The organism is Gordonia amarae NBRC 15530, assembly GCF_000241345.1.
Classification (GTDB): Bacteria; Actinomycetota; Actinomycetes; order Mycobacteriales; family Mycobacteriaceae; genus Gordonia; species Gordonia amarae.
The window spans coordinates 1-54,121 of the sequence record NZ_BAED01000022.1 but is presented as its reverse complement, the minus strand read 5'-3'; the positions used below and the strand labels follow the sequence as shown (position 1 = coordinate 54,121).

43 protein-coding genes and 1 pseudogene are annotated in these 54,121 nt (G+C 67.7%); 21 read left to right on the top strand and 23 right to left on the bottom strand.

Going from position 1 to position 54,121, the window contains the following annotated elements; all coding sequences use genetic code 11:
- Positions 1-40: 40 nt before the first annotated feature.
- The 5 genes from GOAMR_RS07010 to GOAMR_RS06990 are packed head-to-tail and all read right to left on the bottom strand — an operon-like array spanning position 41 to position 4,350.
- The gene (locus tag GOAMR_RS07010) at positions 41-811 is read right to left on the bottom strand and encodes a crotonase/enoyl-CoA hydratase family protein (protein WP_005184693.1); all 771 of its coding nucleotides are present in this window, start codon (positions 809-811) and stop codon (positions 41-43) included.
- Positions 808-1,575, bottom strand: a complete 768-nt coding sequence (locus GOAMR_RS07005) for an SDR family NAD(P)-dependent oxidoreductase (RefSeq protein ID WP_005184690.1) — start codon at positions 1,573-1,575, stop codon at positions 808-810. Before GOAMR_RS07005 ends, GOAMR_RS07010 begins: the two co-directional genes overlap by 4 nt.
- Before the next feature lie 17 nt (positions 1,576-1,592).
- A complete protein-coding gene (locus GOAMR_RS07000) occupies positions 1,593-2,894 on the bottom strand; it encodes an FAS1-like dehydratase domain-containing protein (protein WP_005184682.1) in 1,302 nt (433 codons plus the stop codon).
- Positions 2,891-3,142 carry a hypothetical protein gene (locus GOAMR_RS06995; RefSeq protein ID WP_005184680.1) on the bottom strand — a complete coding sequence of 84 codons (252 nt, stop codon included), beginning with the start codon at positions 3,140-3,142 and terminating at the stop codon, positions 2,891-2,893. The genes GOAMR_RS07000 and GOAMR_RS06995 overlap by 4 nt, the downstream gene beginning before the upstream one ends.
- Before the next feature lie 17 nt (positions 3,143-3,159).
- Complete coding sequence (locus GOAMR_RS06990) at positions 3,160-4,350, bottom strand: amidohydrolase family protein (RefSeq protein WP_005184679.1); 1,191 nt, start codon at positions 4,348-4,350, stop codon at positions 3,160-3,162.
- A gap of 341 nt (positions 4,351-4,691) precedes the next feature.
- Between GOAMR_RS06990 and GOAMR_RS06985 the strand changes: the two genes are divergently transcribed.
- Genes GOAMR_RS06985 through GOAMR_RS06970 form a run of 4 tightly spaced genes read left to right on the top strand, consistent with a single transcriptional unit; the run spans position 4,692 to position 9,216 of the window.
- Positions 4,692-5,549, top strand: coding sequence for a mycofactocin-coupled SDR family oxidoreductase (locus tag GOAMR_RS06985; RefSeq protein ID WP_040514601.1), 858 nt, complete (start codon positions 4,692-4,694; stop codon positions 5,547-5,549).
- Between the two features lie 10 nt (positions 5,550-5,559).
- On the top strand, positions 5,560-7,059 hold the full coding sequence (locus GOAMR_RS06980; RefSeq protein WP_005184675.1) for an aldehyde dehydrogenase family protein: 1,500 nt from the start codon (positions 5,560-5,562) through the stop codon (positions 7,057-7,059).
- A gap of 37 nt (positions 7,060-7,096) precedes the next feature.
- Positions 7,097-7,924, top strand: coding sequence for an NAD(P)-dependent oxidoreductase (locus tag GOAMR_RS06975; RefSeq protein ID WP_005184673.1), 828 nt, complete (start codon positions 7,097-7,099; stop codon positions 7,922-7,924).
- 56 nt (positions 7,925-7,980) lie between these two features.
- Positions 7,981-9,216: a cytochrome P450 gene (locus GOAMR_RS06970; protein WP_005184671.1), complete on the top strand. Its 1,236-nt coding sequence runs from the start codon at positions 7,981-7,983 to the stop codon at positions 9,214-9,216.
- Positions 9,217-9,542: 326 nt separating this feature from the next.
- Here GOAMR_RS06970 and GOAMR_RS06965 read toward each other — a convergent pair whose 3' ends face one another.
- From GOAMR_RS06965 to GOAMR_RS06955, 3 genes are all read right to left on the bottom strand, one after another.
- Positions 9,543-11,747 carry an acyl-CoA dehydrogenase family protein gene (locus tag GOAMR_RS06965; RefSeq protein ID WP_040514616.1) on the bottom strand — a complete coding sequence of 735 codons (2,205 nt, stop codon included), beginning with the start codon at positions 11,745-11,747 and terminating at the stop codon, positions 9,543-9,545.
- Between the two features lie 90 nt (positions 11,748-11,837).
- Entirely contained in the window at positions 11,838-12,620 is a 783-nt protein-coding gene (locus GOAMR_RS06960; RefSeq protein ID WP_005184667.1) for an enoyl-CoA hydratase-related protein, read from the bottom strand.
- Positions 12,617-13,636 (bottom strand): NAD(P)H-dependent flavin oxidoreductase, encoded by a 1,020-nt coding sequence (locus GOAMR_RS06955; RefSeq protein ID WP_005184665.1) that lies wholly within the window; start codon positions 13,634-13,636, stop codon positions 12,617-12,619. Before GOAMR_RS06955 ends, GOAMR_RS06960 begins: the two co-directional genes overlap by 4 nt.
- A 256-nt stretch (positions 13,637-13,892) precedes the next feature.
- Between GOAMR_RS06955 and GOAMR_RS06950 the strand changes: the two genes are divergently transcribed.
- The 4 genes from GOAMR_RS06950 to GOAMR_RS06935 all read left to right on the top strand — a co-directional run bounded on the left by GOAMR_RS06950 (position 13,893) and on the right by GOAMR_RS06935 (position 20,165).
- Positions 13,893-15,146, top strand: coding sequence for an ABC transporter substrate-binding protein (locus GOAMR_RS06950; protein ID WP_005184663.1), 1,254 nt, complete (start codon positions 13,893-13,895; stop codon positions 15,144-15,146).
- Positions 15,147-15,228: 82 nt separating this feature from the next.
- Complete coding sequence (locus GOAMR_RS06945) at positions 15,229-18,027, top strand: branched-chain amino acid ABC transporter permease/ATP-binding protein (RefSeq protein WP_040514614.1); 2,799 nt, start codon at positions 15,229-15,231, stop codon at positions 18,025-18,027.
- Positions 18,024-18,776: an ABC transporter ATP-binding protein gene (locus GOAMR_RS06940; protein WP_005184659.1), complete on the top strand. Its 753-nt coding sequence runs from the start codon at positions 18,024-18,026 to the stop codon at positions 18,774-18,776. Before GOAMR_RS06945 ends, GOAMR_RS06940 begins: the two co-directional genes overlap by 4 nt.
- Positions 18,777-18,917: 141 nt before the next feature.
- The gene (locus GOAMR_RS06935) at positions 18,918-20,165 is read left to right on the top strand and encodes an ABC transporter substrate-binding protein (protein ID WP_005184657.1); all 1,248 of its coding nucleotides are present in this window, start codon (positions 18,918-18,920) and stop codon (positions 20,163-20,165) included.
- A gap of 285 nt (positions 20,166-20,450) precedes the next feature.
- On the opposite strand, the gene GOAMR_RS06930 is transcribed toward GOAMR_RS06935, so the two are convergent.
- The 10 genes from GOAMR_RS06930 to GOAMR_RS06885 form a co-directional block, all read right to left on the bottom strand.
- Positions 20,451-21,611 (bottom strand): acyl-CoA dehydrogenase family protein, encoded by a 1,161-nt coding sequence (locus GOAMR_RS06930; protein WP_005184655.1) that lies wholly within the window; start codon positions 21,609-21,611, stop codon positions 20,451-20,453.
- Between the two features lie 17 nt (positions 21,612-21,628).
- Positions 21,629-22,780, bottom strand: a complete 1,152-nt coding sequence (locus GOAMR_RS06925) for a thiolase family protein (protein WP_005184654.1) — start codon at positions 22,778-22,780, stop codon at positions 21,629-21,631.
- A gap of 26 nt (positions 22,781-22,806) precedes the next feature.
- On the bottom strand, positions 22,807-23,022 hold the full coding sequence (locus GOAMR_RS06920) for a ferredoxin (RefSeq protein ID WP_005184652.1): 216 nt from the start codon (positions 23,020-23,022) through the stop codon (positions 22,807-22,809).
- 14 nt (positions 23,023-23,036) lie between these two features.
- The gene (locus GOAMR_RS06915) at positions 23,037-24,266 is read right to left on the bottom strand and encodes a CaiB/BaiF CoA transferase family protein (RefSeq protein WP_005184649.1); all 1,230 of its coding nucleotides are present in this window, start codon (positions 24,264-24,266) and stop codon (positions 23,037-23,039) included.
- Positions 24,267-24,481: 215 nt separating this feature from the next.
- The gene (locus GOAMR_RS06910; RefSeq protein ID WP_005184647.1) at positions 24,482-25,630 is read right to left on the bottom strand and encodes a thiolase family protein; all 1,149 of its coding nucleotides are present in this window, start codon (positions 25,628-25,630) and stop codon (positions 24,482-24,484) included.
- A 4-nt stretch (positions 25,631-25,634) separates the two neighbouring features.
- Positions 25,635-27,419, bottom strand: a complete 1,785-nt coding sequence (locus tag GOAMR_RS06905; RefSeq protein ID WP_005184644.1) for a class I adenylate-forming enzyme family protein — start codon at positions 27,417-27,419, stop codon at positions 25,635-25,637.
- 29 nt (positions 27,420-27,448) lie between these two features.
- Positions 27,449-28,636 carry an acyl-CoA dehydrogenase family protein gene (locus GOAMR_RS06900; protein WP_040514599.1) on the bottom strand — a complete coding sequence of 396 codons (1,188 nt, stop codon included), beginning with the start codon at positions 28,634-28,636 and terminating at the stop codon, positions 27,449-27,451.
- 77 nt (positions 28,637-28,713) lie between these two features.
- Positions 28,714-29,496, bottom strand: a complete 783-nt coding sequence (locus GOAMR_RS06895) for an enoyl-CoA hydratase/isomerase family protein (protein ID WP_005184640.1) — start codon at positions 29,494-29,496, stop codon at positions 28,714-28,716.
- 8 nt (positions 29,497-29,504) lie between these two features.
- Entirely contained in the window at positions 29,505-30,566 is a 1,062-nt protein-coding gene (locus GOAMR_RS06890) for an acyl-CoA dehydrogenase family protein (protein WP_005184638.1), read from the bottom strand.
- 2 nt (positions 30,567-30,568) lie between these two features.
- Positions 30,569-32,023, bottom strand: a complete 1,455-nt coding sequence (locus GOAMR_RS06885) for an aldehyde dehydrogenase family protein (protein ID WP_005184636.1) — start codon at positions 32,021-32,023, stop codon at positions 30,569-30,571.
- A gap of 164 nt (positions 32,024-32,187) precedes the next feature.
- On the opposite strand from GOAMR_RS06885, the gene GOAMR_RS25505 reads away from it, so the two are divergent.
- The 4 genes from GOAMR_RS25505 to GOAMR_RS06865 all read left to right on the top strand — a co-directional run bounded on the left by GOAMR_RS25505 (position 32,188) and on the right by GOAMR_RS06865 (position 36,325).
- The gene (locus tag GOAMR_RS25505) at positions 32,188-33,039 is read left to right on the top strand and encodes an LLM class flavin-dependent oxidoreductase (RefSeq protein ID WP_083836879.1); all 852 of its coding nucleotides are present in this window, start codon (positions 32,188-32,190) and stop codon (positions 33,037-33,039) included.
- Entirely contained in the window at positions 33,032-34,348 is a 1,317-nt protein-coding gene (locus GOAMR_RS06875) for an LLM class flavin-dependent oxidoreductase (RefSeq protein ID WP_005184632.1), read from the top strand. The genes GOAMR_RS25505 and GOAMR_RS06875 overlap by 8 nt, the downstream gene beginning before the upstream one ends.
- Before the next feature lie 49 nt (positions 34,349-34,397).
- On the top strand, positions 34,398-35,354 hold the full coding sequence (locus GOAMR_RS06870) for a TauD/TfdA dioxygenase family protein (RefSeq protein WP_005184629.1): 957 nt from the start codon (positions 34,398-34,400) through the stop codon (positions 35,352-35,354).
- 173 nt (positions 35,355-35,527) lie between these two features.
- The gene (locus GOAMR_RS06865; protein ID WP_005184627.1) at positions 35,528-36,325 is read left to right on the top strand and encodes an NADPH-dependent oxidoreductase; all 798 of its coding nucleotides are present in this window, start codon (positions 35,528-35,530) and stop codon (positions 36,323-36,325) included.
- Positions 36,326-36,374: 49 nt separating this feature from the next.
- Here the strand turns inward: GOAMR_RS06865 and GOAMR_RS06860 are convergent, their stop codons facing one another.
- Complete coding sequence (locus tag GOAMR_RS06860) at positions 36,375-37,451, bottom strand: NAD(P)H-dependent amine dehydrogenase family protein (protein WP_040514598.1); 1,077 nt, start codon at positions 37,449-37,451, stop codon at positions 36,375-36,377.
- 95 nt (positions 37,452-37,546) lie between these two features.
- On the opposite strand from GOAMR_RS06860, the gene GOAMR_RS06855 reads away from it, so the two are divergent.
- Positions 37,547-38,380 (top strand): glycerophosphodiester phosphodiesterase, encoded by an 834-nt coding sequence (locus GOAMR_RS06855; protein WP_005184622.1) that lies wholly within the window; start codon positions 37,547-37,549, stop codon positions 38,378-38,380.
- Between the two features lie 208 nt (positions 38,381-38,588).
- Here the strand turns inward: GOAMR_RS06855 and purL are convergent, their stop codons facing one another.
- A complete protein-coding gene (gene purL / locus GOAMR_RS06850; protein WP_005184621.1) occupies positions 38,589-40,874 on the bottom strand; it encodes a phosphoribosylformylglycinamidine synthase subunit PurL in 2,286 nt (761 codons plus the stop codon).
- Positions 40,875-41,030: 156 nt separating this feature from the next.
- Here purL and eccA point away from each other — a divergent pair, with 156 nt between their 5' ends.
- Genes eccA through GOAMR_RS06835 form a run of 3 tightly spaced genes read left to right on the top strand, consistent with a single transcriptional unit; the run spans position 41,031 to position 43,248 of the window.
- A complete protein-coding gene (gene eccA, locus GOAMR_RS06845) occupies positions 41,031-42,806 on the top strand; it encodes a type VII secretion AAA-ATPase EccA (protein ID WP_005184619.1) in 1,776 nt (591 codons plus the stop codon).
- A gap of 50 nt (positions 42,807-42,856) precedes the next feature.
- Positions 42,857-43,069, top strand: a complete 213-nt coding sequence (locus GOAMR_RS06840; RefSeq protein ID WP_040514596.1) for a hypothetical protein — start codon at positions 42,857-42,859, stop codon at positions 43,067-43,069.
- Entirely contained in the window at positions 43,066-43,248 is a 183-nt protein-coding gene (locus tag GOAMR_RS06835; RefSeq protein ID WP_005184617.1) for a hypothetical protein, read from the top strand. Before GOAMR_RS06840 ends, GOAMR_RS06835 begins: the two co-directional genes overlap by 4 nt.
- On the opposite strand, the gene GOAMR_RS06830 is transcribed toward GOAMR_RS06835, so the two are convergent.
- On the bottom strand, positions 43,239-44,009 hold the full coding sequence (locus tag GOAMR_RS06830; protein WP_005184615.1) for a 3'(2'),5'-bisphosphate nucleotidase CysQ: 771 nt from the start codon (positions 44,007-44,009) through the stop codon (positions 43,239-43,241). The genes GOAMR_RS06835 and GOAMR_RS06830 overlap by 10 nt on opposite strands.
- Positions 44,006-44,605 (bottom strand): annotated as a pseudogene (gene cysC, locus GOAMR_RS06825) (adenylyl-sulfate kinase); the annotation flags it as partial. The gene GOAMR_RS06830 and the pseudogene cysC, both read right to left, overlap by 4 nt.
- A gap of 198 nt (positions 44,606-44,803) precedes the next feature.
- On the opposite strand from cysC, the gene GOAMR_RS06820 reads away from it, so the two are divergent.
- Genes GOAMR_RS06820 through GOAMR_RS06800 form a run of 5 tightly spaced genes read left to right on the top strand, consistent with a single transcriptional unit; the run spans position 44,804 to position 51,813 of the window.
- A complete protein-coding gene (locus GOAMR_RS06820; RefSeq protein WP_005184612.1) occupies positions 44,804-47,554 on the top strand; it encodes a cation-translocating P-type ATPase in 2,751 nt (916 codons plus the stop codon).
- A 42-nt stretch (positions 47,555-47,596) separates the two neighbouring features.
- Positions 47,597-48,511: an enoyl-CoA hydratase gene (locus tag GOAMR_RS06815; RefSeq protein WP_005184610.1), complete on the top strand. Its 915-nt coding sequence runs from the start codon at positions 47,597-47,599 to the stop codon at positions 48,509-48,511.
- Position 48,512: 1 nt separating this feature from the next.
- Entirely contained in the window at positions 48,513-49,679 is a 1,167-nt protein-coding gene (locus GOAMR_RS06810) for an acyl-CoA dehydrogenase family protein (RefSeq protein ID WP_005184608.1), read from the top strand.
- Positions 49,680-49,690: 11 nt separating this feature from the next.
- Positions 49,691-50,674, top strand: a complete 984-nt coding sequence (locus GOAMR_RS06805) for an acyl-CoA dehydrogenase family protein (RefSeq protein ID WP_005184606.1) — start codon at positions 49,691-49,693, stop codon at positions 50,672-50,674.
- 26 nt (positions 50,675-50,700) lie between these two features.
- Positions 50,701-51,813 (top strand): acyl-CoA dehydrogenase family protein, encoded by a 1,113-nt coding sequence (locus tag GOAMR_RS06800; protein ID WP_005184604.1) that lies wholly within the window; start codon positions 50,701-50,703, stop codon positions 51,811-51,813.
- A gap of 7 nt (positions 51,814-51,820) precedes the next feature.
- Here the strand turns inward: GOAMR_RS06800 and GOAMR_RS06795 are convergent, their stop codons facing one another.
- Positions 51,821-54,040 (bottom strand): protein kinase domain-containing protein, encoded by a 2,220-nt coding sequence (locus GOAMR_RS06795; protein ID WP_138943629.1) that lies wholly within the window; start codon positions 54,038-54,040, stop codon positions 51,821-51,823.
- Between the last annotated feature and the right edge of the window lie 81 nt (positions 54,041-54,121).

Here is a 54,121-nt window from a genome sequence, read left to right as displayed (position 1 = left end):
AACCTTTCGACACCTCACGCCACCACCTCGAAACAAGACGTCAGCGGCCCTTCCAGACCGGCGCACGGCGTTCGGCGAACGCGACCGGCCCCTCAGCAGCGTCCTCGGACGCGAAAACCTCGTCGGTATACGACTTTTGGAGTTCGAAGGCCTCGACGTCGGACCAGAGACGGGACAGCCCGGCGACGGCCTTGCTGTTGCGTACCGACAGCGGCGCGTTGCACGCGATGGCCGAGGCCAGTTCCTTGGCCGCTTCCAGGGCGGTGCCGTCGGGCACGACTCGGTTGATCAGGCCGTACCGTTCGGCGCGGGCCGCGTCGATCGGATCACCGGTCATCAGCAGCTCGAGCGCGATGGGCCGCGGCAGCAACCGCGGCACCCGGAAAATGCCGCCGGCCCGGGCGATGAGACCCCGCTTCACCTCGGGCAGACCGAATTTGGCACCCTCGGCCGCCACCACGAGATCGGCGGCGAGGACGAGTTCAAAGCCACCGCCCAGCGCCCAGCCTTCGACGGCCGCGATCAGCGGTTTCGCCGGCGGCGACTGCACCAGACCACCGAAGCCGCGTCCCTGGACCACGGGCCGTTCCCCGGTGGCCGCGAACCGTTTCAGGTCCATTCCCGCACAGAATGTCGGGCCCACCCCGGTGAGGATGCCGACAGAGATGTCGGGGTCGGCGTCAAGCCGGTCGAGGGCGGCGGCCAGTTCGACCGCCGCCTCCTTGGTCATGGCGTTGCGCTGATCGGGGCGGTTGATCGACATGACCAGCACCCCGTCACCGGTGACCTCGGTGAGCACCTCGGAGGTCATCGCGGCGCCATCCGGATCGACCCGTCCAGCCGCACGGTCTCGCCGTTCACGTACGGGTTACGCAGCAACGACAGCGCCATGTCGGCGTAGTCGGCTGGGCGGCCGAGACGCTTCGGGAACGGCACCGACGCGGCCAGCCCGTCCCGGATGTCATCGCGCAGCCGCGCCAGCATCGGGGTGTCGAAGGTTCCGGGGGCGATGGTGTTGACGCGGATACCCACGCTCGCCAGGTCGCGTGCGGCCACCAGCGTGATGCCGTGAATGGCGGCCTTGGAGGCGGTGTAGGAGGTCTGGCCGATCTGGCCGTCGAACGCCGCCACCGATGCCGTGAGCACGATGGCACCGCGTTCGGTGTCCACCGGTTCGCCGGCGGCGATGCGGGCGGCAGCCAGCCGCAGCACGTTGTAGGTGCCGACGAGGTTGACCTCCAGCACATCCCGGAAGCTCTGCAGCGGTGCGGGTTGTCCCGCCTTGTCGAGGATCCGCAGCCGGTCACCGCCGCGCCCCGCACAATGCACCGCACCACGCAACGGCCCATGACCGGCAGTGGCGTCGAGCGCATCGGTCAGGGACTGCTCGTCGGTGATGTCGACGGGCGCGAACACCGCGGCCGCACCGAGCCGTTCGGCCACCGTCTCACCGTCCGACGACGGCAGGTCGGCGACGATCACCTTGCCACCGGCGCCGACGATAGCCGTCGCCGTGGCCTCACCGAGACCCGACGCCCCGCCGGTGACCAGGAATGTGTTGTTCTCAAGCTGCATCAGTGTTTCCGTCCCCTTCAGTCCTGTGCGCGCCTGCGGGCGGCCCGCAGTTCACCATGCCGTTTGAGCATCGTCGCCGCAATGGTCTCCAGTTCCCGGGGCGGTGTCCGCAGACCGGCGAGCCCGGTCTCGCGGCTCGGCAGCGACACGGTGGCCGTCGCCGGGCAGGTGACCTCGCCGCGCTGGCTGGTGCCGCGGAACTCGATGTCGACCAGGTGCCTGTCCCCGTCTTCTCTCTTGCTGACGACCTCGCCGGTGAAGGTGTGGGTATCTCCGAGATAGTTGAACTTGCGCATCTGGCTGGACATGGATTCGATCCAGCCGTCGTCGCCGATCCAGTTGGTGAGGAAGTGGGTGAGCCAGCAGTCCCGCATCATGCCGTAGTCGTAGGAGGCCGGGAGCCCGATCGACCGGGCGTACTCGGCATCCCAGTGAATCCGTTGCGCCACATCGGGAATCCCCTGCTCATTGGGGATGTAGAAGGCACCGATACGCTGCCGGTTCTCGTACCAGAGCTTGCCGGTGCACGGCGTGTAGGGAGCGAAACCATAACCGCCGGAATGGAACACCACCATGTCGGTGACGGTGAGCGGTCCTTTGACCATCGTCGGGATGATGTCGCCGACGCTGACGTCCTCCCAGTACCGCGTCTGCGCGCCCCGGCGGCGTTCGGCGGCGTAGATCTCGTCGATCGCCGCGATCTCCTCCGGCGTGTACGACGCGGCCTCGACGGTGTCGTACTTCTTGCGCTTCTTCGATTCGTGCCGCTCGGTGTGGATGGTGATCACCCGCTGGATCTGCACGATCTCGGCACGCTGGTTGAACTGCACGAAGATCCGGGTCACCACCAGCGATCGGCCGGCGAACTCGGATTCCTTGAGTTCGACATTGTCGAAACCCTCGAACGAGTAGATGATGTCGCCGTCATAGACGGGCCGGTACCACTCGGTGGTGGACCCGGACACGAAGACGTGGATACCCCGGAACGGCGGGCGCCGTTGCTCTTTGGGGATCGGGTCGGCCAGCAGGTCCTTGGTGAGGGCGATGTTGATCATCGGCGGCGCAATCTGCCCCGCCCACCGCGTGTCCAGACCGTAGTCCTCGTCGGTGAACAACGGATTATCGTCGCCGTAACTGCGCGCGAACGCCCGCATGATGTCGGGACTGGCCTTCGAGAACTGCTCACGCTTGCGGACCGCGTGGTAGATACCCACGAGATCCCTGGCCCGCTGAATATCCTCGTCGAGAAAGGCGTAGATCTTCTCTGTCTTCTCGCCCTGTGTCGTCTCGCTACGAGCCTGGGCGGTATCGGCACTCACCGGGTTTCACCTTTCTGTTGACGCGCGGCCTGATAGCCGTCGCGGATGGCCTCCATCGCGGCGACCCTGCGGACCATGTCGGCGCGGCTCATCACGATGTCCTCGCCACCGACGTCGCTGTCGTAGCGCTCGATCCGCCCCCGTTCCGCTGCGATTTCGTCGTCGAGCAGAGTTCCCGCCAGTTCGCGCGTCAGCAGGTCCTGATCAACCCAATCAGCCTGTGGGAGTTGTTCGATCGGTTCTTCCATCACTGCGCTCCCCGTGCTCACACGCCCGCGCGCGGGAAGTTCAGCAGGCGGCGGGCGTTGAGCTCGACCATCTTGTGCACGTCCTCGTCGGGTACGTCGAGCATCGTCTCGTGCACAATCTTGCGGCTGTTGGGCCAGTTGGAATCCGAATGGGGGTAGTCGCCTTCCCAGGTGATGTTGTCGATGCCCACCAGATGCCGGTTGTCGACGCCGAACTCGTCGTCGATGAAGCAGCCGAAGATGTGCTTGGCGAACAGTTCCGACGGCTTCACCGTGGGGTTGATGTTCTGGTAGTAGCGGTGCTTGGCCCACACGCCGTCCATGCGTTCGAGCATGTACGGCACCCAGCCGATACCGCCCTCGGACAGCATGAACTTGAGTTCGGGATGCTTGTGGAAGGTCGGCGAGAACAGCAGATCGGCGGTGGCGTACATCGAGTTGCAGCCGAACAGCGCGGTCATCACCGCCATCGGCGCCTCGGGTGCGGTGATCGGTGGTTTGCCGGAGGTGCCGAAATGCACGCACAGCGGCATCTGCGTCTCGGTGACCGCGCGGAACACCGGATCCCAGTGGTCGGTGTGGAACGACGGCAGCCCCAGCGGGTGCGGGTTCTCCACGAACGACACGGTCCGCGCGCCCTTGGCTGCGGTGCGGTGCACCTCGGCGACCGAGGCCTCGATATCCCAGAGCGGCAGGATGACCAGCGGGATCAGCCGTTCGGGGTCGGTGGGGCACCATTCGTCGAGCACGTAGTCGTTCCAGGCCCGCACGCACAGCAGCGCCAGTTCCTTGTCCTCGCCCTCAAGGAAGACGGTCCCCGCGAAGCGCGGGAACGACGGGAACGACAGGGTGGCGTGCACGCCGTCGACATCCATGTCGCGCAGCCGGGCAACCGGTTCGTAGCAGCCGGGGATCATCTCCTCGTAGCGGGTCGGCTCGGCACCGTATTCCTCCGGCTTCTTGCCGGCAACCGCGTTGAGGCCGATGTACGGGTAGATCCGCCCCTCGTACTGCCACACCTCGGCGATCTTGGTGCCGCCGTCGTGCCGGCCGCCGTCACCGGCATGGATTGCCCGCGGCATCTGTTTCTCGATGATCCGCGGACCGACATCCCGGTATTTGGCGGGCAACCGGTCCTGCCAGAGCATCGGGTGCTCGATCAGGTGGTCGTCGGTCGAGATCAACTGCATGTGGTCCTGCAGCGGCATGGTGACTCCTCGGGGTCTATGACATCACGGCGCCGGGGGACATCGCCGCGAGTGGGCGAGTCGCAGCGGGCGGCTGAGGAGAAACTAACCGAACCAGTCCGCTGACCGCACTATGCAGCGCATTCCCCCAATCATTCACTTCTCGCGGCACAAGTCCTGAATACGTTCCAGCAGTGGGTATTTCAGTTTCCCTACCGGCTATTTCCCGATCGTCACCACACCATTTCCGGGTCTCGTTGACCGGGACATCACCGGCCACGCACCGCCACGGACTGCGATTCTTCCCATATCGGTCAGAAACAAGAACCGGACTTATGAGCAACCTTCAGGAGTGGTGGACGATGGGAAAACTCGACGGCAAAGTCGCTGTGATCACCGGCGCGGCACGCGGACAGGGACGCAGTCACGCGGTGACGCTGGCCGCCGAGGGCGCCGACATCATCGCACTCGACCTGTGCGCCGACATCGCCACCAACGAGTACCCGCTCGCCACCGAGGCTGACCTGGACGAAACCCTGCTGCTCGTGGAGAAAGAGGGCCGCCGCTGCGTCGCCGAGGTCGCCGACGTCCGCAGCGCCGATGCCCTGCGCGCCGCGATCGACCGTGGTGTCGCCGAACTCGGCGGCCTGCACATCGTGGTGGCCAACGCGGGCATCTGCCCGCTCGGTGAGGTCGGCGGGCAGGGCTTCATCGACGCCGTCGACGTGGACCTGGCCGGCGTGCTCAACACCGTCAGCGCCTCCTACCGGCATCTGTCCGAAGGCGCATCGATCATCGCCACCGGTTCGGTGGCCGGGCTGATGAAGGGCAGCGGCACCGACATCCTGGGACCGGGCGGATTTGGCTACAGCCATTCCAAGCGCGCACTGGCCAACTACATTCACGATCTCGCCCAGGTGGCGGCACGAGAGTCTATCCGCGCCAACTGTGTTCACCCCACCAACTGCAACACTGACATGCTGCACAGCCTCCCGATGTACCGGGTGTTCCGGCCGGATCTGGAGACGCCGGGCCGCGAGGACACCTACGAGGCGTTCAAGACCGGTCAGGAGATGCCGGTGCCGTGGGTCGAGCCCGCCGACATCAGCGCGATGGTGTTGTTCCTGGCCTCCGATGACTCCCGCTATGTCACCGGCATGCAGATGAAGGTCGACGCGGGTGCCGCGCTCAAGAACACCAACGCCTACTCACTGCGATAGGGCTGTGCAGATGACCGCGACAGCAACTCCCGAATCGGCGCAGCTGATCGAGTACCGGCAAGTCTTCATCGACGGCCGATGGGTGGACACCGAGACCGGCGCCACCGCACCGGTGATCAACCCGGCCACCGAACAACCCATCGGTATCGCCCCCGTCGCCACCGCCGCCGACGCCCGCGCGGCGATAGCGGCCGCCCGCCGGGCGTTCGACGAAGGCCCCTGGCCCACAATGACTCCGGCGGAACGCTCCGCGGTGCTGGTGCGGATGGCCGACATCATGGAGCGGCGCAAGACCGAACTCGTCGCACTCAACATCGCCGAAACCGGCGGCACCCGGGCCGGCGCCGAATCGTTCCAGACCACCATTCCGATCGCGCATTTCCGCGACATGGCACAGCGGGTGCTCACGTCGTATCAGTGGGAGGAACCCCTGCCCCCGCACGTGGGAATGGGCATCGGGCAGGGCGTGATCCTGCGCGAACCGTTCGGGGTGGCGGCGGTGGTGTCGGCGTACAACTTCCCGCTCTACCTCAACCTGATGAAGCTGGCCCCGGCGCTGGCCGCCGGCTGCACCACGGTTCTCAAGCCGGCGCCCACCACGCCGCTGGAGGCACTGATCCTCGGTGAGATCGCCGAGGAGGCGGGCCTTCCCGACGGTGTGCTCAACATCGTCACCGGCGATATCGACGTGGGCACCGAACTGTCCACCAGCCCGCTGGTCGACCTCGTCACCTTCACCGGATCGGACGTGGTGGGCCGCAAGATCGTCGAGCAGGCCGCACCCACCCTCAAGAAGGTGGTGCTCGAACTCGGCGGCAAATCGGCCAATATCGTCTGCGACGACGCCGATCTCGCGCGGGTGCTACCCGGCATCGTCCGCGACACCGTGCTGCACGCCGGTCAGGGCTGCGCCTACCTCACCCGCACCCTCGTGCACCGCTCGCGCTACGACGAGCTGGTGGAGATGGTCAAGGCAGCCCTGTCCCAGGTCGTCGTCGGCGATCCGGCCGACCCCGCCACCACCATGGGACCGCTGCAGACCGCCGGGCAGCGTGACCATGTCGAAAAGCTCATCGCCACCGGGGTTTCCGAAGGTGCCACCCTGGCGCTCGGCGGCGGACGGCCCGCCCATCTGGACAAGGGCTTCTATATCGAGCCGACTCTGTTTGTGGACGTGGATAATTCGATGACCATCGCCCGCAAGGAGTTCTTCGGTCCGGTGATGATCATCATGCCGTTCGACACCGACGACGAGGCCGTGGCCATCGCCAACGACAGCGATTACGGCCTCGCCGGCGGTGTGTGGGCCAAGGATCCCGTGCGCGCCTACCGGATCGCGCAACGTATCCGCACCGGCTACATCACCGTCAACGGAGGTGGCGGGGGCCTGAGCCCACACGGCCCGTTCGGCGGCTACAAGCGCAGCGGCCTCGGCCGCGAGCGCGGCGCGGTCGGCATGGCGGAGTTCCTCGAAACCAAGACCATCATCTGGGGCGTGGCCGCGGGCTGATCTCAGCACCGCGAGCCGCAAGGAAGGCCACACAAACATGAGCAGCAGGCAGCAGGTCGGTTTCGTCGGTGCGGGCAAGATCGGCGAACCGATGATCGGGCGGTTGCTGGCCGCCGGGCATCCGGTGTCCGTGTACGCCCGCAGGCCCGAGGTCCGTGAACAGTTGGCCGCGCTCGGCGCCGACACCCCGGATCGGCTCACCGACGTGGCACGGGCACCGCTCGTGCTCGTCTGCCTCTTCGACGACTCCCAACTCCTCGAAGTGGCGCCGAAGATCATCGAGAACATGGCACCGGGAACGGTGTTCGCCTCCCACACCACCGGCAGCCCACACACGATCGCCCAGCTCGAACGTCTCGGCGCCACGCGGCGGGTGTCCATCGTCGAGGCCCCGTTCAGCGGCACGCCCGCCGCCATCCGGGCCGGCCGGCTCACGGTGCTGCTCGGCGGTGATGAAGGTCCCACCGACGAGGTGGCCCGCGCCGTCGCGGCCTATGCCTCGACCATCCATCGCACCGGCGGCCTCGGCACGGCACTGTCGGCGAAACTGCTCAACAACGCACTGTTCGCGGCGTGTACGCAGATCACGCTGTCGGCGCTCGATTCCGCACGGCAACTCGGTATCGACGATCGGGTTCTGCTCGACGTGCTCGCCGATTCGAGCGGGGGCAGCGCGGCCGCGAGTTACATCGCCGCATCCGGGGAGGACCCGGCCGTCTACAGCGCCCGGATCTCGCGCTACCTGACCAAGGATCTCGACGCGGCCCGCACCGCCGCACACGATCTCGGTGCCGACGTCAGTGCACTGCTCGCCGCGGCGCGTCTCGGACCGATGAATCTCGACGTCGCCGCGGCAGCCGGCTGACACACCACGTCCACCCAGCCCACACCAGACCGACCACAACCCCAGGAGGTAGCCAGATGAGCACCACCGAGCCGACCACAGACACCGGGCCGACCACCGACACCGGCGCCGCACCGGCGGGCACGTGCCCCGTCCACGAGTTCAACCACTACCTGGAGAAGCCGTACGGCGAGAAGATGGCGTTCTACGACGCCATCCGCGACGAGGCGCCGATCGTCAAGAACTCGTTCGCCGAGCACTTCATCGTCACCCGCTACGAAGAGATCCTCGCCGCCTATCAGAACGCCAAGGTGTTCTCCAATTCCGCTGTCACCGTGTTCAACCCGAATCCGACCACGCGGTGGATCCCGCAGATGCTCGACGGCGACGAACACAAGCAGTGGCGCAAGAACCTCAACCCGCTGTTCTCCCCGAAGAACGTCGAACGGCTCGAGGAGAAGGTGCGTCACCGCGCCGTCGAGCTGATCCAGTCGATCGCGGCCAAGGGCAAGTGCGACTTCCTGCAGGATTTCGCGCTGCAGTATCCGTCGTTCATCTTCCTGGAACTGATGGGGATGCCGTTCGAGGATCTCGACAAGTTCCTGCACTGGGAGGACGAGATCCTGCACATCTCGGCGAGCCCCGAGGAGGCGGCACGGCGCCGGGCCGCTGCCTCGGCCGAACTCACCGAGTACTTCCGGGTGCTTATCGACGAGCGTCGCGCCGATCCGCGCGATGACCTGATCAGTAAGGCCATCTCGTTCGAGATCAACGGGCAGCCGGCCACCCAGGAGGACCTCGAATCCTTCTGCATCCTGATGTTCATGGCCGGACTCGACACCGTCACCGCCACCCTGGCAAACACCTTCCTGTACCTGGCCACCCACCAGGAGGACCGGCAGGCCATCGTCGACGATCCGGAGCTGATCCCGTCGGCGATCGAGGAGATCCTGCGGGTGTTCGCCATCGTCATCCCGTCACGGAAAACCCTGGAGGACACCGAGATCGCCGGCTGCCCCATCCCGAAGGGGTCGATGGTGTGCCTGCCTCTGAACGCGGCCACCCGTGACGACCGCCAGTACGAGGACGCCAAGGAAGTCCATCTGGACCGCCATCCCAACAACCACATCGCGTTCGGTGCCGGCCCGCACCGCTGCCTCGGATCGCACCTGGCCCGCCGCGAACTGCGCATCGCGCTGGAGGAGTGGCACAAGTACATCCCGAACTACCGGCTCTCCCTCGAATCGCATCCCACCGAGAAGGGCGGGCAGCTCGGCCCGGTCGGTTCGATCTACCTCGAATGGGACGTCTGAGTCGAAGTGGTGGCGTCAGGCACGAAGGGTCGCCGGACCCTTCGTGACCCTCGCTCCTTCGTCGCATCGGCCTCAGGGATCAAGATGGGTACCCCTATCCTTCGTCGCATCGGCCTCAGGGATCAAGACGGGTACCCCCGTCCCTCGTCGCATCGGCCTCAGGCACCAAGAGAGGTACCCCCGTCCCTCGTCGCATCGGCCTCAGAGACCAAGATGTTTGGTCGCAAGCGAACATCGACCGGCCTTCTTGATCCCTGAGGGCGTCGCGCGAGCTTGCGAGCCGACGCGTCTCGAAGGGTCCGGCGAGATGCGGCTCCCAACGAGCTTCAGCCGAGCCGGTCGAAGATGCGGGCGGCTGCGGTGTCGCGAAGGTGTTCGGTCCGGGCGCAGGATGCCTCGTCGGTCAACGCCCGGCGCAGCAGCAGGTGCGCGGGGTGCTCCCAGGTGAAGCCGATGCCGCCGTGCACCTGGATGCAGGCCTCGGCGTTGCGGACCGCGGCCGAGACTGCTTGGGCGGCGGCCAGATCCACGGACAGATCATCGAAGGTGTCGGCGGCCGAGAGCACCTGGTTGCGGGCGCTTTCGGCATCGACCAGCATGTCGGCGCAGCGGTGCGAGACGGCCTGGAACGAACCGATCTGCCGGCCGAACTGCTCGCGCTGCCCGGCCCAGTCGACAGCCAGCGCCAGCGCCCGGCTCGCGACCCCGACAGCATCCGTCGCGAGCAGTAGACGCCACAGTCGTTGCGCTGCCGCGATATCGGCGGGAATGGCGGTGGCAGGCACCGCATCGAACGAGACGGTGCCGGAGGTGCCGGTCAGGTCGAGGGCCTCCTGCGCGGTCACCGTCGCCCGGTCCGCGTCGAGCACGACTACCGAAGCGGCACCGGTGATCACCACGAAGAGTTCGGCGTCACCTGCACCGCGGACCCGTTCGACGGTCCCGGTGAGAACGCCATCGGACAGCGTGGGGGCTCGGGAGTCGAGGACCCAGCCCGTGTCATCGAGCCCCACGACCACCGCGACCTTCGCGCCGCCGACGATCCGCCGCGCATGATCGCCGGCGGGCACCAGGGCGAGTGCGGTGGCGGCATCGATCAGTCCGCCGGGGGCCAGACCGAACGCGGCCTGCTCGATCGCGGCACACAGGAGCCGCAGCCGCGCCCCGCCCCCACCGACGGCTTCGTCGGCGCACAGACCGGGAAGACCGAAGTCCACCAGACTATTCCAGAGCTCAGCGGACACCGCTTCGCCGGCGATGATCCGGTGCGGGTCGACGTGAGCGGACACGATCGCGGCGACGGCCTCGCGAACCGCTGCCTCGTCGTCGGACGGCGCGGTCAGCGGGGTCCCCGGGGGTACCAGCGGTTTGCGGCGGCCCTCACCCCGGTGCGACGGCAACCCCAGCACCGATTCGGCGATAGTGTTGCGCTGGATCTCGGCGGTGCCCGCCCCGATGGTGGCCGCGCGTGACATCAGGTACCCGTAGGTCCAGCGGCCGCCGTCGACGGCGCCCTCGGATCGGCTGCCCAGCATGGCACCGGAACCGCCGAGCCGCAGTGCCAGACGTTGCAGACGCTGTTCGAACTCCGACTTGACGAGCCGGTTGATCGACGATACTCCCATCGGATCCTCTTGCCGCAGAGCGGCGTCCAGCGCGCGTGCGCTGTTGGAGACGATCGTGCGCACATCGGTTTCCAGCCGGGCGAGTTCCTGCAGGACGTGTGGATCGTCGCGGTAGCCCTGCTTGTCGGCCTGCGCGAACACCTGGTCGACGGTCTTGCGGTATTTGAACTCGTCGGCCAGCGCCGCGGTGGCCCGCTCATGCCCGAGCGAGGTGCGCATGATGGCCCAGCCTTCTCCTTCCTCGCCGACCCGGTTGGCGACCGGCACCTCGACGTCGTCGAAGAAGACCTCGGCGAAGTGATGTCCGCCGGCGATGTCGCGCAGTGGCCGCACCTCGATACCCGGGGTGCGCATGTCGATGAGCAGGTAGGTGATGCCCGAGGTGGACCGCCCGGCGGGGCCGGTCCGCACCAGCGCGAAGATCCAGTCGGCCTTGTGCGCCAGCGTCGTCCAGATCTTCTGGCCGGTCACCCGGTACACGTCTCCGTCCCGGACGGCGCGGGTGCTCAGCGAGGCGATGTCACTACCGGCTCCGGGCTCGGAGAACCCTTGGCACCAGCCCTCTTTACCGCGCAGGAGCGGTTCGAGGAAACGGTGCCGCTGGGCGTCGGTGCCGTGCACGATCAGGGTCGGGGCGACGATGAACGACATCGTGAACGGATGCCGCGGCACCCCGGCCGCGGTCATCATCCGGTAGTAGTCGAGTTGGTCGGCCAGCGGCAGTTCCATCCCGCCCACCGACCGCGGCCAGGAGGGTGCGGCCAGACCTGCGTCGACGAGTTCGGACTGCCAATCGAGGGCGGCCTGCCACCGGTCCTTCGACGTGACGGGCCGGGGCCGGGCCCGGTAGTCGGCCAGCAGCGCGGTGAGCCGCTCACGCCAATCGGCCCCTCCTTGCGCGGGCACAACGGTGTCGGCGGGGCATTCGGCCGGCACGGTGGTGGCGGCCGGGCTTTCGATACTCACAAGCAGTGTTCTCCCGTAGTTCCCGCAGCGCTACGACTCGGCGCTCGCCTTGCGCCGGTTGCCGTACCGCGCACCGATATCGGTGCTGCTGGTGCGGAACGCCACGCGCGCTTCCTCTTCCAGGGCCAGAGCGTGGGTGACCGACGCGCCGGCCCCCTCTTTGAGCAGACGCAGCATCCGTTGCACGGCGCCGGGGTGCCCGCCGGCGATGGTGCGCGCGATCGTCATCGTACGCTCCAGGTGCTGCTCGTGCGGCACCACCTCGTTCGCCAGGCCAAGACGCAAAGCGGTTGCCGCGTCGAAGGGTTCGCCGCTGAGGATGATCTGGATGGCCGCGGCCAGGCCCACCGTCCGGGGCAGCAGCGCACTGCCGCCCCAGCCGTTGAGCAGACCGATCTGGGCGTGTGTGTCGGCGAACACGGCCTTCTCGGAAGCGATGATGAACGAGCAGTTGACCGCCAGTTCGAATCCGCCTGTGTAGCAGGCCCCGTTCACGGCCGCGATCACCGGCTTGGAGCAGGCGCGCAGCACCTGCGTCGGGGTCGGGCCCTCGGTGCGTGGCGACGGACCGGACAGCGCCTCGGGCAGGTCGACACCCGAGGAGAACGACGGCCCGGCACCGGTGATGACCACGGCGCGGATATCGTCGTCGGAATCGGCCCGCCACAGTTGCCGTTTGAGTTCTTTGCGCATCGCCCGGTTGATCGCGTTGCGCTGGTCCGGCCGGTTCAGGGTGAGAACGAGAACCTGTCCGTCGAGTTCGGCGAGCAATGCCGGTGCGTCCCCGCCCTGCTCGGTCTCGGCTGCGGTCACCGTGCGGCCCCGTTCACCGCCGCGACGGGCACGTCGTTGACCGGTGTCACGGTGACCCGCCTGCCGAGATCGGCGATCACGGATTCGGCGTCGGCGACGATGCGCCGCACCAGCTCACCCGCCGAGGGGATGTCGTGGATCAGGCCCTGGGACAGCCCGACCGTCCACACCCCGAGCTCCGGATCACCCTCGGCGAACACCCGCCGCCCGCGCACCCCGGCCACCAGGTCCTTGATGTCCTTGAATCGTCCACCGGCGGCGAGGATCTCGATGACCTCGTTGCTGACGGTGTTCTTGGCGACCCGCATGCTGTTGCGCAGTTGCCGCATGATCAGCCGGGTGTCCTTCTCGGAGGCGCCGACGATGATCTGTTTGATGTCCTGGTGCACCGGGCTCTCCTTGGTACACATGAACCGGGTACCCATGTTGATGCCGTCGGCGCCCAGCGATAGCGCCGCCGCCAGACCGCGGCCGTCGGCGAAACCACCCGACGCCACGAACGGGATAGTCAGCTGATCGGCGGTCGCCGGGATCAGGATCAGCCCGGGGATGTCGTCCTCACCCGGATGCCCGGCACATTCGAAACCGTCGATGCTCACCGCGTCGGCACCGATCCGCTCCGCCTTGAGCGCGTGCGCGACGCTCGTGCATTTATGGATCACCTTCAGGCCGTGTTCTTTGAAGTGCTCGATGTGCACGGTCGGGTCCGATCCGGCGGTCTCCACGATCGGCACCCCTGAGTCGATGATGACCTGCCGGTACTCGGCGAAGGGCGGCGGGTTGATCGAGAGGGTGAGGGTGAGATTGACACCGAACGGCCGGTCGGTGAGTGCCTGGCAGCGGGCGATCTCGGCGGCCAGATCGTCGGGGGTGGGCTGGGTCAGCGCGGTGATGATGCCCAGGCCACCCGCGTTGGACACGGCGGCGGCCACCTCGGCGCGGCCGACGAACATCATCCCGCCCTGCACGACGGGATGGCACACCCCGAACAGCTCCGTGAACCGTGTGGTGAGCATCGTCATCTCCTAACAGGGCAAAAAGGTGCGGGCTGATTTTTCAACGTAGTGCGCGTTGCCGGGCGGTCCGGCCCCTGTCCGAATGAGCGGGACAGACCGTAAATGTGGCGTCCGTCACCGGGTACTAGTTGCACAATTCGCCTACGGGCGCGTGTATCTCATGCCGGTGTGCCGCATCACGGAGTCAGTGATCTCACCGCCCGGTATGCGTTCGCGCCGCTCACAGCGATCCCACTCCGACCTTCGAGGAGACACTATGAAGACCCTCCGGCGTCCCCGCGGCACGACCTCGCTGCGTGCCGCAACCCTGCTGGCGGCATCGGTGCTGCTCGCCGTGCCCACGCTCGCCGCGTGTGGTGACGACGACAGCGGCGACGACGCCGGCACCACCGTCTCCGCCCCCGACGGCGCCTTCCCCGGCAAGGCCGCCACGGGCAGCACCATCAAGATCGGCCTGATCAACAACGAAGGCGGATCGGCGATCTCGGCCCCCGAGAACCGCGAAGCCGCCGAGGCCGCCGCCCAGTACGCCAACGAGAATCTGGGCGGCATGGGCGGCCACAAGATCGAACTGGTGGTCTGCAAGCAGGCCGAGGAACCCACGTCGGCCCGCGACTGCGCCAACCGCATGGTGGAGCAGAAGGTGTCGGCCGTGGTCATCACCACCACCGGCCTCGGTGACGTGATGGTGCCGATCATCTCGGGCGCCAAGATCCCGTACGTGGCGACCGCCGGCCAGAGCACCCAGGAACTGGCCAACCCCTACGCCTTCATGTGGAGCGGCGGGTTCCCGTCGGCCCTGGAGTCGATGGCGGCGTACGCGAAGGGCAAAGGCTACAAGAGCGTGTCCGCCTTCACGATCGATGTGCCGGCCGCGGTCAACGGCCTGAAGATGATGGGCAACGCCTATTTCCAGGCCGCGGGCGTGAAGCTGAACATCGTCGCCATCCCGCCGGGCACCCCGGACGCCACCCCGCAGGTGAGCGCGGGCATCAAGGACAATCCGGAGGCCGTGCTGGTCGTCGGCGAAACCACTTCCTGCACTTCCACTCTCAAGGCGCTCGGCACCATCGGGTACAAGGGCGAGAAGATGGGAATCCAGGCCTGCGCCACCCCGAACGTGGTCTCCGCCGTCGGTGACAGCATCAACGACACCAAGATCTTCAGCGCCGCCCAGACCACCGGCGACGATGAGGAAGCACGCCTGTACCACGCCGTCGTCGACAAGTACCGTCCCGGCACCGACACCTCCGGCTATGCCTACGTCGGCTACCAGGGCGTCCTCGGACTGGTCCGCGCCACCACCGGACTCGGCGACGACACCTCGCCCGCGGCGGTGGCCACGGCCATCAGGTCGGCCAAGAACGTGGTGCTGCCCGCGGGCGGTGGCCTGACCTTCACCTGCGACGGCACCGCCAATCCGATGCTGAAGTCGGTGTGCAGCAAGGGTTCCATCCTCGCCGTGATGGAGGACGGCAAGCTCGTCGACGGCAAGGTCGCACCCAAGTAGTCACGGTCGGCGGCCCGCGGTGATCGCCGCGGGCCGCCACGACCTCGCCAAGTTCCACGAACGAGATCAAAGGCTTTTCACGATGACACAAGACTTCCAGTTCTTGTTGCTGGGCCTGGGCAACGGTGCCGTGTACGCGGCACTGGCCCTCGCGCTGGTCATGACCTACCGCAGTTCCGGGGTGGTGAACTTCGCCACCGGCGCGATCGCCCTGTACATCGCCTACACGTTCGCGTTCCTGCGCCAGGGCGAACTGCTCATCCCCATTCCGGGACTACCCAAGACCATCGACCTCGGCGGCGACCTCGGATTGTTCCCGGCCATGCTGATCGCCCTGGCGATCGCCGCCGCCCTCGGCGCATTCCTGTACTTCGCGCTGTTCCGGCTGCTGCGCAACGCGCCGGCCACCGCCAAGGCCGTCGCATCGGTGGCGTTGATGCTGGCCGTCCAGTCGCTGCTGGCCGCCCGCGTCGGCACCAATCCCGTATCGGTGGAGGCGATCCTGCCCTCGGACGTCGTCGAGTTCGGCGATCTGCGGATCCCGCAGGACCGACTGTGGTTTGCCGCGATCATCGTCGCGCTGACCGTCGCGCTGATTGCCGCGTTCCGGCTCACCCGGTTCGGTCTGGCCACCCGCGCCGCCGCCGAAACCGAGACGGGAGCACTGGTCACCGGCCTGTCACCCGAACGCATCGCGTACGCCAACTGGGCGCTGTCAACGATGATCGCGGGGCTGTCGGGCATCCTGATCGCACCGATCGTGCCGCTCATCCCGGTCTCGTACACCCTGTTCATCGTCCCCGCGCTCGCCGCGGCGCTGGTGGGCAACTTCAGCGCCATCGGCCCGGCCGTCTCGGCGGGCCTGGCGATCGGCATGCTGCAGTCGGAGATGACGCACCTGCAGTCAACCCTCGACTGGATGCCGCAATCCGGTATGGCCGAACTCATTCCGCTGCTGCTGATCCTCGTCTTCCTCGTGATGCGGGGCAAACCGCTGCCCACCCGCGGAACTCTCGTGCAGAGCACTCTCGGCGCGGCACCGCGACCCAAGAACCTGCTGATCACCGGCACCGTCTGGACGCTGATCGCCCTCATCGCGATGCTGGTGACCACCGGCAGCTACCGCGGCGCGATCATCATGACCTTCACACTCGCCATCGTCGCCCTCTCGCAGGTGGTGGTGACCGGCTTCGCCGGCCAGATCTCGCTGGCACAGTTGACCCTCGGCGGTGTCGGCGCGTTCATGCTGAGCCGGTTCACCGTCGACATGGGTATCCCGTTCCCCATCGCCCCGATCCTCGCCGCCCTGGTGGCCACCGTGGTGGGTGTGGTGGTCGGACTTCCCGCGCTGCGGATCCGCGGATTGCCGGTCGCCGTGGTCACGCTCGGCCTCGCGGTTTTCCTGGAGGCGTTCTGGTTCCGCAACAACGAGTACAACGGCGGTATCGACGGCGCCCACATCAAGGACCCGTCGTTGTTCGGGATCGACCTGGGTATCGGTGCGGGCGAGAACTATCCGCGCATCTCCTTCGGAATCGCCTGCCTGGCAATCCTGGTCATCATCGCCCTCGGTGTGGTCAAGCTACGCACCAGCCGACTGGGTGCGTCGATGCTCGCGGTGCGCGCCAACGAACGTTCGGCGGCCGCCTCCGGCATCAACGTCTCACGTATCAAGTTGACCGCGTTCGCGATCGGCGCGTTCATCTCCGGTATCGGCGGCTCGCTGATGGCCTATCAGCAGACGATGGCGGTACCCGAGGCGTTCACCGCGGTCGGCGGTATCGCGGTGTTCGCCATCTGCTACCTCGCCGGCATCACCTGCGTGTCGGGTTCGATGCTCGCCGGCATCATGGGTTCGGGCGGCATCATGTTCGTCGTACTCGACCGGGTCGCCAACGTCGGCGAGTACTACTCTGTCGCGCTGGGCATCTTGCTGGTGGTCACCATCGTGGCCCAGCCCGAGGGCATCATGGCCGACATCCTCAAGCGGATCGATCAGCTTCGGGAACGGTTCGGCGCCAAGGAAACAGGAGCGGCAGCCGAGGACGAAGGACTGCACGCCTCGCTCACCCCGGACGACATCACGGGAACTCCCGGACTACTCCCGGACACCACGGTGGACCGGTCGGCCGGCGAAGTCGTGCTGGCCGCCAAGGGGATCGGTGTCCGGTACGGCGGTGTCACCGCCCTCGACGACGTGAGCTTCGAGGTGACCGAAGGCGAGATCATCGGTCTCATCGGCCCGAACGGCGCGGGCAAGACCACCTTCATCGACGCCATCAGCGGATTCGCGGACGCCGAGGGTAGTGTCGCCCTCGCCGGCGAATCCCTCGACGGCAGGCACGCCCACCAGCGCAGCCGCGCCGGACTCGGGCGCACCTTCCAGGGCATCGACCTGTACGAGGACCTGTCGGTGCGGGAGAACGTCATGGTGGGCACCACGGCGTCGCTCGGCCGTGGGGCGGGCAATCCCCCACTCGATGACGCGCAGATGGCGCAGCTGTTCGAGGTGCTGCACCTGGACAAGGTGACCGAACGACCCGTCCGTGAACTGTCACAGGGGCAGCGGCAACTCGTCTCGGTGGCCCGCGCCCTGGCCGGAAGGCCGCGCGTGGTGCTCCTCGACGAACCGGCCGCCGGCCTGGACAGCACCGAAAGTGCCTGGCTCGGGTTGCGGCTCAAGGCGATCCGGGATGCGGGCACCACGATCATCATGGTCGACCACGACATGGACCTGGTGCTGGACGTGTGCGACCGCATCGTCGTCCTCGACCTCGGTAAACGTATCGCGATCGGAACCCCGGCCGAGGTCCGCAACAATCCCGACGTCACCCGCGCCTACCTGGGGTCGGCGCACAGTGGACAGGAAGTGCCGGCATGAGCAACGTGCTGTCCTGCCGCGAACTCGCGGCAGGCTACTCCAATGGGCGCCCGGTGGTGCGCGATCTGAGCTTCGACCTCGCCGCCGGTGAGATCCTCGCCCTGCTCGGTCCGAACGGCGCGGGCAAGACCACCGCACTGCTCACCCTGGCCGGCTTGCTGCCGAGCCTCGGCGGGTCGGTCGAGGTGGCCGGGACCACGCTCAAATCCGGCCAGGCGCGGGCCACCGCGAAAGCCGGCCTGGCGCTGGTCCCCGACAACCGGGAGTTGTTCACCACCCTGACGGTGGAGGAGAATCTGCGCCTGGCGGTTCCGTCGCGGCGCGGGTGGACCGCCGAACGTGACAGGGTTCTCGACTACTTCCCGCGTCTCGGGGAACGGTTACGGGTCAACGCCGGTGCCCTGTCCGGCGGCGAGCAGCAGATGCTCGCCATCGGCCGGGCACTGGCCCAGCATCCGAAAGTGCTTGTGGTGGATGAGCTGAGCATGGGTCTGGCACCGGTGATCGTCGAACGGCTACTGCCGGTGATGCGGCAGGTGGCCGACGACTCGGACACCGCGGTGATCATCGTCGAACAGCATGTGGCGCTGGTGCTGGAGATCGCCGACACTGCGCTGGTGCTGCGGCACGGGGACAACGTCCTGCACGATGCCGCCGAAAAGCTGCGTGGTGCACCCGAACTCATCGAACAGGCCTACCTCGGAGGTTCGTACGACCACGACCCCGTCAAGATCGCCGAAGCGCTCTAGAGAACCAGGAGCATTCCTGCCCGGCCCAGCCATCCCGGGCCGAGCCCACCGCCGCACGCGTACGGCACTTCCATCGGTTCCGGAATCATTTCGTCCCCTTCAGATTTCGCTCGATCCAGCATCCCCCGAAAGGACCACCCCATGACCACAATCCGCCGCCGGCGTATGTCGCGGATTGTCGCCGCGACTGCGGCCGCCCTGCTGTGTACCACCATCGCCGCCTGTGGTGACGACGGCGACGACGACGCGGCCACCAGCAGTTCGTCCATCGACTCCGCGTCCTTCCCCGGCAAGGCCGCCTCCGGCGCGCCTGTCAAGATCGGCCTGATCAGTGCCGAGGACGGACAGGCCGTGTCGCTGCCCGAGACCAGGGAGGCAGCCGAGGCCGCCACCAAGTATGCGAACGAGAACCTCGGCGGTATCGCCGGCCGCCCGATCGAACTGGTCTCCTGCAAGCAGCAGGAGGAGCCGACCTCGGCCCGCAACTGCGCCAACCAGATGGTGGAGCAGAAGGTCAACGCCGTCGTGGTCACCAATACCGGCATGACCAGCGTGATCGCCCCCATCGTCACCCGCGCCGGAATCCCGTACGTCACCTCGGTGGCCGGCGGCATGGAGGACGCGACCGGCGACAAGGCGTTCGTGTGGACCTCCGGTGCCAGTGCCTCGCTGGCGATGGCGAACTACGCCACCCAGCAGAAGATGAAGTCCGTCGTGGCCTATTCGATGGAGAACCCCGCCGCCCTCGGCGCGCTGGAGATGATCGCCAAGCCCGCGTTCAAGGCGGCCGGTATCGACTTCAACATCGTGTCCATCCCGTTCGGCTCACCCGACTCCACCCCCCAGGTCAGTGCCGGCCTCAAGCACAAGCCGCAGGGCGTGATCGTGCTCGGCGAATCCACCGTGTGCACCTCGGTCCTCAAAGCACTCGGCACCCTCGGATCCGACGCCCAGATCATGACCCCGCAGACCTGCGTCGCCCCCGACGTGGCCAAGGCCGTCGGCAATTCCGGGATCGAAGGGGTGAAGGTGTTCAGCAACGCCGACACCGAATCCGACGACGCCGAGAGCACGCTGTACCGCGCCGTGATGGCCAAATACTCCCCCAAGACGGAGACCAGCGGTTACGCCGTCACCGGCTATCAGGGCATGCTGGCCCTCATCCGCGCCACCGCCGGCCTGACCGGTGACGTCACCCCCGACACCATCATCACCGCCGTCCGCGGCGCGAAAGATGTTGTCCTGCCCGCGGGTCTGGGCATCACCTTCTCCTGCGACGGCAAGGCCGTCACCGGCATGCGCGGTGTCTGCAGCAACCAGGTCATCATGTCCACGGTGTCCGGCGGCACACTCACCGGCGCCGAGAAGATCTCCCTCCTCGGTTCCTGACCGTCCTCACCATGACACCGAATGCGGCGCCGGAGTCCACTCCGGCGCCGCATTCGGCGTTGATCCGTTGGGAGCCTGGCGTCACCGGACCCTTCGAGACGAGTCGGCTCGCAAAGCTCGCGCGACCCCCTCAGGGATCAAGACGGTGGCCCCGGCCAACCATCTTGCCCCCGAAGCCAAAAGCAACAAAGAAGCGACCACGCATCTTGATCCCTGAGGCCGAAGCGACGAAGGAGCGAGGGTCACGAAGGGTCCGGCGACCTTTCGACACCTGACGTCACCACCTCAATCGGCATACCGGCCGGCGAGGTCGCGGCCGATGATCTCCTTCATGATCTCGGTGGTGCCGCCGACGATGGTCTGGACGCGGGCGTCGGCGTAGGCGCGGGAGATGGGGTATTCGTCCATGTAGCCGTAGCCGCCGTGCAACTGCAGGCAGGCGTCGACGACGCGGTTCTGCAGTTCGGTGGTCCACCATTTCGCCTTGGCGCCGAGCGTCGCGTCGAAGCGGCCTTCGTTGAGGGCGTGGATGCTCTGTTCCAGGAAGGTGCGGGTGATGTCCACCTCGGTGGTCAGCTCGGCCAGCCGGAAGCGGGTGTTCTGGAAGTCGATGATCCTGGTGCCGAACGCTTTTCGTTCGCTCGTGTATTTGATCGTCCAGTCCAGGGCGGCCTCGGCCGCGCACAGGGCGCGCCAGGCGATCGACAACCGTTCCAGTGGGAGCTGGGCGGTCAGATGGTGAAAACCCCGGTCGAGTTCACCCACCAGATTGCCGGCGGGAACCCGCACATCACTGAACGCGATCTCGGCCGTGTCCTGAGCGTGCAAACCGAGTTTGCGCAGTTTGCGGCCCCGGCTGAAACCCGGTGTGGTGGTGGGCACCAGGATCAGCGACAACCGGGGCCGGCCGTCCTTGTCCCCCGTCCGCGCCGCCGTCAGCACCACATCCGACGAGAATCCGCTGGTGATAAAGGTTTTGGCGCCGTTGATCACCCACTCGTCGCCGTCGCGGACGGCGGTGGTCTTCATGCCGCGCAGATCACTGCCGGCCGCGGGCTCGGACATGGCGATCGAAGCCACCACCTCACCCGATGCCATGCCGGGCAGCCAGGCGCGTTTCTGGCCGTCGGTGCCCAGCTCCATCAGGTACGAGCCGACGATGTCCTCGTTGATGGAGAACCCGGATGCGAGCGACGCCGCTCCGACGCGCGCCAGCTCCTCCTGCACGACGCACCGGAACCGGTAGTCGCTCGCGCCTCCGCCGCCGTACTCCGACGGAAAACGCAGACCCAGGATCCCCAGGGCACCGGCCGATTTCCACACGGCACGGCCGGTTTCCCGGTTCTCCTCCCACTCGTCCAGCTGGGGAGTCACGTCGCGGGCGACGAAGTCCCGCACCACCTCCCGGAACGCCTCATGATCGGCATCGTAAAAGCTGTGCGGCACAGCGACTCCCTTTCACATCATTCGATGAGTTCGTACAGCGTGGCGTTGGCGGTGCCGCCGCCCTCGCAGATGGCCTGCAGGCCGTAACGGATTCCCTTGTCGCGCATGTGGTTGATCAGCTTGATGGTGAGGAATCCGCCGGTGGCGCCCAGCGGGTGCCCCAGCGCGATCGCACCGCCGAGCGGATTGAGCCGCTCGGGCTTGGCGCCGAGCTCGATCTGCCAGGCCATCGGCACCGGCGCGAACGCCTCGTTCACCTCCACGGCACCGATATCGTCGATGGTGAGCCCGGTGCGCGCCAACAACTTCTGGGTCGCCGGGATGGGGCCGGTGAGCATCATGACCGGGTCGTCCCCGACCACCGACCCGGCCACGATGCGCGCGATCGGAGTCAGGCCCAGTTCGGCCGCCTTCTCCGAGGTCGTGATCATCACCGCCGACGCACCGTCGGAGATTTGCGAGGCGTTGCCCGCGTGGATGACACCGTCCTCTTTGAACGACGGCTTGAGCTTGGCGAGCTTCTCGGGTGTGGTGCCCCGGCGCAGACCCTCGTCGACGGAGAACAGCCCGTCCTCGGTCTCCACCGGCACGATCTGCGACTCGAACGCACCCGAATCGATGGCCGCGGCGGCGAGTTCGTGCGAGCGGGAGGCGTACTCGTCGAGCGCGTACCGCGACAGGCCCCACTTCTCGGCGATCAGCTCCGCGCCGATGCCCTGATCGAGTTTCTCGACCCCGTACCGGTCGAGCACGGTCTGCCCGTACGGGAAGCCGGACGCGCGGGTGGCGCCGAGCGGCACCCGCGACATGGTCTCCACACCACCGGCCACGGCGATGTCGTAGGCGCCGGCGATCACCGCGTGCGCGGCGGACTCGATGGCCTGCTGACCCGAACCGCAGGCGCGGTTGATGGTCACACCCGGCACCGACTGCGGCCAGCCCGCGGCCAGCACCCCGAACCGGGCCACGTTGCTCGACTGGTCACCGAGCTGGGTGACGCACCCCCACACCACGTCATCGACAGTCCCCGGATCGATACCGGTACGGCGTACGAGTTTATTGAGGACGATCGCGGAAAGATCCACCGGGTGCACCCCGGCGAGGGATCCGTTGCGCTTCCCGATGGGGGTACGAACGGCCTCGACAATCACCGCGTCACGAGTCGGCATAACCACTTCCTTGTCACTGTGCGCCCTCAGGCGCTCTTCGATTCCTCGGATGCCTCGCAGATCTGGATCGCCCGTTCCGGGCAGGCCGCGACGGCCTCGATCGCCAGATTCTCGGCACCTTCAGGCACGATAACCCGCGCGGCGGCGGCATAGCCATCATCGTCGATGTCGAAGTATTCGGCGGCGACGGCATAGCAGCGGGCATGCCCGGCACATTTGTCGAGATCGATGGTGACCAGCATCTTCCAAGCTCCGTTCAAGTGATCGCGCCGGCGATCTTCAGTTCGATCAGCCGCTCGTCGTCGTAGCCGAGGTCGCGCAGCACGTCATCGGTGTGTTCGGCGAAACCCGGTGCCCGGGTGAGCGAAACAGGCGTGTTGTCGAAGTTGACAGGATTGGCGACGAGTTTGCGCGTGGCACCGCCGGCGTCGACGACGTCGGCGATGCGCCCGTTGGCGATGAGGTCGGCGTCGTTGCCGATCTCCCACGAATCCTGCACCACGGCCCACTGGCCGCGGATGTCCTTGAACGCCGCCCGCCAATGCTCCAGTGGTTCGGCGGCGACGACGGCGGCGATGAGGTCCATCGCCGCGGCGTGGTTGGTGGTGAGCGCGGCGTCGTCGGTGAACCGTTCGTCGGCGACGAGTTCGGGGCGGCCGATCGCCTGGCAGAACTCGGGCCAGTAGCGCCCGGCCTGCAGCATCGACAGCTGGATCCAGCGGCCGTCGGCGGTGCGGTAGGCCCCCGACAGTGGGTTGGCGGCGCTCGCCGAACGTTTGTCGGCGGCGGGCGGCGGCATCGCCTCGCCCCGGACCAGTGCCATGTTGACGGTGAACTGGGTGGCCCATGCCCCCACCGACAGCAGCGATACGTCGATCTCGGACGGCTCACCGGTTACCTGCCGCCCGTACAGCGCGGCCGCGATACCGCCGGCGATGGTGAGTCCGCCGATGTTGTCACCGTAGGCACCGGCCGGCATGAAGCTGACCTTCTCCGAGCCCGCGGGCATCGTGCCGAATGCGCTGCCGCCACGCGCCCAGAAGGCGGTCGAATCGTAGCCGCCCTTGTCGGCGTCCGGGCCCTGCGCACCGAAGCCGCTGCCCACCACGTAGATGATGTCCGGGTTGATAGCCCGCACCTCCTCCAGCGTGAAGCCGAGGCTGCGGCGGGCGGCGGGCAGGAAGTTGGTGAGGAACACGTCGCTGCGTCTGATCAGTTCGGCGAACACCTCCCGCGACTCCGGATTCTCCAACGCCAGCCCGACACTGCGCTTTCCGCGGTTGGGGCCCTCCATGATCGGCGAGAACCCCGACCCGCCGGTGCTGTAGCCGAGCACCCGCACCAGACCGCGTTGCGCGTCGCCCTTTTCGGCGTGTTCGATCTTGATCACGTCGGCACCCCAGTCGGCGAGCACCGCACCCGCGGACGGGACAAACGTGAACTGCGCAACCTCAAGGACGCGAACGCCTTTCATCGGCTGATGCATGAATGCCGGCTCCTCACAGTTGTCTGTTCACTCTTGACGATTACCCGTCCGCGCGGACAATCTGGCGTCTCTTCCCGCCGAGCGGGACAGCACCACCCTGATGATTGAGGTGCGAGCTTGCGAGCCTCGAAATCCGGTGAGCGAACATTGTCGTCTCGCCGGGTTTCGATGCTCGTCGCTTGCGCTCCTCACACCTCAACCGGCAGTAGTCGCTTTCAAGTGTCGAGCAGTTCGATGATGGTGGCGTTGGCCTGGCCGCCGCCCTCGCACATCGTCTGCAGTCCGTAACGGATCCTGTTGCGCCGCATGTGCGTGATCATGTCGGTCATGATGCGGGCGCCCGATCCGCCGAGCGGATGGCCGAAGGCGATGGCGCCGCCGTTCGGGTTGAGCAGCCCGTCGTCGGCGCCGGTCTCCCGCTGCCACGCCAGCGGCACGGTGGCGAAGGCCTCGTTGACCTCGAAGACACCGATATCCGACAGCGACAGTCCCGATCGTTTCAGCGCCTTCGCGGTGGCGGGGATGGGGCCGGTCAGCATGATCACCGGGTCGTCGCCGGTCACGACGGCGGTGTGGACGCGGGCGATCGGGCGCAGGCCGTGCCTGCCGGCAGCCTCCTCACTCATGATCAGCAGCGCCGCCGAGCCGTCGGAGATCTGGGAGGCGTTGCCGGCATGGATCACCCCGTCCTCACGGAACACCGGCTTGAGCGTGACGAGGGTATCGACGGTGGTGCCGCGGCGGATACCCTCGTCGGTGCCGACGAGCCCGTCCGGGGTGGCCACGGGCACGATCTGGTCGGCCAGCAGACCGGCGTCCTGTGCGGCCGCGGCCCGTTCGTGCGAGCGGGCGGCATAGGCGTCCACGTCTGTTCGGGTCAACCCCCACCTGGCGGCGATCATTTCGGCGCCCACCCCCTGATTGGGAACCACGTTGTCGTAGCGGTCCCGGTACGACTGCGGGAACGGGCTGTGCCCGATCGTCGTCGACGAGCCCATCGGCACCCGCGTCATCGACTCCACCCCACCGGCGACCACCACGTCGTAGTGTCCGGCGGCGACACTCGCAACCGCGAAATTAACCGCCTGCTGCGATGATCCGCACTGCCTGTCGACGGTGACACCGGGAATGGTCTCGGGCCAGCCCGCGGCGAGCACCGCGGTGCGGGCGATGTCGATGGCCTGCTCGGACACCTGCTGCACGCAGCCCCAGATCACATCGTCGACGGCCTCGGGGTCGATTCCGGTGCGCTCGACCAGTCCGCGCAGCACCGTCGCCGACAGATCGGCCGGATGCACCTGCGCGAGCACGCCGTTCCTGCGGCCGACCGGGGTACGTACCGCTTCAACGATCACGGCATTCATGTGACTACTCCTGGTTCTCTTGCGCTGCTTCGATATCGGCGACCAGGTCGAGCAGCCTGCGCCGGTCGACCTTCAGCGACGCACTGCGCGGCAGCTTGTCGACACCGTGGATGGTCACCGGGATCTCATAGGCGGTGAGACGGGCACGCAGACACTCTTTCAGGTCCGCCTCGCCGACAGGTGCGGCGCCGGGCGCCCATTCGACCACGGCCACCGGCACCTGGCCGAGCCTGTCGTCGGCCCTGCCGTACACGGTGGCATCGAGAATCGCCTCGTGGGCACGAAGTGCGTCGGCCACCACCTCGGGCTGCACCTTGAAACCGCCTCGCACGATGGCGTCGTCGGCGCGTCCGTCGATGTACAGGAACCCGTCCTCGTCGAGGTGGGCGAGGTCGCTGGTGCGCACCCAGCCGTCGGCACCGGAAGTCGTCTGTCCTGAAAGGACTTCCAGGCGGCCCGTTTCGCCGGTGGGCAGGATGTTGCCCGCGTCGTCGACGGTCCGCATGCTCACCCCGGGAAACGGGCGGCCCACGCTGCCACGTTTGCGGGTCCACCACTCGTGGTGCATCGGTTTGGTCCAGCCGGCCACCGCCCCGGAGAACTCGGTGGCACCGTAGACGATGAGCACGGGAATGCCGTAGCGGCCGATGAATTCGTCGGCCAGATCGGGGCTGACGAAGGTGGTGCCCGCGGTGACCGCGCGCAGGCTGCGCAGTCGTTCGGCCGGAACGTCCGCGTTCAGCACCGACCTCATCGCCGCGGGCGGGAGGCTCGCGATGCGTGGCTGATGTTCCTCGATCGCCGACGTCCAGCCGTCGACGGTGAACCGTTCGAGGAGTACGAACGGCCGGGCCTCCGACAGTGCTTGCAGCACGGCCCACATGCCGCCGATGTGCACCATCGACAGCGTCACCAGCGCCACCCGGCCGGTCAGGGGTGCGGGGCGTTGCTCCGGCTGGGCGATGCGAGAGTGCACCGCGGCGAGGGTCGAGTCGAGTTGACGCCAGGTCAGGGGGATGCGTTTGGGTGCCCCGGTGGTTCCGGAGGTGAACATCTCGATGGCTGTTCCGGAGGCCGCGGTGGTGGTGCTGTCAGGTGCCTCGTCTCGCCGGACCCTTCGTGACCCTCGCTCCTTCGTCGCATCGGCCTCAGGGATCAAGAAGTGTGGTCGCGCCGTGCAACTCGACCCCCGAGGACCCACGCCGCCAGAACTCGACACACTGCCTGACCCCCCAGGACCCACGCCGCCAGAACTCGACACACTGCCTGACCCCCGAGGAGCCGAGGCGCCAGAACTCGACACGCTTCTTGATCCCTGAGGAGCCGAGCCGCTAGGCGAGGCGTCTCGAAGGGTCCGGTGAGGCCCGGCACCCGCTTGAGCGAAGGAGAAGCCGGGGATGCCGAGTTCATCTACCGCGGAACGGAACTCGTCGGCAGACCAGGACTCGGTCGGGGCGAGGGCGACGTCGGGGGCACTGCCCAGCAGGTCGCGGGCGACGCGGGCTGCGGGCTGCATCGGGTTGAGGGTGACGAGGGTGCGGCCGGTACCCAGGATCGCCACCAGCGAGGCCACCGACTGCATGCTGTTGCTGAGCACCACACCGATCCGGGAGCCGGGGCCGGCTCCTATCCTGTCGAGTTCGGCGGTGATCTGTTCGGCGAGCCCACGCACCTCGCTCCAGCTGTGCCAGTGGCCGGCCTGCTCGATCATGCGGGCGTCGTCGGGCGCGGACCACAGCTCGCGCAGCGCGGACCGGATTCCGGCCATCACGTCGGGGGTCAGTGTCACGGGTTCTCCGTTCTGGGGTGAAACCTCGGCTAGCGGGGTAGCCCGAGACCTCGTTCGGCAATGATGTTGCGCATGATCTCCGAGCTGCCGCCTGCGATCGTGTAGGCGCGGGCGTAGAGGAATTCGTCCTGCCAGCGGCCGTTGTCGACGGCGCAGGCCCCACCGGTGACCACCCCTGCCTCACCACACAGCTCGAGCGCGAAGGCGGCGATCTCGACACCGAGTTCGCTGAACATCAGTTTGGTCATCGGAGCGTCGTGCGGCCGTTGTTCACCGCGCGAGGCCCTCGTCAGCGACGCATACACCAACGCCGACAACGCATCCACCGACGCGGCGAGCTCACCGAGCCGATCGCGGACCGCGTCGTCATCAAGGGCGAATCGGTCTCCGCGTCGTACGGTCCCGGCAAGCTCGTACAACGCTTCGATATTGCGTTGCAAGCGAACAGCGTTGGAGGCGACACCGGCCCGCTCGTGACCGAGGCTGGAATTGGCGATGCGCCATCCGTCATCGACGGTGCCGATCAGCGCGTCGGCGGAGACCAGCACGTCGTCGAGGAACACCTCGTTGAAGTCGGCGGTGCCGGTCATCTCCCGCAGCGGCCGCACATCCACACCGGGCGAACGCATGTCGATGATGAACGCGCTGATGCCCTTGTGCTTGGGCGCCTCCGGGCAGGTGCGTGCCAGCAGATAGCCGTAGTCGGCCCACTGCCCGTTGGTGGTCCACACCTTCTGCCCGGAGATCCGGAAACCGCCGTCATCCTGCCGGATCGCCTTGGTGCGCAACGATGCCAGGTCGCTGCCCGCTCCGGGCTCACTGAACAGCTGACAGAAGATCAGCTCGCCGGACCGGATGCCGGGCAGGTATGCCGACTTTTGCGCGTCGGTGCCGAAGTCGATGAGCGCGTGCGCCACCAGATTGGCCGCGCCTTGCACCGGCGCGGGCGCCCGGCGGCGGGCGATCTCCTCACCGAGGATCACATCGCGTTCGAGCCGGTACCCGGGCCCGTCGCCGCCGTACTCGGCCGGCCACGAACCGCCGTAGTGGCCCGCGGCGAACAGGTCCCGCGTCCATGTCTTGAGGAGCGCGAGTTCGTCGGCGTTCTCGGCGCTACGGACTCCGGCCTTGGGCGCAATGGGTGGCGCTTTGCGCTCCACGAAGTCACGGACCTGCCTCCGGTAATCCTCAAGCTCAGCGGTCATTCCATACTTCACACCGAATCACCTTGCCGGGACGGGCGATCCGGCGCACCGATGTGTCCCGGTCAATGGATATCAAAGTGCACCGGAGATCAGCGGACCTCGAAATCGCGGGTGGGTACCTCCGAGCGCACCACCTGCGCCTTGCCGATCGGATTGCCCAGGGAGGTGTACGACATGCCGGTGGCCAGCGCCTGCGTGCGACCGGTGTCCTTCGATTCCCAGATCGCCCGGACGCTGCCTTGGACGGCGGCTGCGGGTTTGGCCGCGATGCGGCGGGCGAGCATGTCGGCGCGTTCCCAAAGCTCGTGACGGGGCACGATCTCGCTGACGAACCCGATCTCGTACGCGCGCCGCGCCGACATCCGTTCGTCGAGTCCGAGCAGCACCATGCGCAGCACCTCGCCGATCGGGATGCGGTGGGCCAGCCCGATCGGTTCGAGGGCAGCCACCAGCCCGTAGGACACGTGCGGATCGAAGAACTGGGCGTCGTCACTGGCAACGATGATGTCGGCTTCGTTCAGCCAGTACAGGGCACCACCGGCGGCCATCCCGTGTACCGCGCAAACCAACGGCTTCCAGCAGCCGTTGTGTTTGGGCTGCAGGTCGATTCCCGGGTCGCGGCGGCTGAACACGTTCTCGGAGATGAAGGTGCCCTCGCGGGTGTCCATGCCGGTGGAGAACGCCCGCTCCCCCGCCCCGCGCAGCACGATCACGTGCACGTCGTCGGTCTCGCGGGCGTACTCCCAGATCTGGCGGAACTCGGCGCGCATGGTGTTGGTGAAGGAGTTCATCCGCTCGGGACGGTTGAGGGTGATGGTGAGCACGTGCCCGTCGAGCTCGGCCAGGACCGTGGTCAGTTCGGTGAGATCCATCGCAGTTCCTAATGATTAACCGTGGTGGCCGATACGAGCCGACGTCGGTGCTCGCGCACCGAACCGTCGAGCAGTTCGTCCACCTTGATCCGCCGGATCAGCAGGTGCACGTCGTGTTCCCAGGTGAAGCCGATACCCCCGTGCACCTGTAACGCCAGTTGTCCCACATCGGAGGCGCTGCGGCAGGCGAAGGCCACCGCCGACGACACCGCCCGCGTTCGCTCCGGCCCCTCTTTCTCGTCGAGGGCCAGCGCGGCCGCCCACAGAGTTGCCCGCGATGCCTCCACCGCCACCGCCATGTTCGCCAGGTGGTGCTTGACCGCCTGGAACGATCCGATGGCGGAACCGAATTGGGTGCGCTGCCCGGCATATTCGACGGTCATCGCCAGCAGTCTGTCGGCGCAGCCGAGGGCGTCGACGGCCCGGAAGACGGCGATCTGCTCGCATACCGCCCGGGTGGTGCCGGCGGGCAGGAACGACCACTGCCACACCCCGAGCGTCAGGTCGACCTCCACCTTGGCCCAGGACCGCAGCAGGTCCAGAGTGTCGGCCGGCGAGACCGTCACGTCACCGGCACCGATGACGGCCGCCACCTCACGGCCGTCATCGGTCTCGGCCAGCAACAGAATGTGGTCGGCGTCGACCAATCCTGTTGCCGGTGAGGTTGTTCCGGAGATATGCAGCGTGTCGCCCGCCACCCGCACAGCAAGTGTGCCCGCCGACGCCACCGGGATGACGATCACCTCACCGGCGCTCGCCGCGACCGCGGCCGGATGCCCGACGCGCTCCAGAACCGCAGCGGCGACGGCTATCTCCGCCAACGGAACGGCGCTGCCCGCCCGCCCGTGCTCCTCGGTGAGCACCAGCAGGTCGACGTTCGTGCCCCCTGCGGCCTCGGTGAGCAGGCCCGCCAGGCCCGACTCGACGACGTGTTTACGCGCGTCCGCCGGGATGCGAGCCGGCCCGTCGTCGATGTCCGCCCGCCGGTGCAGGATCGGATCGTGTTTGGCCAGCCACGCCCGTTCGGCACCGGCGAGATCGAGTTGTTCTGTGCTGAGTGCGAAATCCATTGCTACATCTGTGCCCAGATGGTCTTCTGCTTGAGGTAGATCTCAATGCCCTCGCGGCCGGCCTCGTGTCCCCAGCCGGACTGCTTGTACCCGCCGAACGGCATCGAATGATCAAACTGCAGTTGACAGTTCAAACCGATGGTGCCGGCCTGCAGCCGCTTGGCCATCCGGTGGGCACGGCCGACATCCTTGGTCCAGATGGTGCCCGCGAGCCCGTAGTCGCTGTCGTTGGCCAGCGCGGCGGCCTCGTCCTCGTCGTCGAACGGCAGGATGGTGACCACCGGACCGAAGATCTCCTCGCGGTAGAGCCGGTTGGAGGTGTCGAGGTTGGTGGCGACGGTGGGATGCACGAAGTAGCCGGTGCGGTCGAGCCGGTGACCACCGGTGACGTATTCGACGCCGTCGGAACGGCCCTGGTCGATGTACCCCATGACACGTTCGAGCTGACGGGCGCTGATGATCGGCGCGATCATCGCGCCCTCCTCGTCGGGGCCGCCGAGCTTGACGGTGTTGGCGATGCCCGCGATACCCTCGACCACACGCTCGTACACGCCGCGCTGGGCGAAGATCCGCGACCCGAGCATGCACACCTGACCCGAATGCAGGAAGCAGCCGAAGCCCGCCATCATGATCGCCGTGTCCAGGTCGGCGTCATCGAAAATCAGCACCGGGGACTTGCCGCCGAGTTCGAGGGTGACCTTGTTGAGGTTGCTGGCCGCCGACGCCCGCACGATCTCGCGGCCCACCTCGGTGGATCCGGTGAACGCGACCTTCTCGACGTCGGGGTGCGCGGTGATCTGCGCGCCGACGGTGTGCCCGTAGCCGTTGACCATGTTGACCACGCCGTCGGGGACGCCGGCCTCGCGCAGGATGCGGTCGAACACGATCGCCGACAGCGGCGTCTCTTCCGCGGGTTTGACCACGGTGCTGCAGCCCGCGGCCAGCGCCGGGGCCAGCTTGGCGCAGTAGTTGAACACCGGACCGTTCCACGGGAAGATCAGGCCCACAACGCCATACGGCTCTTTCATCGTGTAGGCGTGCATGTGTGATTCGATGCCGGTGAGGCCGCCGGTGTTCACGTCGCGGGCGATACCCGACACCTTGGTGCACCAGCCGGCGTAGTAACGGAACCATTCGGCGCCCACCTTGGTGATGGTCTCAGCCTGGAACTTGGGGATGCCGGTGTTCAGGCATTCGAGTTCGGCGAGCAGCGAGGCGTTCTCCTCGATGAGGTCGGCGACCTTCCACAGCACCCGGGCGCGTTCGTAGTCGGCCTTACCCGCCCACACCCGTGATTCGTAGGTGTCCTTCGCCCGGGCGACGGCGGCGTTGACCGCATCCGGTCCGGCGTCGGTGAACTCGGTGATCAGTTCCTCGGTCACCGGGCTCACCACGGGAATGGTCTCGCCCGTTCCCGGTACGTCGCGAAGTTCGTCGAGCACATCCTGCACGGTCATGAATCTCCCTTTCAGCCACCACCTGGTTGGGCGGCACGCTATGAAAGGCCCACACTTGGCGTCGACCGGACGTCTCGCTGGCCGGGAACCTCCCGTATCGACTTTTCCGATCACGTAGCGCGCTTACCTGTTTCGCCGGGGCGGCCCGGACGATTCTCAAACGCATGTCCGCACCACCTGTTTCCGGTCCACTCGTGCTGATCGCACTCCCCCGGCCGCTGCTGGCCGAGGTCCTTCGCCCCGGGTATCCGCAGGCCCCGGCCGATCTCGGCCGTCGGCTCGATGCGGTGGCGCACGCGGTGATTCTCGGTTCCGACCTGCTCGAGCCCAACACGGTCACCGATACCGCCGGCCTCGATCCGAGCGTCGCCGCCATCACCCTCGCCGCCCACACCCGGCGCACCGGTCTGGTTATCGCGGCCGCCGCACACCGCGATCACCCGTACAACCTGGCCCGCCGCGTCGCCGGGGTCGATCACGCCACGAACGGCCGGGCGGGGCTGGCGATCGCCGAGGCCGACCCCGCCGCGACCCCTGGGAATCCGTGGACCCGGGGCGACAGCCCCGTCGCCCCGGATGCGGTGACCGCGATCCGCGAACTGTGGCGCAGCTTCCCCGCCGACGCGATCATCGCCGACCGCGACAGCGGCGTGTTCGCCGAATCCGAGCGGATCGTGGCGATCGATCACCGCGGCGCCTACGACATCACCGGCCCGTTCCAGGTGCCCACCAGCCCGCAGGTGTGGCCTCCGGTGTTCGTATCAGGCTTGGCTACAAAGGAATTGGTGAGGGTGGCCGATGTCGTGGTTCCGGTCGACGCCGGTGACGCCGGCGTCGTCGTGTATCGCCCCGCCGATGCCCTTGAACTCGACGAACTCCTCACGGTCCTGCCCGCCGTACCCGAGGGTCGGTCCGCGACGCTGCGCTCGGCTTTCGGCCTCGCCGCCCCCGCCGCGCACCCGGCCGGCCGCGCCGTGTTCCCCGCCGCAACCACCCCGGAGGTGTCCCGTGCCTGACCGTTCCCACACCGGCCGTCCCGGCCATGTGATCCTCAACGTCAACGTCCTCGATGTGGGTATCACCCATGACGCCTGGCGTTCGTCGGACCTGCATCCGCTGTCGTTCGTCGACACCGGGTACTTCACCGAGGTCGGCCGGATCGCCGAACGCGGCACCCTCGACGCGTTCTTCCTCGCCGACGGCCCCGGCCTGCGGGAGGACCCCCGGCACAAGCCGGGCCGGGCGCTCGAACCCACCACGATTCTGGGGGCGGTGGCCGCCGCGACGAGCAACATCGGCCTCATCGGCACCCTGTCGACCACCTTCAACGATCCGTGGGAGCTCGCCTACCGCATCGCCTCGCTCGACTACGTGTCCGGCGGGCGGGTCGCCTGGAATGTGGTGACCACCTATGCCGAGGACATCGCCGGGAACTTCGGACTCACCGAGCTCCCCGACCGCGACACCCGCTACCGCCGGGCCGCCGAGTTCGTCGACGCAGTGAACGACCTGTGGGCATCGGCCCGGACCCGGACGCCGCTGCGGTTCGACGGCGAATTCTTCAACCTCGCGGGACAATTGCCGGTGCCGCCGTCGGCACAGGGACAGCCGCTGCTGGTGCAGGCGGGCGGATCTCCGGCGGGGCGTGAACTCGCCGGGCGGCAGGCGCACGCCGTGTTCTCCGCCGAACTGAGCCTGTTGGCGGGCATCGCCCACTATCAGCACGTCAAATCCGTTGCCACCAAAGCGGGCCGCAACCCCGAACACGTCCGGATCCTGCCCGGCCTGATCACCGTCATCGGCAGCACCGAGGCCGAGGCGAAGGCCCGGGACGCCGAATCGGCCGCGCTGGCGCCGTCGAGCCATGCGGCGGCACGCTTCTCGGCCACCCTCGGCATCGACCTGCACTCGGTGGATCTCGATGCGCCGCTTCCTGAGTCGGTGCTCGACGAGCCCGCCGACCCGAGCAGATTCCGTGGCTCCCTCGGCTTCCGCGAATCGGTGATCCGGCTCGCCGCCGACGAGAACCTGACCGTCCGCCAGTTGCTCGGCCGTCTCGGCGGCGGATTCGGGCACCGCAAGATCGTCGGCTCCCCCGAGCAGGTGGCCGACACGATCGAGCACTGGTGGAACGCCGGAGCCGCGGACGGATTCAACCTGATGCCCGACCGTTTCCCGGACGGCCTGGAGATCTTCGTCGACGAGGTGGTGCCGATCCTGCGGCGCCGCGGCCTGTTCCGGCACGAGTACGAAGCATCCACCCTGCGGGAACGATTCGGCGTTCCGTTCCCCGGTTCAGCAAGCTCGGCCTCCCTGGCCGGATAACCCCCTGACCCACAAGAAGTTTCACCCAAGAGAAAGAAGGACACAGCCCATGACCGCAGTACAGGAAGCAAGCGCAGTACAGGAAGCACCCGCACGGACCGGCACCCTGGAGATCGCGCCGTCGGCAGGCTACATCGGAGCCGAGATCGGGGGCGTCGACCTGCGCGACGACCTCGACCAGAGCACCGTCGAGGAGATCCGCGCCGCCCTGCACCGCTACAAGGTGGTCTTCTTCCGTGACCAGGAGATCGGTCACGCCGAACAGGTCGCCTTCGCCCACAAGTTCGGCAAGGTGACCCCGGCCCATCCGCACGAGGAGAACCCGCCGGAGGGCTTCCCGGAGATCCTGCCCATCGACAGCCGCCGGTACACACAGAACCTGGGCCGCAAGCGGACCTCGTACGACCACAGCTGGCACACCGATGTGACGGCGCTGGTCAACCCGCCGGCCGCGTCGATCCTGCGGGCCGACATCCTGCCGCCCTACGGCGGCGACACCGCCTGGACCAACCTCGTCGCCGCATACGAGGGCCTGCCGAAAGAACTGCGCGAGCTGGCCGACCGGATCGATATCCGGCACCAGTTCGCGGCCCGGGCCGCCGAGGGAAGTCAGCGCGCCCGCAAGATCGCCGAGGCCAACCTGGTCGCCTACCATCCGGCGGTGCGGGTGCACCCCGAGACCGGTGAGCGGGCACTGTTCGTGAGTCCCGGCTTCACCCGCGGCCCCCGCGAGATCCGCGGCTTCTCACCCGAGCAGAGCGAGGAGATCCTGAAGCTGCTGTGGCGGGAGGCCACCCGCACCGAGTACACCGTCCGGTTCCGTTGGGCGCCCGGCAGTGTCGCGTTCTGGGACAACCGGGCCACCGCCCACCTGGCCATCGCCGACGCCGGTCACCTCGGACACGACCGGGTGCTGTACCGGGTCACCCTCGAAGGGGATGTGCCGCGCGGTGTCGACGGCCGCGAATCCGAACTCGTCTCCGGGGAACAGTTCCTCGGCGCCTGAGTGCAATCGACAACACCACCTCAAACAGTTCCTTCGCCGGTTGAGGTGCGAGGTCGCCCAGCGACCGAGCCTCGAAACCTCGTGAGATGACATCGTTCTCTCACCAGGTTTCGAGGCTCGTCGCTTACGCTCCTCACACCTCAGCCGGCGACGAGGACCAAGGAGTTTCACCCATGACCATCGCCGCCCGGTATGCCGACGCAGCGCTGACCCTGACCACCACCAACGACATCATCGCCGCCCAGCTCGCGCACCGGTCGGTGCGCAAGTTCCTCGACACACCCGTCGACGACGCCCAGTTGCAGGCCATTGTGGCCGCGGCACAGTCGGCGTCGACATCGTCGAATCTACAGCCGTGGAGCGTGATCGCCGTCCGCGACCCGGAACGCAAGGCCCGGCTGGCGGCGCTGGCCAACAAGCAGAAGTTCATCGACGAGGCCGGGCTGTTCCTGGTGTGGGTGGCCGATCTCGGCCGGGCGCGCCGGATTGCCGAACGTGAGGGGGCACCGCTCGACGGTGCGGACTACCTCGAAACCACCATCATCGGCTTCGTCGACACCGCCCTCGCCGCGCAGAACGCGGTGGTCGCAGCCGAATCACTCGGGCTGGGAGCCGTTTTCGTCGGGGCCCTGCGCAACAAACCCCTGGAGGTGGCCGACGAGCTGGGTCTACCGCCGCACACCATCGCCACTTTCGGTCTGGCCGTGGGTGTTCCTGACCCGACGGAAAACGCAGGCATCAAGCCGCGGCTGCCGCAGGCTGCGGTACTGCATCACGAGCGGTACGACGCGGCCGCCGCCGACACCCACATCCCCGGCTACGACGAGGCGCTGGCCGACTACAACCGGCGGTACGGCCTCGACGGCACCTGGAGCGGCCGGGTCCTCACCCGCCTGGGGTCCGTCGCCTCCCTGCACGGGCGCGAGAAACTCCGGGACCAGTTGGAAACCCGTGGTCTTCCTTCTCGTTGATTCCCAACCGGCTTGAGGTGGTTGCGCAAAGTTCCCGTCTCACCGGAGGTCATGAGGTGACCAGGCCCTTGCCCGTGATGAGGGGTAGGTCAAGGGCGGTGATCAGGCCGGGACGCGCATCCACCACGGCGGGAACGGAATTGACCAAGCGTGCGGCGGTCACGATCATGCCGGACACATTGTGGTCGCCGTGCTCGCCGTGGTGGGTGAACTCGACGGCCATGTGCGGTTCGCCCGAGATAAGGATGCGGTAGCAGCCGTCGCCCTCGGCGGGGGTGGGCCAGTCGGGACACTGGTCGGAGTGGGTGCGGGTGTAGTGCTCAAGGACGATGCGGTCGACGCCGTTCACCTTGCCGACGACCTCGAATCGTAATGCGGCCTGGGTTCCCTCGGGGATCTCGACCGACACCGTCGAGTAGTCCTTGTCCGCGGCAACACGTTCGACGCGCACGTCGAGCGGCTCGTCCACGGTGACGTCGAGACCGGCCGCGAGCTGACGCACCACGCTCCCCCAGGCGAGGGTGAGCACCTGCGGAACCACGAGCGGCGGTGTGGCATCCATCGGTTTGCCGAAGCCGAACAGTTCGCTCATCACCACCGGCTGATAGTAGGTGGAGTAGTCGGCGATCTCCTGGCAGCGCAGCTCGTCGATGCGCTGCGACAGGCTCGTCATCGCCAGTGGCAGAGCATCGTTGGCGAAGCCGGGGTCGATACCGTTGACGTGCAGGCTCACCCCGCCCTTCGTGGCGGCACCGTCGACGCGGGCGATGTAGTCATCGGGCAGCACCCCGTACGGGTATTGCAGGATCACCGGCCCGCTCGACACCACGTTGATGCCCGCCTCGGCGAAGGCGATCAGGTCCTCGATGGCCTCGGGCACCCGGTCGTCGGTCATGGCGGCGTGCACGATGCAGTCGGGCTTGAGGGCGAGCAGGGCGTCGCGGTCATTGGTGGCGATCACCCCCAGGTCGCGGTCCAGGCCGGCGAGCCTGCCCGCGTCCTGACCCTCCTTGGCCTCGCTCGACACCCACACTCCTACCAGTTCCAGCCCGGGGTGACCGTCGATGACGGCGATGGCATGTTTTCCGACGGTTCCGGTCGACCAGACGACCACGCGAAGACTCATCACCCAAAACTAGAACACGTTTCATTCAGAGTCGAGTGTTCTCCGGAACCGGGGACTCCCAGGCTCCACGGCACGCCCGGACTAGGGTGTCGATGATGAACGCACCGACCGCCGTGACCCGCGACGGCCACACCACCCGGATCAAATGGCATCGCGCCCGGCGCCGCGCCGCCGACCCGGTGTTCACCGCCACCCGGATCCGGGAGGGTATGTCGGTGGGCGCGAGCGTCGAGATCGACCTCGTCGTCCACGCCGACCGGGGTTTCGCGGTGCTGCACGATCTCGACGTGAAACGCGCGACCACCGGGTCGGGCAATGCCCGGTCGCTGGGCGCCGACCAGTTGCGCGCGATGTCGCTGCGCGACAACCGGCGCCGCCCCGTCGACGAACCCGTCCTATTACTCGAAGACCTCGTAGAGGCGCTGCGCGGCACCATGATCCACCCCGACGCACTGCTGCAGCTCGACTTCAAGGAAACCGCAACCGCTCTCGACGATCGCGCCCTGCGGGTCTTCGCCGACGCCGTCGCCCCCATCGCCCGGCACCTGATCCTGTCCTGCGGCGACGCGACTGCGGTGCGCGAACTGACCGGCGCCGCACCGGGTATCCGCATCGGCTACGACCCATGTCACGGCGGCGCGGTCAAGCGGGTGCTCCGTTCGGGCCGATTCGGCCAGTTCGTCGCCGACGCCGTGCACGCCTCCCCCGACGCCGAGATGGTCTACCTCGACAAGAAGCTGGTGCTGCGCGCCGACGACCGCGGCGTCGACCTGATCGGTGCCTTCCACGCGGCAGGACGCACCGTCGACGCCTACACCGTCCGCCGGGTCAACATCCTCTCCCGCCGCACCATCACCCGCCTGCTCGACCTACGCGCCGACCAGATCACCACCGACGACCCCGAACGCCTCGTCGCCCGCTTCGGCTGATGTACGACGAGCCGCTCAGCCAACGGACGAAAAGCTCCGAACGCCAACACAACCAGAACAACTCAACAACTGCTCCCCTCGCCGGTTGAGGTGCGACGAGCCCCCACGGCGAGGAGCCTCGAAACCCCGAAACACGACAATGTCCCCTCACCAGGTTTCGAGGCTCGTCGCTAACGCTCCTCACACCTCAACCAACAAAGGGGGCGTGTCAGCCGAAGAGGTTGGGGAGGGTGGCCTCGTGAACCTGACGGAGTTCGGCGAGGGTGACCGAGAACTGGTCCTGCACCTCCACCGAGTCGCTGCCCTGGTCGACGACGCCGATGCGGGTCCACGGCATCTGGCGGGCGTCGAGCATGCCGCAGAAACGGGACTCCTCGGTACGCGGGACGGCGACGAGGACGCGGCCGGCGGATTCGGAGAACAGCCAGACGAACGGGTCGGCACCCTCGGGCAGCAGCACCCGGGCACCGGTCTCCCCGGCGAGCGCCGACTCGACGACCGCCTGGATCAGGCCGCCCTCGGACAGATCGTGGGCAGCGGAGATGAGGCCGTCGCGGGAACCGGCGACGAGGATCTGCGACAGCAGACGCTCGCGTTCGAGGTCGACCTGCGGCGGCACCCCGCCGAGGTGATCGTGGGCGACCTGCGACCAGATCGAGCCGTCGAACTCGTCGCGGGTGTCGCCGAGCAGGATCAGCGTCTCGCCCGGTTCGGTACCGAAGCCGGTGGGGATGCGGCGACGGACGTCGTCGATCACGCCGAGCACACCGACGACGGGCGTAGGCAGGATAGCGGTCGATCCGGTCTGGTTGTAGAAGCTGACGTTGCCGCCGGTCACCGGGATGCCGAGCTGCGCACAGCCGTCGGCCAGACCGCGGACGGCCTGCTGGAACTGCCACATCACGGCCGGGTCCTCGGGGGAGCCGAAGTTGAGGCAGTTGGTGACAGCCTTCGGGGTGGCACCGGTGACCGACACGTTCCGGTAGGCCTCGGCGAGGGCGAGCTGCGCACCGCGGTACGGGTCGAGGTAGGTGTAGCGGCCCGACGCGTCGGTGGCCAGGGCGATACCGAGGCCGGTCTCCTCGTCGATGCGGACCACACCGGAGTCGGCGTGTTCGGCGAGCACGGTGTTGCCGCGCACATAGCGGTCGTACTGCTCGGTGATGAACTTGCGGCTGCACAGCGCCGGCGAGGCCAGCATCGTCAGCAGGGTGTCACGCAGTTCGTCTGGGGTCGACGGCCGTGCCAGGTCCGCCGATGTCGACGCGATCACCTCGTCCTGCCGGTCGGGCCGGGCGACAGGACGCTCGTAGACGGGGCCGTCGTGGGCGACGGTGCGCGGTGGCACGTCGACCACGGTCTCGCCGTGCCAGGTGATGACCAGATGGTCGCCGTCCGTGACCTCGCCGATGTCGGTCGCCAGCACGTCCCACTTGCGGCACACCGCCATGAACGCATCGACGTTCTCGGGCGTGACGACCGCACACATACGTTCCTGCGACTCGCTGGAGAGGACCTCGGCCGGGGTCATCCCGGTGGCGCGCATCGGCACCTTCTCCAGGTCGATGTGCATGCCGCCGTCACCGGCTGCGGCAAGTTCGGAAGTGGCACACGACAATCCGGCGCCGCCGAGGTCCTGGATGCCCACCACCAGGTTGGCGTGGTACAGCTCCAGGCAGCATTCGATGAGCACCTTCTCGGTGAACGGATCGCCCACCTGCACGCTCGGCAGCTTTTTGCGGTTCGGCCCGCCCTCGTCACTGTCGTCGAAGGTCTCCGACGCCAGCACCGACACGCCGCCGATGCCGTCTAGGCCGGTGCGCGCACCGAACAGGATGATCTTGTTGCCCGCGCCCGAGGCGAACGCCAGGTGCAGATCCTCCACCCGCAGCACACCCGCGCACAGCGCGTTGACCAGCGGGTTACCCGCGTACGAGGCGTCGAACACCGTCTCGCCGCCCACATTGGGCAGGCCGAGGGAGTTGCCGTAGCCGCCCACGCCGCGCACCACACCGTCGACGACGCGCCGGGTGTCGGGGGCGTCGGCGGCGCCGAACCGCAGCTGGTCCATGACCGCGATCGGGCGGGCACCCATCGCCATGATGTCGCGGACGATGCCGCCCACGCCGGTGGCCGCGCCCTGATAGGGCTCGACGTAGCTCGGGTGGTTGTGCGACTCGACCTTGAAGGTGACGGCCCAGCCGTTACCGATGTCGACGACGCCCGCGTTCTCGCCGATACCGGCGAGCATCGAGGCCCGCATCTCGTCGGTGGTGGTCTCGCCGAAGTAGCGCAGGTGCACCTTGGAGGACTTGTAGCTGCAGTGTTCGGACCACATCACCGAATACATGGCCAGCTCGGCGTCGGTGGGGCGGCGCCCGAGGATCTCCTTGATCCGGTCGTACTCGTCGTCCTTCAGGCCGAGCTCGCGGAACGGCTGCGGATGATCGGGGGTCTGGGCAGCGGCTGAGACGGTATCCACCTGTGCACTCACCCGCGTCAGTCTAGTGGGTCGGGGGTGAGAACCCGATTCGGCGGTTCCGGGCGGCCTGTGGACAGTGCTGTGGTGGTTTCGGGCGAATCACCCGTAGGGTGTGACGGGGCCGTGAAGGGATGCGCGGCACATCCGGGGAGCAGACATGGGGGATTCATGACGCAGGCCGCGCACAGGGCCCGGCAACTGTTCGACCTCGGCATTCTGTCGCTCGGCATACCCGTCGACGGCCAGGAGCCGGTGAACGACCGCGAGCAGGCCGCCCGCGCCTTCACCCGCGCCAGCCAGTGGGATCCGGCGATGGCCGACGCCTGGCTCGGCCGGATGGCGTGCGGGGAGAGCACCGACGAGGTGATCGCCGCGCTCTACCACCACCGGGACGCGATCGGCCGCGAACAGCGCCGGCTGCGGCTGCCCCACCGCATCCTGGCCGGCCGCTGGGACACCACCGTCGGTATCGACTATCCGCTCACCGACGCCACCGACGCGACCGCCGCCTACGCCACCACCCTCGTGCGCGGCAGCGACCCGGCGGGCGCCGACGACGTGCTGTCGGCGGTCACCGGGGACGTCCCGGTGGTCGACCTGATCCGCGGGGTGCTGCAGTTCGCCACCGGCCGATGGAATCATGTGCTGACCGCGCTGACGCCGGCCACGGGCTGGCCCGACCAGGTGCTCGGTTGCGCGGCACAGTTCATGACCGGCACCGCGTGCGTGCAGCTCGGCATGTTCGACGAGGGGACGCGGCAACTGGCCGGGGTGGTGTCCGGGCCGGTGCCCGCGCTGGCCACCCAGGCCCTGTTCACCACCGGTATGGCCTTGCGCGAACAGGGGCAGGAGGCCGCGGCGGTCAGCCACTTTCAGCAGGTGTACGCCCGCGACCCCGGGTTCGGCCCGGCCGCCGAGGCGATGCGCTCCCCCGCCTACCGGCTCGTCATCACCTCGGCCGCCCAGATCGACGCGCGCACCGATCCGTGGACCCCTGACCTACTGGCAGAGGACTCCGAATTATCCTCTGCGGCAATGGAAAACGGATCCGGTACCGACACCGAACTGGTCGACGACGCGCAACGCAGGCTCGACGCGCAGATCGGGCTCGACGAGGTGAAGCTCCAGGTGGCCAAGCTGCGTTCGGCGGCGACGATGGCGCGGCTGCGGTCGGACAAGGGCCTGTCGACGGCGTCGCGGAGCCTGCATCTGGCGTTCACCGGGCCACCGGGCACCGGCAAGACCACCGTCGCCCGCATCGTCGCCACGATGTACCGGGGACTCGGATTCATCAAGTCCGACAAGGTCGTCGAGGTCTCCCGTGGCGATCTGGTGGGCCAGCATCTGGGCAGCACCGCGATCAAGACCTCGGAGGTCATCGACTCCGCGCTCGACGGTGTGCTGTTCATCGATGAGGCGTACACGTTGATCCAGGAGGGGCTGTCCGGCGGCGATGCCTTCGGCAAGGAGGCCGTCGACACGCTGCTGGCGCGGATGGAGAACGACCGTGACCGGCTGGTGGTGATCATCGCCGGCTACGACGACGAGATCGACCGCTTCCTCGCCGCCAATGACGGTCTGGCGTCCCGCTTCTCGCGGCGTATCCGGTTCGCGTCCTACTCCCCCACCGAGCTGGCCGACATCGGCTCCCATATCGCCGCCGGACGCGATTCCACCCTCACCACCGAGGCCCTGGTGGAACTCGAACGCGCCTGTGCCGCCCTGTGTTCCGATGTCCGGCCGACCGTATCGGGACCGCGCCGGGGTATCGACATCGCCGGCAACGGCCGGTTCATCCGCAATGTCATCGAATCCGCCGAGGAGGAACGCGAATTCCGGCTCTCGGGCCGCGACGATCTCGGCACCCTCACCCACGACGACCTCATGTGCATCGACGCCGCCGACATCCGCGCGGCCCTGACCCAACTCACCGGAAAGGCCTGATCACCTTGTCGCGCATCCGAACAGCACTGCCCCTGCTTGCGGGAGCGGTGGTGGCTCTCGCGGGTTGCACCACCAGCGGCACGCCGATGGCCGGCCCGCTCACCACGACGAGCACCACCACCGTCACGAGCACACCGGCGGACGATTACGACGATTCGTACGACGACGATTCGCTCGACATCGAGACCTCGTACCTCCCGGAACCGACAACGACCACCCCCAAGCCAACCATCCCACCGGCCCGGCGAACGCCGCGACGATGACCTGCACCGAGTACCAGACTCTCAGCGACGGCACACAGGTCGCGGTGATCGCGGTCCACGGTGTCAACAAGAATCCTTATTTCGCCGCGATGCTCATCGGAATCTTCTGCGAACGGCATACCGGTGACACCGTGGCTCAGGTCATCAACAGGATCAAACCCGAGTTCCTCTACAAGTAGCGGGAGGTCACCCCGACGATGGGGTCGGTGAGTTCGGGGCGGCAGATGATCAGGTCGGGCAGGTAGGTGTTGTCGTTGTTGTAGACCAGCGGCGAACCGTCGATCCGGCCGCACCACAGGCCCTGGGCCTGCGCGACCGCGACGGGCGCCGCCGAATCCCATTCGTACTGGCCACCGGCATGCACGTAGGCGGCGGCCTCGCCGCGCACCACCGCCATCGCCTTGGCCCCGGCCGAGCCGAGCGGGGTGACCACACCACCGACGGCCTCGGCCACCTCGTCGGAGAAGGCGGGGGGCCGCGATCCGCTCACCACGACGCGGGGCCGGTCGTCGGCGGGGTCCGGGAGCAGTCCTGCGACAGGTGCGATCGGCGCGGTGTCATCGACATAGGTGATGCCGAGTGCGGGCAGTGCCACCGCACCGGCGATCAGCTTTCCGGACGACCACAGGGCCACGTGCACGGCCCAGTCGGCGTGGCCGGGGGTGCGGTACTCACGGGTTCCGTCGAGCGGGTCGACGATCCACACGCGTGGTGCGATGAGCCGGCGCTTGTCGTCGGCCGATTCCTCGGACAGCACCAGATCGTCGGGACGGTCGGCGGCCAGTCGCGCGAGCAGGAAGTCGTCGGAGCGCCGGTCACCCGCGTCGCCGAGTTCCTTGCCTTCCAGGCCGCTGCCGGACCGCACCTCCAGTAGCAATTGCCCTGCGGCGGTGGCAAGTTCGCCCGCCAGCTCCCGATCCTCGTGAGCCTCGAATGTCACCGATCCTCCTCCTGGTCCTGCCCCTGTGGCCCCAGCCCCAGCGTGCGCAACACGAGCGCGGCGACCTGCGTGGGCGTGCCATCTGCCGGGGTGACCACGATGTCGGCGTGCTGTGGCCGTTCGTACGGCGAGTCTATGCCGGTGAAATGCGGGATCTCGCCGCGGCGCGCCCGCACGTACAGTCCCTTGGGGTCCCGGCGCTCGCATTCGGCGAGCGGGGTGTCGAGGAAGATCTCGTGGAACGGCAGGCCGCGTTCGGCGTGGATCTCCCGCGCCCGCTGCCGTTCGGAGGCGAACGGGCTGATCAGACCGACAATGGCGATCGCGCCCGAATCGGCGAACAGCGCGGCCACCTCGCTGGTGCGGCGGATGTTCTCGCGCCGGTCGTCGTCGGAGAAACCCAGATCCGAGTTCAGGCCGTGCCGGAGATTATCCCCGTCCATCAGGTACGCCGGATGACCGTCGGCCACCAGGCAGCGTTCCAGCTCGATCGCCAGCGACGACTTCCCGGACCCGGACAGCCCCGTCAGCCACAGGGTCGCCCCCTCATGCGGCCGTTGCGACCGGGAGACCTTGCTCGACTGCCAGACAATGTTGCCCCCCGCACCGGTCATGCGTCAGTCCTTCCGGTCGGCCGTCGGTTCATCCCCATGACTGTGGCACAGGCCCGGCGCCGAGGCGAAAGCAGAGCCGCTCGCGAGCCCGCGAACCCGGCCGCACCCCCAGCCCGTCGATAGAGTCGGACATAACGCGCACGGATATGACGGAGTTCGACACACCGGACGGAGCACCGAATGACCGCCTCGACGCCCAGCCCGCCGACACCACCACACGTCCGCGGCAGCCAGGATGTTCTCGATTCGTTCGGGGTGAGCGCCGATTCCGGGCTGTCCGCGGATGCCGTCGTCCGGCTGCGTGGTGAGTACGGGGAGAACAAACTCGACGAGGCCGGCTCGGAACCGGCCTGGCGCAAGATCGCGCGGCTGCTCGCCGACAAGATGACGATCGTGCTGATCCTGGCGGCGGTGGTCAGTGCGGCGGTGTCGCACGAGTGGGAGACGCCGGTGGTGATCCTGCTCGTGATCACCCTCAACACGGTGCTCAACTACGTCCAGGAGACGCGGGCGGAGGAGAGTCTGCGCGCGTTGCGGACGATGTCGGTGGCGCAGTCGCGGGTACTGCGCGACGGCAGGCAGCGGCAGGTGTCACGGACCGAGCTGGTGCCCGGTGACATCGTGCTGCTCGAGGCCGGCGATGCGGTCCCTGCCGACGCCCGCATCATCGACGCCGTTCGGCTGCAGATCGCCGAGTCGGCGCTGACCGGCGAGTCGCAACCGGTGGACAAGTCCGCGTCCGCGCTCGACGACCCCGATCTCCCGCTCGGCGACCGCTCGAACATGGCGTTCATGAATACCGAGGTGACCCGCGGCCGGGCGAGCGCCGTGGTCACCGGCACCGGCATGAACACCCAGATCGGCACCATCGCGGCACTGCTGCACGGCGCGGGGGCGGCGAAGACACCACTGCAACGACGCATCGATCAGCTCGCCACGTTGCTGACCGTGATCGCATTCGTGGTGGTGGCGATCGTCTTCGTGCTGGGCCTGATACGCGGCGATTCGTGGTCCGATCTGCTGCTGACGTCGGTGTCGCTGGCGGTGGCCACCATCCCTGAGGGTCTGACCGCGGTCGTCGCGTTCACCCTCGCGCTCGGCGCGTCCCGGCTCGCCCAGCAGGGGGCGATCATCAAACAGCTCGCCGCCGTCGAAACCCTCGGCAGCACCACTCAGATTGCCACCGACAAGACGGGCACGCTCACCCTCAACGAGATGACGGTGCGCCGCATCGTCGCCGCGGGCCGGACCATCCGGGTCACCGGCGAGGGTTATTCGACCGAAGGAAAGTTGTTGTCGGACAACGAGGACGACCTTCCGGATCTGCGGCGGGCGTTTCTGGCGATGGCGCTGTGCAACGACTCCACTGTCGATGACGAATCAAGAATGGTGGGCGATCCCACCGAGGGCGCGCTGGTGGTGGTCGCGGAGAAGGGCGGCATCGACGCGGCCGGGGCGCGCCGCAAGTATCCGCGGCTGGCGGAGGTGCCGTTCGACTCGGACTACAAGTTCATGGCGACCTTCCATGCCAGTTCGACCCCCGGACCGGGCAGCGAGTTCCGCTGCTACGCGAAGGGTGCACCCGGTGTGCTGCTCGAACGGGCCACCTCGATCCGGGAGGCCGGCGGCGACCGGCCCCTGACCGGGCAGGACAAGGACGCGATGCGCGCCGCGATCAACGATCTCGCCCACCAGGGCCTGCGCACCCTGCTGATCGCGGGCACCACGCTCGGCGCGGTTCCCGACACCCCGGACGCCCTGCACGCCGCGGTCGACGACCTGACCGTGTACGCCGTCGTCGGCATTCTCGATCCGCCCCGGCCCGAGGCGCGCGAGGCGATCAAGGTTGCGCACGAGGCGGGTATCGAGGTGCACATGATCACCGGTGATCACCTGGCGACGGCGTCGGCGATCGCAGCCGACCTCGGCATCGGTGGTGAAGCCGTGTCCGGCGCCGACCTCGACGGCATCTCCGACGCACAGTTACCGGCGCGGGCGGCGGAGTTCGGGGTGCTGGCCCGGGTCGCCCCCGAACACAAGATCCGCTACGTGAAAGCACTGCAGGCCGATGGTCAGGTGGTCGCGATGACCGGCGACGGCGTCAACGACGCCCCCGCCCTCAAACAGGCCGACATCGGGATTGCGATGGGTATCACCGGCACCGACGTGTCCAAGGGCGCGGCCAAGATGATCCTCACCGACGACAACTTCGCCACCATCATCGCCGCGATCCGCGAGGGCCGCGGCATCTACGACAACATCGTCAAATTCGTGAAGTTCCAGCTCACCACGGCGTGGGGTTTCGTGATCATCTTCCTGGCGGCGGGCGTGTTCTCGATCGCCGGCGGGGCGCCGTTCACGGCGCTGCAGATCCTGCTGGTCAACATCATCATGGACGGCCCGCCCGCCCTGGCACTGGGCGTCGACCCGACCGAACCGGACGCGATGCGGCGCAAACCCCGATCGCCGGGCGAGCGGTTGCTCTCGCGTAACCGGATTCTGCGGATCCTGTTGTTCAGCGTCGTCATGGCCGTCGGCACGCTGTTGATCCTGCAGTTCGCCGACGACCTGTTCCCCGACAGCGCCGGCGATCCGCGGTTCGCCACCACCCTCGGCTTCACCACCTTCGTGCTGTATCAGGTATTCAATCTGCTCAACGTGCGGTCGGATCGTGGGTCGGTGTTCTCGGCTCAGTCGCTGCACAACACCGCGATCTGGATCTCGATCGCGGGTGTGCTGCTCCTTCAGGTGGCCGTCGTCAACGTCTCGTTCCTGCAGAGCATCTTCGACACCACTCATCTGACCGGTAATCAGTGGCTGTTCGCGGTGGCCGTCGCGTCGTCTGTGTTGTGGATCGAGGAGGTCCGCAAGGCGATCGTGCGCAGGTGGTTCCCGGTGTCGCCGGTGTCCGGTGCCATGGTTTCCGGCTAGCCCGTCTACCAACCAAGCACTTGCTAGGTTACGCTCGGTGGCATGAGTGAAAGCGTCATTCCCCCAGCGCTGGGTCCCTCCGATCTCGGCCCCGACACCACGCCCGTCGCCTACGAGACGGGCGGACCCGACAATGCGGTCGCCTATGTGACGCTGAACCGGCCCGAGTACCGCAACGCCCAGAACTCGGTGATGACGTACTCGCTGGACGCCGCGTTCCGCAGAGCCGTCGACGACGCGTCGGTGAAGGTCATCGTGTTGCGGGCCAACGGCAAGCACTTCTCGGCGGGCCACGACATCGGCACCCCCGAACGCGACTTCGACACCTTCTACGACAACGTCGCCACCCTGCACTGGGATCACACCGACAAATCAGGCGCCGATCAGCGGCTGGCGCGGGAGATCGAGGTGTACATGGGGATGTGCCGGCGCTGGCGGGACATCCCCAAGCCGGTGATCGCGCAGGTGCACGGCGCGTGCATCGCGGGCGGGCTGATGCTGGCGTGGATCTGCGACTTCATCGTCGCCTCCGAGGACGCGTTCTTCTCCGATCCGGTGGCGCGCATGGGCATTCCGGGCGTCGAGTACTTCGCGCATGCCTTCGTGCTCGGCCCGCGCCGCGCCAAGGAGATCCTGATGACCGGCGACCGCTTCACCGCCGCCCAGGCCGCCGACTGGGGCATGGTCAACCACGTCGTGCCACGCGACGATCTGGCCGCCAAGGTCGATGAGATCGCGGCGAAGGTGGTGGCGATGCCGATGCAGGGACTGTTCCTGTCCAAGAAGGCCGTCAACATCTGCGAGGACAATATGGGCCTGCGCAATTCGATGGATTCGGTGTTCGGCTGGCATCACTACGCGCACGCCGCCAATTCGGAGGCCTCGGGCGGGGACTCGCTCGGCGGGATGGATGCCAAATCGATGAAAGCTTCGGCTACCGCGGGTGGGGGTAGCTGAGATGGATCTGCTGTTCGATGCCGCCGCGGACGAGTTCCGCACCGAGGTCCGCGCCTGGCTGACCAAGCATGTGCCGCGCACCCCGCTGCCGTCGATGGACACCGCCGAAGGCTTTGAGGCGCACCGCGAGTGGGAGGCGACGATGGCCACCGACCGCATGTCGGTGGTGAGCTGGCCGGAGGAGTACGGCGGCCGCGATGCTCCGCTGCTGCACTGGGTGATCTTCGAGGAGGAGTACTACCGCTCGGGCGCCCCCGGACGGGTCAGCCAGAACGGCATCTTCCTGCTCGCCCCAACGCTTTTCGAACATGCCTCGAAGGCGCAACTGGACCGGATCATGCCGCGCATGGCGCGCGCCGACGATATCTGGGGTCAGGCGTGGAGCGAGCCGGAGTCGGGCAGTGACCTGGCGTCGCTGCGTTCGACCGCCACCCGCACCACCGGCGGCTGGCTGCTCAACGGGCAGAAGACCTGGAGTTCACGATCGAGTTACGCGGACTGGGCGTTCGGGCTGTTCCGTTCGGACAAGGACGCGCAACGGCACAAGGGCATCACCTACTTCATGTTCGATCTGCGCAGCCCGGGCGTCACGGTGCGGCCGATCGCCCAGCTCGACGGCGAACCCGGTTTCGCGGAACTGTTCCTGGAGGACGTCTTCGTGCCCGACGACCCGGACAACCCGGCCGAGTCCGGGGTCATCGGCGAGGTAAACAACGGCTGGCGGGTGGCGATGAGCACCGCCGCGAACGAGCGCGGCCTGTCCCTGCGGGCGCCCGGCCGTTTCCTGGCGGCCACCGACCGGCTGGTGGAGCTGTGGAAACGCAACAGGTCCGAGGTTCCGGCCGCAGCCGACGTCGACCGCCGGGTCGCGGACGCCTGGATCGGCGCGCGCGCCTACGAACTGTCGACGTATCAGACCGTCAGCAGGCTCGCCGCCGGCGGGCAGCTCGGCATGGAGTCGTCGATCAACAAGGTGTTCTGGTCGCAGTGGGACATTGCCACCCACGAGACGGCACTCGATCTGCAGGGCGCCGACGCGGAGATCGCCGACGCCTGGACCGGTGGCTACCTGTTCTCGCTGTCGGGGCCGATCTATGCCGGTACCAACGAGATTCAGCGCAATGTGATCGCCGAACGACTCCTCGGCCTGCCCCGCGGCGACCGGTAAGGACCACCCTCATGGATTTTCTGCTTTCCGACATTCATTCGGATCTGGCCTCGACGGTCGATGCCATCCTCACCAAGGCCGACATGCCCACGATCATCCGCGCCCACGCGGCCGGCGATCCGGCGGCGGTCACCCCGGTGCGCGAGCAGCTCGCCGAGGCGGGCATCTGCGGGCTGATCATCGACGACGAACACGGCGGCTCGGGTGCCGGTGTCACCGAACTGGTGGTGACGGCCGAACAACTCGGCCGCCACGGCATGCCCGGGCCGATCATCGAAAGCCTGGCCGTGGCACCGAAACTGCTCGCCGACACCGGACAGCATCTGCGCCTGGGCCCGATCGCCGAGGGCACCCCGGTCTCCTGTGCGATCGAGACGTGGCAGCCGAACGCCGCCGACGCCCAGGCCGCCGACCAGGTGTATCTGCTCGCGTCCGGGACGCTGTCGGTGGCGCGGATCGCCTCGACCGCGGCGTCGGTGGACCCGGCACGCACGGTGTCGACCGTCGCCGTCGACACCGTGCTCGTCGAGAACGTCGACTCCCCCGCCGGGGCGGTGTCCGCGGCGGATCTCGGGGCGCTGGCGACCGCGGCCTATCTGCTGGGACTCGGTCAGACGATGCTGACGCTGGCCGCCGAATACGCCCAGTCCCGCAAGCAGTTCGGACGCGCCATCGGCTCGTTCCAGGCGGTCAAACATCACCTGGCCGATGTGGCGATCGCGCTCGAGATGGCCCGACCGCTCGTGCATGCCGCCGCGCTCGGTGCCGATGGGATGGTGCCGGCGAACACGAACGTCCTCGCCGATATCTCCGCCGCCAAGGTGGCCGCCGCCGACGCGGCGTATCTCGCGTCCCGGCAGGCCCTGCAGGTGCTCGGCGCCATCGGCTACACCGCCGAGCACGATCTGTCGCTGTACCTCACCAAGACGCGGGCTCTCGTCGGCGCGTGGGGCACCCCGGCGCAGCACCGGCAGCGAATCCTCAACTCTCTCTGACAGACCCGGGTCTGAAGGAAGGCACCATGAACACCACGATCGACGACCGGCCGGTCACCACACCGGGACAAGCCGTATCCGCGGAGGAACGCGAAGCACTCCGCGAGTCTGTCGCCGACCTGATCAGGCGGCGCGGTGGGATGGACACGGTGCGTGCCGCGTCCACCCGTCCGGGACGCACCGACGAGTCGCTGTGGGCCACGCTGTGCGCGGAGATCGGCGTCGCCGCGCTCCCCATCCCGGAAGCGCACGACGGTGCGGGCGCGAGTTTCGCGGAAACCGCCGTGGTCCTGGAGGAACTCGGACGAGCGCTGTCCCCGGTGCCCGCCTTCTCCACCGCACTCGCCACCGCGGCCATCCTGCTGTCGGGCGACGATACTGTCGCCGCACAGGTGCTGCCCGGCATCGCGTCCGGTGAGACGACGGCAACCGTGTGCTGGGCGGGTGCCGGCGGCTGGGACACCCCCGGGGTCACCGCCGACGGTGGTCTGCTGTCGGGCACGGCGCACTATGTGGTCGACGGTGAATCCGCGGACCTGTTCGTGGTGATCGCCGGTGGCGCGGGGCACGAATTGACGCTGCATGTGGTGGCCGCCGACGCCGACGGTGTGCTGGTGGAGGCGTTGCCGACGGTGGACCCGACCCGGCCGCTGGCGCGGGTCGGCTTTTCCGACACCCCCGCGCAGGCCCTGGCGTCGGCCGGTGATCTGCCGGGGCGGCTGCGCACGTACGCGTGGGCGCTGCTCGCCTCCGAACAGGTCGGCGGCGCTCAGGCCGCCCTCGACCTGAGCGTCGAGTACGCCCAGGTGCGCAAACAGTTCGGCCGCTCGATCGGATCGTTCCAGGCACTCAAGCACCGGATGGCGGACATGTACGTCCTGGTGGAATCGGCGCGCTCGCTCGCCCGTGCGGCGATAGACGCCGTGGTCGCCGGCGCACCGGATGCCGAGGCGCTCGCCGCGTCGGCGCATGTCTACTGCTCCGAGGCGTTCAGCTCGGTCACCGGTGACGCCATCCAGATCCACGGTGGTATCGGCATCACCTGGGAACACGACATCCACCTGTATTTCAAACGCGCACAGGGCAGTTCACAGCTGTTCGGGCAGCCGCACGAGGCCCTGCGGCTCCTGCGTCCGTGAGAGCCGGTCAGGTCGCCACTTCGCCCCAGCAGTACACCTTGCCGCCCGATACCGCGCACGCGGTGTCCTCACCCGCACCGATGGCACTGACCCCGGACAGGTCGACGACGCGGACGGGGGTGCTCCGGCTCTCGGTGGTGTTGTCGCCGAGCTGACCGAATCCGTTGTCGCCCCAGCAGAAGCCGGTCCCATCGGCAACCACGCAGGCCTGCGCCACACCGGCGACCACCGATTCTGCCGAGTCGATTCCGCCGACCCGGACCGGGGTGCTCCGGCTCTCGGTGGTACCGTCTCCGAGCTGACCGGCGTCGTTCTGTCCCCAGCAGAACGGGGCACCCCCGGCGATCGCGCACACGGCGTTGTAGCCGACGTCGATCGCCGTCACATTCTTGAGGCCGGCGACCCGCGACAGCGTCACCTTCTCGTCGGTCGACCCATCCCCGTGCTGACCTGCTTCATTGAGGCCCCAGCAGCGAGCTGCCTTTGCCGCTACGGCGCAGGAGGTGCCGTGTGACGTCGAGATCGCCGTGACGTTCGAGAGGCCAGGTACGCGGGTCGGGCGGCTGCGATTGTCTGTGGTGCCGTCGCCGACCTGACCGGAGTCGTTGAATCCCCAGCAGTGGGCGGTGCCGCCGGCGACGGCACAGGTTGTCCCCGAGTGGGTGGAGATCGCGGTGACACCGGACAGTCCCGGCACGCGCACCGGGGTGAGACTGTCGTCGGCCGACCCGTTGCCGAGCTGACCGGAGGAGTTGGCGCCCCAGCAGAACACCGTCCCGTCACTGATCGCGCAGGTGGTGCCGGAATCGGTGGTGACAGCGGTGACGCCGGTCAGGTCCTTCACCCGGACCGGCTCCGCACGGTCGGTCGTGGTGCCGTCACCGAGCTGCCCGCTGGTGTTCTCACCCCAGCAGAACACGCTGCCCCCGCCTACGGCGCAGGCTCCCCGGGTGCCGGCGGCCACCGAGGTCGCATCGGCGATTCCCGCGGCGGGGGTCCTCGATGTCGGCCCCGCCGACGGTGTTCCCGCCCGCCCACCGCCAGCCACTGGGTCGCGGTCTGCCGAGTCGTCGTTACCGCCCATCATCAGTGCGATGACCGCGACCAGTGCCGCTACCGCCACCACGCCGACAGCGATCAGCACCCCGCGCCGGGCCCCACCACCGGAAGTGACCCGATCCACCGGTCCGGGCGGATGACCGGCACTGTTGACACGTACGGTCGGGGCAGACGGAGGCGGATCCGGTGGCACGAACTGCCTGGTCTGTCTCACAGTGGGAGTCAGTCGTTCGGTCGACGGTGGCGCCGCGTGCCGCGTCTGGTCAGCACCGGCGAGTGGCACCGTCTCCGATGTATCGACGACGGGGCCGGTGGGTGCGCCGGGCCTCAACGCGGCGGCAAGTGCCGAGGCGAAGGCTGCGCACGTCGGGTAGCGCGCGGCCGGATCCTTGGACATGGCGCGGGTGAACACCGCGTCGACGGCGTCCGGAAGTTCGGGTCGTCTGAGCCGTGGGCTCGGCGGTGGTGCGTGCAGATGCTGGTTCAGGACCGCGGCCATACCCGGTCCCGCGTACGGTGGCTCGCCGACGAGTAGTTCGAACGCTGTGCAGGCCAACTGATACTGGTCGAGAGCGCCGGTGGTGTGCGTGTCGGCGCGGATCTGTTCGGGTGCGACGTACGGCAGACTCCCGACGAACGCACCTGTCACCGTGACGCCGGTCTGGCTGTCCTGCGCTTTGGCGATACCGAAGTCCGACAGGTAGATGCGGGGTGGCGTCGAATCGGTGAGCAGGATGTTGCCCGGCTTCACATCGCGATGCAGTAGCCCGCGTTCGTGCGCGTAGTCGAGGGCGGATCCCACAGCGGTGACGATGTCGGCGGCAAGTTGCGTGGGGAGCTTCTTACCCGGATATCCAGCCGCCCGGACCGCAGCATCGGCTCCTTCCACATAGGCCATCGAGATCCACAGGCGACCGTCTGCCTCGCCGCGGTCGTAGAGCGGAACGATGTGGGGGTGAAAGAGCGTGGCCGCGATCTCCGCCTCACGGTCGAAGCGGACCCGGAACGACGGATCGTCCTGCACCGCGGAGGTGAGTACCTTGAGCGCATCGTGCCGGGGCAGCCTCGGGTGGACGGCGAGGTACACCTCACCCATGCCACCCACTCCGAGCTTCCGGACGATCCGATAGCCGGCGAAGGCATCGCCGGCATTCAAGGTCCCTGTCACCGCAGCCGGCCAGGCTCGACGTTCATGGCATGCATGGTCTCACGTCTATGCCTGATTTGCACCGTTATGGCTGGTCACAGC

What these genes read in the sequence shown, in the direction of transcription:
- GOAMR_RS07010 (WP_005184693.1), bottom strand. Translation starts at nt 811, where the DNA reads ATGACCTCCGAGGTGCTCACCGAGGTCACCGGTGACGGGGTGCTGGTC.
- GOAMR_RS07005 (WP_005184690.1), bottom strand. Translation starts at nt 1,575, where the DNA reads ATGCAGCTTGAGAACAACACATTCCTGGTCACCGGCGGGGCGTCGGGT.
- GOAMR_RS06995 (WP_005184680.1), bottom strand. Translation starts at nt 3,142, where the DNA reads ATGGAAGAACCGATCGAACAACTCCCACAGGCTGATTGGGTTGATCAG.
- GOAMR_RS06990 (WP_005184679.1), bottom strand. Translation starts at nt 4,350, where the DNA reads ATGCCGCTGCAGGACCACATGCAGTTGATCTCGACCGACGACCACCTG.
- GOAMR_RS06985 (WP_040514601.1), top strand. Translation starts at nt 4,692, where the DNA reads ATGGGAAAACTCGACGGCAAAGTCGCTGTGATCACCGGCGCGGCACGC.
- GOAMR_RS06980 (WP_005184675.1), top strand. Translation starts at nt 5,560, where the DNA reads ATGACCGCGACAGCAACTCCCGAATCGGCGCAGCTGATCGAGTACCGG.
- GOAMR_RS06975 (WP_005184673.1), top strand. Translation starts at nt 7,097, where the DNA reads ATGAGCAGCAGGCAGCAGGTCGGTTTCGTCGGTGCGGGCAAGATCGGC.
- GOAMR_RS06970 (WP_005184671.1), top strand. Translation starts at nt 7,981, where the DNA reads ATGAGCACCACCGAGCCGACCACAGACACCGGGCCGACCACCGACACC.
- GOAMR_RS06955 (WP_005184665.1), bottom strand. Translation starts at nt 13,636, where the DNA reads ATGCTCACCACACGGTTCACGGAGCTGTTCGGGGTGTGCCATCCCGTC.
- GOAMR_RS06950 (WP_005184663.1), top strand. Translation starts at nt 13,893, where the DNA reads ATGAAGACCCTCCGGCGTCCCCGCGGCACGACCTCGCTGCGTGCCGCA.
- GOAMR_RS06945 (WP_040514614.1), top strand. Translation starts at nt 15,229, where the DNA reads ATGACACAAGACTTCCAGTTCTTGTTGCTGGGCCTGGGCAACGGTGCC.
- GOAMR_RS06940 (WP_005184659.1), top strand. Translation starts at nt 18,024, where the DNA reads ATGAGCAACGTGCTGTCCTGCCGCGAACTCGCGGCAGGCTACTCCAAT.
- GOAMR_RS06935 (WP_005184657.1), top strand. Translation starts at nt 18,918, where the DNA reads ATGACCACAATCCGCCGCCGGCGTATGTCGCGGATTGTCGCCGCGACT.
- GOAMR_RS06925 (WP_005184654.1), bottom strand. Translation starts at nt 22,780, where the DNA reads ATGCCGACTCGTGACGCGGTGATTGTCGAGGCCGTTCGTACCCCCATC.
- GOAMR_RS06920 (WP_005184652.1), bottom strand. Translation starts at nt 23,022, where the DNA reads ATGCTGGTCACCATCGATCTCGACAAATGTGCCGGGCATGCCCGCTGC.
- GOAMR_RS06915 (WP_005184649.1), bottom strand. Translation starts at nt 24,266, where the DNA reads ATGCATCAGCCGATGAAAGGCGTTCGCGTCCTTGAGGTTGCGCAGTTC.
- GOAMR_RS06910 (WP_005184647.1), bottom strand. Translation starts at nt 25,630, where the DNA reads ATGAATGCCGTGATCGTTGAAGCGGTACGTACCCCGGTCGGCCGCAGG.
- GOAMR_RS06895 (WP_005184640.1), bottom strand. Translation starts at nt 29,496, where the DNA reads ATGGATCTCACCGAACTGACCACGGTCCTGGCCGAGCTCGACGGGCAC.
- GOAMR_RS06890 (WP_005184638.1), bottom strand. Translation starts at nt 30,566, where the DNA reads ATGGATTTCGCACTCAGCACAGAACAACTCGATCTCGCCGGTGCCGAA.
- GOAMR_RS06885 (WP_005184636.1), bottom strand. Translation starts at nt 32,023, where the DNA reads ATGACCGTGCAGGATGTGCTCGACGAACTTCGCGACGTACCGGGAACG.
- GOAMR_RS25505 (WP_083836879.1), top strand. Translation starts at nt 32,188, where the DNA reads ATGTCCGCACCACCTGTTTCCGGTCCACTCGTGCTGATCGCACTCCCC.
- GOAMR_RS06870 (WP_005184629.1), top strand. Translation starts at nt 34,398, where the DNA reads ATGACCGCAGTACAGGAAGCAAGCGCAGTACAGGAAGCACCCGCACGG.
- GOAMR_RS06865 (WP_005184627.1), top strand. Translation starts at nt 35,528, where the DNA reads ATGACCATCGCCGCCCGGTATGCCGACGCAGCGCTGACCCTGACCACC.
- GOAMR_RS06860 (WP_040514598.1), bottom strand. Translation starts at nt 37,451, where the DNA reads ATGAGTCTTCGCGTGGTCGTCTGGTCGACCGGAACCGTCGGAAAACAT.
- GOAMR_RS06855 (WP_005184622.1), top strand. Translation starts at nt 37,547, where the DNA reads ATGAACGCACCGACCGCCGTGACCCGCGACGGCCACACCACCCGGATC.
- eccA (WP_005184619.1), top strand. Translation starts at nt 41,031, where the DNA reads ATGACGCAGGCCGCGCACAGGGCCCGGCAACTGTTCGACCTCGGCATT.
- GOAMR_RS06835 (WP_005184617.1), top strand. Translation starts at nt 43,066, where the DNA reads ATGACCTGCACCGAGTACCAGACTCTCAGCGACGGCACACAGGTCGCG.
- GOAMR_RS06820 (WP_005184612.1), top strand. Translation starts at nt 44,804, where the DNA reads ATGACCGCCTCGACGCCCAGCCCGCCGACACCACCACACGTCCGCGGC.
- GOAMR_RS06815 (WP_005184610.1), top strand. Translation starts at nt 47,597, where the DNA reads ATGAGTGAAAGCGTCATTCCCCCAGCGCTGGGTCCCTCCGATCTCGGC.
- GOAMR_RS06810 (WP_005184608.1), top strand. Translation starts at nt 48,513, where the DNA reads ATGGATCTGCTGTTCGATGCCGCCGCGGACGAGTTCCGCACCGAGGTC.
- GOAMR_RS06805 (WP_005184606.1), top strand. Translation starts at nt 49,691, where the DNA reads ATGGATTTTCTGCTTTCCGACATTCATTCGGATCTGGCCTCGACGGTC.
- GOAMR_RS06800 (WP_005184604.1), top strand. Translation starts at nt 50,701, where the DNA reads ATGAACACCACGATCGACGACCGGCCGGTCACCACACCGGGACAAGCC.